Raw genomic sequence first — 51439 nt, 5'->3', positions numbered from 1 at the left:
TGCGCGAGCAGCAACTCGTTCTTCTCGGCTTCGGTCAGCACATGAAGCGGCGGTGGTGAAATCCGTAGGGTGAATCAGCCAATCGACCTCCGCGCAACACTTTTTTGCCAACCCCGTGAGCAATTACCAAGAACCTTCGCGGTTCGCGAAATCACGCTTCGCGAATGACTTCTGGCGAACCGGCGGGCTTTGAATTAGTCCATCCGGACAGTCCGGCGCAAAAAAACCGGATAATGCTTTCAGAGAGGTGCCAGTTGACCGTCCGACCGCTCCCGCTTGAAGGCTTGACGGTTGTCGCGATCGAGCAGGCGGTCGCCGCGCCCTATTGCACTGCTCGCCTAGCCGATGCCGGCGCCAGAGTGATCAAGATCGAACGACCCTCGGGCGATTTCGCCCGCGGCTATGATGATGTCGCGCTCGGGCAAAGCAGCTATTTCGTCTGGTTGAACCGCGGAAAAGAATCGGTCGTGCTCGATCTGTCCGACGAGGCGGCGGTTTCGAGGTTGCGCGATCTCATAGCCGAGGCCGACATCGTCGTCCAGAATCTCCGGCCGGGCGCGATCGAGCGGCTTGGTCTTGATCCAGGCGAGTTGTGCGAGCGCGATCCGGCGCTGATCGTCTGTTCGATCACCGGCTACGGTCGCAGCGGCCCATTGGCACAGCGCAAGGCGTTCGATCTGCTCGTGCAGGCCGAATCGGGTCTCTGTTCGGTGACCGGCGGTCCGGAATCGCCCGGCAGGGTGGGAATTTCCGTGGTCGATATCGCAACTGGAGCAGCGGCGCACGCGGCGATCCTGGAAGCCCTGCTCGTGCGGAGCCGGACGAACGCCGGCGCCCTGATCGAGATTTCGATGTTCGACGTCATCGCGGAATGGCTGACTGTGCCTCTGCTCCAGACAGAAGCGGGACGAGCCCCGGGCCGCATCGGCCTGATGCATCCATCGATTGCCCCCTACGGGCTCTTCGTGACCTCCGACGTAATACCGCTGCTCCTGTCGGTGCAGCATGACCGCGACTGGGCGAAGCTGTGCGAGCATCTGCTGGGTGACAAAAGCCTGGCCGCGGATCCGCGGTTCGCGACCAATGTGGAGCGGGTCAGGAACAGGGAACTGACCGATGCGATGGTCGCCTCCGCCATTGCGTCGCGCTCGTTCGCGGACGTCAGCGCAAGACTCACGGCTGCCGAAACCGCATTCGCCTGCGCAAACGACATCAATGCGCTCTCGAACCATCCGCACCTGCGCCGGATTGCCGTCGAGACTCCGGCTGGAACCATCAGGCTTCCCGCTCCGCCCGCGCAGGTCCGCGGAGAGATGCGGCGGTTGGGTTCGGTACCGGCAATCGGCGGGAACGGCAGCTGCACGGCGCATCCGCATCATTCATGGAGGACAGTCTCGGGCTATGAGCGGGAAATATAAAGTGTCGTTCGCCCTCGCATGCGCTTCGCACACGCCGGTGATGTTCGACGGGGAACTGGCCAGTGCGGAAACATGCGCATCGGCGCGAAGCTCTTTCGAGCGGATGGCCAGGTTCGTTTCTGAGTTCGAACCCGATCTGATTATCGAGTTCGGTCCCGATCACTTCAACGGCTTCAGCTACTCGCTCATGCCCAGCTTCTGCCTCGGCGCCGCCGCGCGTTCAGCAGGGGACTGGAATTTGCCGCGCATCAACATGCCGGTGCCCGAGCAGACGGCGCTTGATTTGCTCGATCACGTCAGGCGCGACGATTTCGACATCGCGCTGAGCTACTCGATGGTCCTGGATCACGGCTTCGTCCAGATGTGGGACTGCATGTTCGGCGAGATCGACCGGTATCCCGTCGTGCCGATCTTCATCAATTGCGCGGCGCCGCCCCTGCCAAGCTACCGCCGGGTACGGATGCTCGGGAAGGCGGTTGGCGAATTTGCCAGGAAGCTCGACAAGCGCGTGCTTTTCGCGGCGTCCGGGGGCCTTTCGCACGACCCGCCGATCGGCGACATCCGCACCGCGAAGGGCGGCGCGCGACAACGCATGCTGGGATTGGTCACGGAAACCGCCGAAGACCAGGCCGTTCGCGAGGCCAGGGTCAGGGAATTCGGGCGCGAGGTCCACGAGGGTCGCGGGCGGATCATGCCCCTCAATCCCGATTGGGATGCGATGATCCTCGACATGCTCGCACAGGGCCGCTGGGATTTCTTCGATTGCCTCGATCCGGTTGCGGTAAGCGCCAAGTCCGGATCTGCGGCCAACGAAATCCTGTGCTGGATCGCGGCCGCCGCAGCGATGAATGCCTGTTCGCCCTATCGCGTCGTGCAGCAGGATTATGCGCCCGCTCCGGGCTGGATCGCCGGGGTCGGCCATCTCGCGGCTATCGAGGCGGGATGAAGGGACGCGGTCCTGAAAATTAGGTGGGCTGTTCAAAATTAGGTGGGCTGTTCAATAGCCGCTTAACAACAGGGGGGAGAAAAGAGATGCAAGGCATCAATTCGGGCATCAAGGTGATGCTGGCCATCGCGATCGGATCGAGTTGGGCAGCCATCGCCCAGGCGCAGGCCGTCCAACCGGGCGCCGATGTCGAAGAATCCAAGAGAGTTCCAGACGGAGACATCGTGGTCACCGCGCGCAAACGCGAGGAGAACCTGCGCGAAGTGCCGGTCTCGATTTCGGCGTTGAGCGGCGATGTGATCGCCGAAAAGCAGATCGTCAACCAGGCCGAGTTGTCATTTCGTGTCCCCAACTACCAGCAAACGAATGGCGTCAATGTCGCTTCGTTCATGCGCGGCATCGGCTCTGGATCGAATCCGTCGTTCGAGCAGGCCGTCGGCACGTTCGTCGACGGGATCTACGCGGGTCGTGGCGCGCAACAGACCTACCCCTATTTCGATCTTGAGCGGGCCGAGGTGCTGCGAGGTCCGCAGGTCACCCTTTATGGCAACAGCGCGATCGCCGGCGCTGTCAACGCTATATCCAAGAAACCCGGCGACACGCTATCGGCCGATCTCAAAGCCAGCTACGAGTTCAACTTCCGCCAGATCAGGCTGGATGGCGGGGTAACCGTCCCGGTTTCCGACGATTTCTCGATCCGCGTGGCCGGCTTTTTCGACAAGCTGGACAAGGGTTGGCTGCGCACGTTTCGACCCACGCAGTTCCCGGGCTGGACGCGCCTCGATCCCCAGTGGGAGAACTGGGGCGGTCGTATTTCGAGCCGCTACCAGATCGCTCCGGACCTTAAACTGGAACTCAAGTATGAAATCTTTCGCATAGCGCAGGACGGAAACACGCTTCAGCCGGTTTCCAACGCTGGCACGCCTACGGTCACCGAGTTCAAGTTCGACCGCCAGCGCTCGTTCGGCAATGGTCCGCCCCAGCCCAATTATGCCTACGATCCAATGCGGATGAAAAGCCAGACCGTGCAGGGGACGATTTCGCTGGATACCGATCTTGGCACCCTTTCCGCTACAAGCGCGTATGTCTGGTATAAGTGGTTCCTGAATACCGAAGCGGATATGTCGCCGGTACCGCTCTTCAATTTCGCCCATCATGAAGATTTCAACATGTTCAGCCAAGAGCTTCGGCTGACGTCGGATAGAGTTGGTAAGTTCGATTACATTGCCGGTCTTTTCTTCCAAAAAGAAGACCTGTTTCTGCAAGGTGAGTTCGAAGGCAACTTCGCCGCGATCGGATCTCCTGTGCCGGCATTCGCTCGCATCATCCGGCTTAACCAGAAGACCGAGTCATCAGCGGCGTTCTTCGATGGAAACCTCAAGCTGACTGACCGGCTCACGCTGAACCTCGGCGCCCGGTACCTGTACACCAAGAAGACCGCGTCGCAGTATTCGCGCGCGCACGACATCGTCGGCAACGCGCCGCGCCCGGACCTCGAAGTGCCGCTGGCGGCGTTGGGCAACCGTTCGTACTTCAACCTGTTCTATGGCCAGCCGCACGAATTCAAGGGGCTGTCGCTTTCGGAAAACCACTTCATGCCGCTGGCCGGTTTGAAGTATCAGTTCACGGACGACCACATGTTTTACGCCAAGGTCGTCAAGGGCGCGAAGGCGGGCGGTTTCGACTGGGCAGTCAACCACCTCAACCGCGACACCGTCGATTTCAAGCCCGAGAAGGCGACTTCCTACGAGGCGGGCGTCAAGGGCACGTTCCGCGACATCGGGTTGAGCTACGGCCTCACCGCCTACCGCATGGAGGTGAAGGATCTTCAGGTGAGTGCATTCGACGGCGCGCTGGGGTATATCGTCGGAAACGCGGCCGAAGCTCGGTCGGAAGGGCTCGAAGCCGATTTCAACTGGAATGTCGTCGAGGGTCTGCGCCTCAACGGAACACTCGGCTACACCGATTCGAAATACGTCCGGTTCCCAGGCGCCGCGTGCTCTGTCGAACTGCGGCTTTCGACACCCGCTGGAACCGTGTGCCGCCGTGACCTTTCGGGTGGACGGTTGCCATTCACTTCAAAGTTGTCCTGGTCGCTGGGTGGACAATACACCGCTGACGTGTCCGATTTCGAGATCAGGATGAATGTCGATTACAGCCACCGCGGTCGCACGAATATAGCGGCCATCACCGATCCGGGTCAGTGGGAGCGTGCGGTGGGTTTGCTCGACGCCCGCATAACGCTCAGTCCGGCCATCGGCGGATGGCGGGTCGCGCTGATCGGGAAGAACCTTACTAACGAGCTTTACAGCACCTACGGCACCGAGGCGCCCTCGAACCCGCTGGTCCGGCTGCGCAACACCGAGCGCCCGCGCCAGGTTGCACTGGAACTGGGCTGGAATTTCTGACCCTCCGCTTGGCGGGTCCATGGAGAATTGGGAAATGTCAGTCAGGTTTGAGGACAGCGCGGCGGTAGATTCACTTCTCGTCGATTCGAGTCTCTATGCTTCGCATGACCGGTACCACGATCTGTTTCGGTACCTGCGTGAACGCGAACCCGTCCGGATGACTCGGCCGGACGGGTTCGTCCCGTTCTGGACAGTGTCCAGATATGCCGACATCTGCGAGGTACAGCGGCAGCCGGCACTGTTCATCAACGAGCCGCGCAATACCCTGTTGCCGATCGCGGTCGAGGAGCGCCTCGAATGTGAGTTGGGCAGTAAGCTCATCATGAACACGATGCTCTCGATGGATGGAGCGGAGCATCAGTCGATGCGCCGGCTCGGCGCCCAGTATTTCACGCCCGGCGGCGTGGCGAAGCTGAAGGACGGGTTTCGACGGGCCGCAAACCATTACGTTGACCGGATGGCGGACCAGGGGTCATCCTGCGACTTCGTGCAGACCGTCTCAGCCTGGTATCCGCTGCGCGTCATACTCCAGGTTTTCGGACTGGATGAATCTACGGATCACGAATTGCATCTGCGGACCAGGGAGTTCATCAACTCCCAGAATCCCGCTCTAAGCGCCGAGGGCAAGCAGGGCGAGAAGATGCTGAAGTCGTGGAACGAGTTCTGCGACTATTTCCGGCCTCTGGTGGCAGACCGGCGGGCCAATCCGCAGAACGATCTTGCCTCGGTCATCGCAAACGCCACGTTTGATGGAGATCCGATCACCGACCGGCGCCTGTTTTCGTATTATATCCTGATCGTCGTCGCCGGACACGACACGACCAGTACGTCGCTGGGCGGAGGAATGCTGCAACTGCTGCGCGACCGGACGCAATTCGATCGGCTGAAGGCGGATCCCGCGCTCATTCCCACGGCAGTAGACGAGATGATTCGCTGGATGGCGCCGGTCAAGCATTTCCTGCGCACCGCGACACAGGACTACGAACTGCGCGGAATGCGGATTTCGGCCGGCGAGACGCTCCTGATGGCGCTGCCTTCCGGCTGTTATGACGAAGAGGTATTCGATCGCCCCTTCGTCTTTGATGTGGCGCGCAAACCCAACAAGCATATCGCGTTCGGGTTTGGCGCTCACGTCTGCCTTGGGCAATATCTGGCCCGGCTTGAGCTGGCGACTTTCCTCGAGGTCTTCCTGGAACGGATCGAGGACATGGACTTGTGTGGCACGCCGGAAGAATCGTCGACGCTGTTCCTCGGCAATGTCGATTATCTCCCCGTCAGCTACAAGTTCAAGGATAGGTGAAATGGCCGGAATGCGCATTTATAGGGAGGATACCCGTTGAAGATCTCCGCTGCGGTCCTTCGCGCCGCCGAGGCATCCTATGCGATCGAGGAACTCGATCTGCCCGATCCATCCCCCGATCAATTGCTGGTCCGCATCCGGGCGGCGGGATTCTGCCATACAGATGTGGTGCCAAGACGAACCCCGTCTCCGCCCGGAATGTTTCCCATCATTACCGGCCACGAAGGAGCTGGTGTCGTTGAGAAAGTCGGCGCAAACGTGGCGGGTATCGCGCCGGGTGACCATGTGCTGCTGTCCTATGATTCGTGCGGCGCCTGCGCGCAATGCCGCGCTGACCGGCCTTATTTCTGCGACAGTTTCGCGTCGCTCAACATCCATGGGTCGGCGCAGCAGGATTCTCCCGCGATCGACGGCGTAGGCGGACAGGTGCGCACGCGCTGGTTCGGCCAATCGTCGTTCGCGAACTACGCGCTAGCGACGGCGCGCAACGCGACCGTGGTCGATCGGGACCTTCCGCTGGACGTCCTGTGCCCTCTGGGTTGCGGCATCCAGACGGGCGCGGGAACCATCGAGAACGTGTTCGGTCTGCAAGCAGGGCAATCGCTTGTCGTGTTCGGCGCGGGTGGGGTGGGCATGGCCGCGATCATGATGGCGCGAGCGCTCGGAGCCAGCGTGATCGTCGCGGTTGACCTGGTCGAGACAAGGCTCGCAATCGCGCGCGATTGCGGCGCCAGCCATGCAGTCTTAGCAGGTCATGACAACCTTGCTGCGGTGCTGCGCGAAGCCGCGCCAGGCGGCGCGGATTTCAGCTTCGACACGACGGGCCGGAACGATGTCCTGTGCCAGGCGATCGAGGCGATCCGGCAGGGCGGAATTTGCGCGCAGGTAGGCGGGGTTGGCGATCTGGCCATCCCGTCCGCGAGCCTCAACGGCCGCACATTAACGCGGGTGATCGAGGGGAATGCCGTTCCCCAGCGTTTTCTGCTGAGACTGATCGAACTCTGGCGCAGGGGCGACCTACCGCTCGAACGCATCGTCCAGACATTTGACCTGGAGCAGATCAACGCCGCCGAGCGCGCTTCGTGCGATGGCTCGGTCATCAAGCCGGTCATCGTCCCGGGGGCGGGTAGGCACTCCCAAGCTTCGGGCGTGGGAGCTTTTCGAGGGATGGCGAAGGCGGAAGGCAAGATGGGTTTCAGGCTGCTGATTGATGGGAAACTGGAGGGAGGCGCCGGCACCCTCGACGTGGTCAATCCGGCGACGGGGGGACTCGCCGGTCGCGCCCCTCGCGCGAACCGGGCGCAACTGGACGCTGCGGTAACCGCAGCGGCGGCAGCCTTTCCCGAGTGGGCCGGGCGAAGCTGGGAAGATCGCGGCAAAGTTCTTAAGGTCATCGCGCGGGTCATCAGGGAAAACGCCGAGGAACTCGCCGCACTGATTACGTGTGAGCAAGGCAAACCCTTGTCGGAGGCGAGGCGTGAAGTGGCCGGTGCGTCCGCAACGCTGCTGGCCGTGTCGCAGATGCAGCTTGAGCCCAGGATCATCGAGGAATCTGCGGAGCGCAAGGTCTACGAAAGATTCGTTCCGCTGGGCGTTGTGGCGGCGATCGGACCGTGGAATTTTCCGCTGCTGCTGCTGGTTGCGAAGATCGCGCCCGCCTTGCTGACCGGAAACACCGTGATCGTCAAGCCCGCGCCTACGACGCCTCTAGCGGTTGTTCGCCTCGGCGAACTAGTCAAGGACGTTGTGCCAGCCGGGGTCATCAACATCATCGTCGATGACAATGATCTGGGAGACGTCCTGAGCGGTCATTCCGGCGTCGCCAAGGTTTCGTTCACGGGGTCGACTGTCACCGGCAGGAAGGTGATGGCCAGCGCCGCCAATACGCTCAAGCGTCTGACCCTCGAGCTTGGCGGCAACGATCCCGCCATCGTTTTGGACGATGCCGATCCAAAGGCCATCGGCCGCCGGTTGTTCGAGCAGGCGATGACCAATTCGGGGCAGGTCTGTGTTGCGATCAAACGGCTGTATGTGCCCAGGTCGCTTTGCGACGAGATCTGCGACGAGCTAGTCGCGCACGCCGAAGCGGCCATCGTCGGCGACGGCATGGATCCGGATTGTCAATACGGCCCCGTCCAAAACCGCCGACAATTCGATCGGATCAAGGAATTGATCGGCGATGCCATCCGCGATGGGGAACTGATTGCAGGCGGCATGCCGGACAGCGATCGCGCGGGATATTTCATTGCCCCGACAATCGTTCGTGGTTTGCCCGACGATGCCCGTCTCGTCCGCGAGGAACAGTTCGGTCCGGTCCTGCCGGTGCTGGTCTACGACGATCTCGACGACGCGATCACCAGGGCGAATACCAGTGAGTTCGGTCTCGGCGCCTCGGTATGGAGCGGCGATGCAGCGAGGGGCGAGGCCATTGCCGCGCGCCTTCAGGCCGGCACCGTATGGGTGAACACTCACGGCGAGCTTTCCCCGGCCATTCCGTTCCGCGGTAGCAAACTGTCCGGCGTGGGCACGGATTTCGGTGACGATGGCCTTGAGGGCTATTGCCAGCCGATCGTGGTCAATATTCGGATTTAAACGCAGTTGATCGGACGTCCTCGCAATTGAAGCGAAGCGTCCCTGATTTGGTCAATTAATAACGGTGGCAGCCAGTGCAGTTAAGTCGTTTTGAAGTGGACAGTCATGGCGATATTCGTGACGCCGTTCGTCGGCTCTGTGCGAATTTTGATAGCAACTACTGGCGCAAGCTCGATGAAACCCGCAGTTATCCGAAGGATTTCGTCGATGCCCTGACGCAAGCCGGATTTCTGTCGGTACTCGTTCCGGAAGCCTATGGCGGGTCGGGCCTTGGCCTTTCCGCTGCGGCGGCGATCCTGGAAACTATTCAGTCGGAGGGTTGCAACGGTGCCGCCTGCCATGCGCAGATGTATATCATGGGGACGATCCTGCGACACGGATCGGCGGAGCAGAAGCAGCAATTCCTGCCGCAGATCGCGTCGGGTGAACTGCGCCTCCAGGCCTTCGGCGTGACCGAGCCGGACAGCGGATCTGACACGACGTCGATCAAGACGACAGCGCGGCGCGAGGGTGACGAATTCGTCATCAACGGGCAGAAGATCTGGACGAGTCGGGCCGAACACTCCGACCTCATGTTGTTGCTGGCTCGGACCGCTCCCAAAGAATCAGCGGCACGACGGACCGAGGGATTGTCGACCCTGATCGTCGACATGCGGGCGGCGCAGGAGCGGGGGGAACTCACCATCCGCCCGATCCGCACGATGATGAACCATTCGACGACCGAAGTTTTCTTCGAAAACATGAGGATCCCGGCCGCGAACCTTGTCGGCGAGGAAGGGAAGGGCTTTCGCTACATCCTTTCGGGCATGAACGCCGAGCGGATCCTCATTGCGGCGGAATGCATTGGGGATGCGAAGTGGTTTCTGCGCAAGTCCGCGGCCTATGCCGGCGAGCGCGTCGTATTCGGACGGGCGATCGGCGCAAATCAGGGGGTGGCGTTCCCGATTGCCCGGGCATTTGCTAACATGCGGGCAGCCGAACTGATGGTCCATGAGGCCTTCGTCTGTTATGACAAGGGCGAATCTCCCGCCGCGGAAGCCAACATGGCAAAGATGCTCGCGGCGGAGGCGTCATGGGAGGCGGGCAATGTCTGCCTTCAGACGCACGGCGGCTTCGGCTTCGCGGAAGAAGTCGGCATCGAACGCAAATTGCGTGAAACCCGACTGTACCAGGTGGCTCCGGTCTCGACCAACCTGATACTAGCCTATCTGTCCGAACATGTCCTCGGCATGCCCCGGACCTATTAGCTGAGCGCAAGCTCGGAAATTCGCGCGTCGGACGTTTGACGCGGCTATCCGGCCCGAGCGCCATGCCCGTCCGCCTGCCTTGCCAATGAACACCGACCGAGCATATCGTATGACGCCGCGGCTGAATGGATGGAGAAACCCGAATGCCGAACGGACTGAGCGACATCGACGAGACATGGACCGGAGGCGCGGCGCTGCCCGACTGGTTTGAAAGGGCTTTGTCGGTTCCGCGGCACGAAGGCTTCGTCGATGTCAATGGCGTCCCGGTTCATTACTTTCGTTGGGGTAAGCGCGGCAAGCGACCGGTCCTGATGACCCACGGGTTTCTGGCGCATGCGCGTTGTCTGGCGTTCATCGCCCCCCTGTTTGCGGCGGATTACGACATTGTCGCCTACGATCTTTCGGGAATGGGTGACAGCGGGTCGCGTAATTATGCGGATGACGAGGGAAGGGCTGGGGAGATGATTGCTGTGGCCCAAGGCCTCGACATGTTCTCGACAAATGAAAGGCCGATCATAGTCGCGCACAGTTTCGGCGCCCGGGTCGGGGTCAACGCGGTCACGTTGGCGCCGGACCTGTTCGGAGGCCTGATCGCATGCGATATGATGTTGCTTCGGCCAGATGCCCAGATGGCGCTATGGGAGCGGGGACACGGCCCGCCGGGATCGGGAGATGCCAGCAAGCCTGTCAGTCGATACCCGGATTTTGCGACTGCGCGGAGACGATATGTGACGTCACCGCGTCAGGACGCCAGGGAAAGTTTCCTGATGGACTACATGGCCTTTCATTCCTTACGCAAGATCGGCGATGAATGGACGTGGAAGTATTCGCCGTCCGTCTTCGCGAGTTTGAACTCGAGAGATTCGTGGCTGGCCATCGCCGAGCGCTTCATTGATGCGAGATGTCGAAAGGCCATAATCTACGGGCGGGAAAGTCCCCTATTCACGGCCGATTCGCGTGATTATGTGCGAGAACAAGGGGGCGAGGACATCGCCATCGTGGAAATACCGGATGCACGCCATCACCTGATGCTTGATCAACCCATAGCATTTGCGGCGGCCATAGCAGCAATTCTGGCGGTTTGGACTGGTTCGTCCGTGTCCGGAAACTGAATGTACGTCCTTCTGACCGGACTGTCCGTGATCGAGGCGTCGTCGTTCGTCGCCTCGCCCTCGGCCGGGCTCTATTGCGGGCAGATGGGGGCGGAGGTGATCCGCGTCGACCAGATCGGCGGCGGTCCGGACTATCGCCGCTGGCCGGTGACGGCGGGCAACGATTCGCTGTACTGGGAGAACCTCAACCGGGCGAAGACCCCTTAGTCCATTTTTGGCTCTGCCTTTGCGCCACTTCAGGACGTTGCATCCACTCACGCGCGAAGAATTGAGAGGGTCGTTCTATCGTCCTGAGTTCGTGCTTCACAGAAGCTGATTGCGCGCCTGTGCATGAAGACGAGGGTCGGTCTGTTCCTGAGCGGTCGATCGCGATCATCTATTTCCTTTCCTCAGTCGTGGGACGGTAGTCAGGTAGTTTGGGAGATCCCACGCCTTCCCGGTCAATCTTCTTGGCCGCATCGCCCACGCGTCGAACTGGTTCGCGAACGGCGCGGGCGGTTTCGGCGATTTGTTGCGCATCCCCTTCCAATTGCCTGATCCGGGGCCGTGCGTGCGAAATGGATAGGCCCAGAGACCGGGCTTTGCCTTCGGCATCATGCAAGGGCCGGCCGAGGCTGTCGTGAAGACCGCCCCGCGATGCCTCGAGCCTCAGGCGAAGCCTCTCCGCGTCGTCTCCCGCCCGAGCCATTACATTCCCTAGAGAATGGATCCTGTCTTCCTGCAGGGCCTCCCCCGCGATTTGACTGACATCGCTTTTCCAGTTCCGCGAGCGCAGCGCGAGTTGGCCAAGACGTTCCTCGATGGATCGCTGACCGGCAGGGTCCAGCTTCTTTGAGATGCTATCGGCACCTGACGATATCTTGGCGATCATCTCGCCTGGATTGAGGTCGCCGCTGAGGAGGCCGCCGGTCTTCACTGGTACAAGCGGGAATGGCTGTCCCGCTTGAACTGTAAGTGCTGGTTCACGCTTGTTGCTTCCCGCCAGGCTTATCTCTGCCGATCCATCGAAGAATGATTTATCGACCGACGCTGTCACGCCGCGATGGAGTAAGATGTCCTTGGTAAGGACGAACCGGACCACGACCGTATCCGGATTTGAAGGTTGGAGCCGGACCTGGGTTACTTTCCCAACGGGAACACCAAGAAGGTTGACGCCCGATCCGATTTGAACGCCGTCGACCGATTGTTTAAACTGCACCTCATACGTGGCCCCGTCAGCCTCACGTGACTGGATGAGCCACAGGGTGAACCCAATGACGGCGGTTATGAGCAGGCCGACAACAAGGCTCACCTTCAACCAGTTCGAACGCGTTTCCATGTGACCTAGAAATCCTGGAGCCGGTAGCGCGACAAATGAGCTTTTAATTTTCGCGAGATTTGGAACGTGATCACCGCCGCTTCACTCGTTCGCCAATTGCCAGGGCAATGGAAAGCACCGCCAGCAGCCCGGCGATGATCGGTTCCGAGGCGAAAAGGATTGCAGCACATATTCCCAATGCTGCGGGGTAGAGCTGGGGAGTGGCTCTGCTGTTGCGCTCATCGCCGCGCAATCGTTCAAGATCCCTGGGTGCGATACTGACGGTGATCGATCCGGTACGCGCAACTCTCTCGATCTGTCCCACCAGGCTCGGCGTTGACAAGGCGGCTCTTCCAAGCGCTGCAAACAGCTTGCCCGCTTCGCCACGCAATCGCGCCGGACTCGTTCGCTCGCGCATCAGTTCCTTTGCCAACGGAGCCAGTTCTCGAGTGATGTCGAATGTCGGATCGATGCGCCGGACAAATCCCTCTGCCGTGAGCAGCGTCCGGAGCACCAGTGCCAGATCGGGCGGGAGCGCGAGATGAAAGTCGCGCAGTATCGCAAAGACGATTTGGAAAATGTCGGTAAGGTCAATTTGCTCGAGCAGGACATTGCTGAAACGGATGATCAGTTCGGCCAGGGCCTCTTCCAGCCTGACACGGTCAACATCAGGGTCGCCCGCCCAAAGCAGCAGAATATCGACGACCCCGCCTGTGTCCTCCGCCGCGATCGCCAGGCCAAGCCGTACCAATTCCTCCCGGCGTCGCGGCAGAAGCGTCCCCACCGCTCCGAAGTCGATAAGCCCCAGCGTTCCGTCCTCCAGGAAAAAGACGTTGCCTGGGTGGGGATCGGCGTGGAAATGACCATTGATGACGATCATGTGGAGGATCGCCTGCGCATAGGTGCTGGCGAGGCTAGTGAGATCAAGGTCGCTTTGCCGTGCCGCCTCCAGATTGCTTGCCGGAACGCCTCGAAACCGCTCCTGTATGTTGACACGCCTGCCGGACAACTCCCAGTCAAAGCGAGCCGTTCGCACGCCGAAAGCTTTGAGATACTCTCCGATCGTATCGCTGGCGCGAGCTTCCGCGCCAAGGTCCATTTCCCGATCGATACTTTCAGCGAAGTGGCGCAGCAGTTCGTCCGGCTTTAGTCGCGCGATCTCGGGGATGCGGCGCTCTGCGATCCGGGCGACGCGGCGCAGCAGCCGAAGGTCGGCGTCGACAATCCGCTCGATCCCGGGACGACGGACCTTGACGATAACGTCCCGGCCGTCGAGCAGCGTTGCTGCATGGACCTGAGCGATCGAGCCGGCCGCAATCGCTTCGTCTTCAAAGGAGGCGAAATAGCTTTCCACAGTTCCGCCGATCGCCTCTTCGATAAGTGGTCGCACGGTGGCGAACGGCAGCGGCGGAACCCGGTCCTGAAGTTTCGAAAGCGCATCGATCAAATCGGGCTCCAGCAGATCACTTCGCATTGCAAGAATCTGCCCGAACTTGACCGCTGCAGGACCGATATCTTGCAGCAGCGCAACGACTGCTTCTGGTCGAGCGCTATCAAATGGTTCCTCACCACCCAGTCTGAGACCTAGCCGGGAGGCCATTCCCTTGAGCCCGTGTCGCCCGAACAGAAGCAGGATTTGTGCGAACCGCTCCCGCTCCTTCAATGCGACCGCTTCAGGCCCGTCCATCAAATGAGGATCAGCCATCATTATGTGCCTTGAGCGTGGGGACGCGACCTTGGCGGAAGCCAGCTTGCGTTTCGAGTTGATCCACGACCTTGTCGAGGTGAAGGATCGCCCTATCCAATGCTTCCAGTTCTTCCGCGGTCAAGCTGCCGAAGGTCTTCGCCACAATGCCATCGTAGAGTGGCAGGGCCTGCTCCAGCATCGCCCTGCCTGCGTCCGTGATTTCCACGAGCTTTACACGACGGTCCTCTTCAACGGGCGAGCGCGTGACCAGATCATTCTGCTCCAACCAGTCAATCGCCTGGGTTACCGTGCGCGGGGCCTGATCGAAGAAGCTTGCAATATCGGTTGAGCGGCTGGGTTGCTCGGCGAGATATACCAGCAGCTTAAGACGGGCCATCGATGCACCTTGGGACGCAAGGTGCGTGTCGATCAGCCGCCGCATTCTGTACCAGGTCCAGCCAAAGGCCGTCGCGAGTGCGCGCAAATGAACTTCCTGAGGTTCCATATGTTATGTCCTTGCTCAATCTTCGATGGCATGGCAAGGGGAGAGGATAAAGTTATGACTGCGACGAAGCTGACCCCACTTGCACCTCTTGGCCCATGGCGTGCCATTGCTCGATCATCATCGTGAGACCCCAATGCTTGACCATGCCAAGGTTCAAGATATGCGCTGCGTGGCGTTGATGCCAGCAGCAGCCGAAATCGTCCGCTGCTCAATTCCCATGCTGCTAGTGCGATGATCGCGGCAGATTGGCATATTGACGAGGGTGGCGGCCCGACTCTGCATGTGAGAGGTGACTGGACTTCGCTTGCTTTGGGCGATGCGGAAGGGCGCCTGGGTGCCCAGGCGGCCAGGAGTCTAGTCGTGCAGCGTCTCGATCTTTCTGCTCTGGGGCGGATCGACACTGCCGGTGCCCTCCTGCTTTTGCGGTCCATGGCTCCAGACGCCGATATAGACTTTGGCGAAAGAGAGGATTTGCAAAGGCTGATAGACCTTGTTCGACCTGCCCTTGAACAAGATACGGCCGGTAAGGCTGGCGTCACTGGTGTTCTGGGATTTTTCGAGCGCTTCGGCCGTCAGGTAATCGGGATCGCCGATGACGCCTACCAGATGCTGGTGTTCACTGGGCAGCTTATTGTGGCGCTCGGCCGTACCCTTGGCGATCCTCGCCGACTGCGCATGACGCCGCTCGTCGCGTTCATGCAGGACGCGGGCATTAATGGGCTTCCGATAGTTTTTATCATGACCTTCTTCATCGGCGCGGTCATTGCGCTCGTTGGCACCAACCTTTTGACAACGCTTGGCGTTGAGGTGTTCACGATCCAGTTGGTGGGCGTGGCCATCCTGCGCGAGTTCGGCGTGGTGATCACTGCCATCCTTCTGTCTGGACGTTCCGCATCTTCCTTTGCCGCTCAGATCGGTTCGATGCGGATGAACCAGGAAACCGATGCGATGCAGGTTATGGGCGTGGACCGTTTCGATGCGCTGGTAATCCCGCGCATCTTAGCCGCGCTTCTCATGATGCCTCTTATGACCTTCTGCGCGGATATCGGCGGTCTTGCTGGCGGACTCTTGGTCAGTTGGGTGACGATTGATATCAGCCCGGTCTTCTTCATCCAGCGTACGCTTGAAACGGTGGACATTAAGCATTTCTGGATAGGCATGTGCAAAGCGCCGTTTCTGGCTCTGATCATCGCTGCTGCGGGCTGTCGGCATGGCCTTATGGTCGGCGGCGACGTCCAAAGCCTTGGTCAAAATGTGACGTCCGCGGTCGTCCAGTCAATCTTCATGGTCATTATGTTCGATGCGATTTTCGCGGTTATCTTCATGGCGCTCGATCTGTGAGGGCGCTTGTGGAAACCGATGCCGAAGACGTGCCCATTCGCGTCAAAGGCCTGCGCACGGCTTTTGGCGACAAGGTCATCCATGAGGATCTCGGCCTTGAGGTCAAGCGCGGTGAGATATTGGGTGTGGTTGGCGGATCGGGTTCCGGTAAGTCGGTGCTGCTCAACACCATCCTGGGCCTCAAGCAGCCTGATGGCGGATCCGTCGAGATATTCGGGCAGGACATCCGCGATCCGCAAGCGCACAGTGAAGTCGAGCGTCGGATTGGGGTGATGTTCCAGCAAGGCGCATTATTCTCCTTTCTCACCGTACAAGAAAATGTCGAGGCGCCACTTCTGGAACATACGAAACTTACACGTGAGTATGTGCACGATCTTGCAAGGCTGAAGATCAAGCTTGCTGGTTTGCCGGAAGATGCAGGCTGCTTGAAGCCTGCCGAGCTATCTGGCGGAATGCGCAAGCGCGCGGGGGTAGCCCGCGCAATCGCGCTGGATCCTGGGGCTGAGACTCATTCAAAGCCAGAAGGCGATGGCTGTGGCGAGCGCAACGCCTGACAGAAAGTTGGCAGCGAGCTTGTCATAGCGGGTGGCAACGCGGCGGAAGTCCTTCAGGCGGCAGAAGGCGTTCTCGATCAGGTGGCGACCCCGGTATCGCTCCTGATCGTAGCGGATGGGGGTTCTCGTGACGGCGGTGCAAAAAGTGCCGCTAAGCAAGTCATTGAAACATAGCCATAAAAGCCGCAAGAAAATTATAACTCATTGATATTGTTGTGCAGCGAGGTTTCTCGACCTTCAGCCGGCGGTGTGTAGGCTCTTTCCTGGGAGGGCCGAGTCGTGGATGCGCCGTTTCGACAATATCTTGGCTGGGAACGGTTTCCGGAGAATTTAACCGAACCCGAAGTCGCTCATTTCTTTTCGCTTTCCGAGGATGATCGGCGAGCCGTCCACCGCCGCCGGCGACCGTTAAACCGGTTGGGCGTGGCGCTGCAGGTTGGTTTTCTGCGGCTCACGGGAGCGCCACTCAATTCTGTGGAGATGATTCCGTCGCAAGTGCTGGCTCATCTCGGCGCCGAGCTTGGGATTGCACCGCCCCGGCTTACCTCAATCCGTGCGCTTTACCGCCGCCACCGCACGCTGTTCGAGCACCAGGACGCGGCAAAACAGGCGCTGGGTTTGCGCGACCTCACCGAGCACGGGGAACGCGCGTTGAATGGCTTTCTGCGGCGCGAGGCCAGCGACAAATTCCTCGTGGACGAGTTGGAACAAGCCGCGCGCGCATGGCTCCGTGATCACCACTATGTCCAGTTGCCAACGCGACGGCTGAGGAGTTCTGCATCAGGCGCCCGGCGCCATCACGATGGCGGCCTGTTGGCCGGCGCGGTAGCCGCAGTGGGGATGGAACAGACAAAGGCCTGGCCGCTTGAGCTGTCGGAGACAATGCCAAACGGCAAGACGCGGTTGGAATGGCTTCGAGACAGTCCCGCGTCCCGTAAAACCAAAGGCCTCGCTAACCATATCGCGAAGATCGATTTTCTGAAGAAACTTGGGGCCGATAGGCTCCAACTTGGCTTGGCGGCCGGAATGCTGAAGGCCCAGGCAAGATCAATGCTCTACCGCAAGCCTGCGACGCTCAAGCGGATGCGCGGTGAGCGCAAGACCATTGAAATAGCCTGCTTTCTGCGCTTGCAACTGCTGCGTCTCACGGATGACGGTCTTGGGATGATCGACTACCGGATCGCCGATCTCTGGCGTCAGGCCCGAACCCGCGCCGAGGCGGCGGTCGAGGACGAGCTGCGCCGACATCAAGCGTTGGTCTTGCAATTGGCAAGCCTTGTCGATGACGAGAACACCTCCGCTTCCGTCGTGCGCGACCAGATGCGCATCATGTTGGCACCGTTCCTGCCGGCCGGCGCGCACGGTCCATCCACGAAGGTTGGCCGGGTCCGGCGGGAACTGGCGACGGCAGGCAGAGGTGCGAGTGAGTTGCTGGGCGCGGCGGCGTCGATCAGCCTGGATCTACCGTCGACGCACCCGCTTGCGCAGGCACTGGCGACACTGGACCGGGTGGCGGCTTCGGAAATGGGGCGATTGCCGGAAGGCACCGCCAATCCATTCGGCCGGACGTGGGCGCTCCTCATCGATCAACCGGACCGCGAGGCCGCCTTTGGCAGCTATAGGGCGGCGGCGCTCATGCTGCTCAAACGCTCTCTCCGCAATGGGCAGGCTAGCGTCGACCACAGCCTGGAACACCGTGCCCCTGAGGACCGCCTGATCCCAAAGGCGCAATGGCAAAAGGAACGAGCACGGTTCGTGCGAAACCTCGCGGTGTCAGCCAAGCCGGAAGCGACCATCCGCTGGATCAAGGATGAACTCACGACGGCCCTGAAAGCCATCGATGCGGCGGTATCGAGGGGCGATATCCGGATTGAAAACGACCGATTGGTCGTTCCAAAACTCAAGGCGGCTCCCGAAGACGAAAGGCTCAAGGGCATTCGCCGCGAACTGTTCGCCGGCGTCGGAAAGATCCAGTTACCGGACTTGCTGATCGCCATCGATGCCACCACGCACTTTTCCTGGGCCCTGTTGGGCAGGTCGCCCCGAAGCGAGCATGAGCTCATAACCCTCTACGCGGCCCTGATCGCCTTGGGTTCCGATCTGACTGCCGCCGACATGGCGCGCATGACCCTCAATATTGAAGCCGACGCAGTCGGCGAGATGATGCGCCGCATCGAGGCAAATGGTCGATTGCCGGCGGCCAACCGCTTGGTGCTTGATCATTTCAGGACGCTTCCAGTCACAAGGCTGTGGGGAGGCGGAATTCAGGCATCGGCCGACATGATGAGCCTTGATGCAACCCGCCGTCTCTGGACAGCCCGCCATGATCCGCGGCGGCGCACTCCGGCAGTCGGAACCTACACCCATGTGCTCGACCAGTGGGTGATCCTGCATGACCAGGCCGTCGTTCTGAACCGACGGCAAGCCGGGGCCGCTATCGAAGGGGCTCTTCGCCACGAAGCCGTCGATCTCCACCGTGTCGCGGTGGATACGCATGGCCACACACATTTCGGCATGGCGCTGGCCAATCTGGTGGGATTTGATCTCGCCCCGAGGCTTGCCGGGATGAATAAACGCAAGCTCTATCTCCCACGTGGCCTCGATGTACCTGCCAGCTTGCGGCCAATTGTGAGCGAGACCGTCTCAACCGGCGCCATCACCCGGGGATGGGATCCGCTCCTGCGGATTGCGGCATCGACCAAGAGTGGCTGGTGTTCGGCGACCTACGTTCTGGACCGCTTTGGCAGCGCCGCGCGGGGCGATGAGGCGTTTCAGGCAGGGGATGCCTTCGGCAGGCTGTTACTGACCCGCTTCCTGGGCGCTTATCTCGGCGATCCGGCGTTCCGTGCGATGAACGACGCTTTGCTCAGCCAAGGCGAGTCGGTCCACACCCTGCAGCGCGCGATCTATTCCGGGCCGATCGGCGCACGGCATGGCCGCACGCCCGAGCAAATGGCCGCGATATCATCAGGCCTGACACTGCTTACCAACGTTATCATGACGTGGAACGCGACCCGGATCGGTGAGGTTCGAGCGCGAATGCCGGACACCTTCCCGGATCATCACATCATGCACATCGCCCCCAATGCGCACGAGCATATCAACACCAAAGGCGTCATCACCATTGACGTTTCACCACACCGGGATCGGCTCCTGGGCGAGAAACCGCCAGTGGCCGCGATCAGGAGCGTAATATGAAAAACCTCCGTAGTGTGGAATATCAACCACTTACGGGGACGAAGTCGGAGTTATATGAACAAAGTCAATGGGTTGCTTAGCGGCACTTTTTGCACTGCCGTCACGAGGACCCCCGGAAGGGCAGGGAAGCACGGCCTTCCCCAGTCCACGCAACGCGTGCGCAATCACCGCCTGGTAGCAGGTACGCTGTTCCGGCGGGTGCAGGTGCGGCAGCTCAAGGCGGCCCGGCGGTGCCGGGGATACCCGTCACCGAGTTTTAGAAGTGGTCGGTCAAACCGATGGCCGACACGGGCAAGAATCCCTTCTGAGCGAGGGCCCTCAATCAGCCGTTCGCCTTCGCCGGCGTCCCGCGGTGAACTGAGAGTGTCCCCGCCTGGAGATCCGCCTCCGGAGCTGGCCTGGTCTGCGGGTTCTTGGCCATGATGCTCCGAAAGCTTTGAGAAGTGAGAGGTGAAGAGGTGGCGGCGAATTCAGCGCTTGGCACTGGTCAAGCCGGTAGAGGTCTGAACTCTATCCCGCCATCGACGTCGATTTCCAGCACATGATTGACGATGACATCCTGAGGATCACCCAGCGTTGCGAGATGCGCGATCGCAGCTTCGAGCAGTTCGATCGAACGGTCGCGCGCAACACTGGGAAGGGTAATGAGACCAGGATGGATCTCCTCGGTTGCCACCAGCTTCTTGAAATCGATGCCGTTCGCAGTGACGATCACCCTGTCTTCAGCCAGGCAGCGTGCAAGAACCTGTGGGTCTGTCTCGCCACAACGGCCGTAATCACGCGGATGGATCGCCTCATGTTTCCCGCTCTCATTAAGGTGTCTTGCAACTTTGGGAGATACGCATTCATCGATGAAGAACTTCAAACAGCGACCTTCCCTTTTCGCGCAGCCGGCCGCCCTGCCCGACGGTGGCTGGAGGCATAAAGCAAGGCGGTCTCAAGCTCTTCGGGCTTGAGATCAGGATAGTCGTCGAGAATATCCTCAACGCTATCACCACCGTTCACGCGCCCTTCGAGCGCATAAACAGAAAGCCGCGAACCCCGGATGACGGGGGTGCCGCCCAGGATATCGGGATTTTCCTCGATGACACGCTCGCGCGTTTCAGCATAGCTGGCGGCCTTTGTGACAAGGTCCTCCGCAACAAGGGACGAAAGGTCGAGGGTTAGCGCGGGCGCGATCGTAATCGAACCATCGATCATTTTTGCAGCGGACCTTTTTCCAAGTTCGTGCAGGATTGTGCGCTTGGCGTTCAGTGGAAGCGAAATGCCAAGTTTTTTGATGATCACGCTATATGGGACAGCGTGAAGAGGCAGCCGTAGACTGGTGCGGCCTCGAGCCGCGCGCTTCACCCGCGCGGAAAGAACGCGTTCCTCGATCGCTTTGTCGACGGTGCGCTTTGGAACGCCAGCTAATAGGGCGACCTCGGCGGTTGTGAAAGTAGCGTCCATAATATCTCCCTAGAAAGGGGAATATATTATGAAAGCGATCGCGTTTCAACCGCGAACTAACGTGCTCAGTCGCGCAAGGCTCCCAGAATTTTGGATAATTGCCGCCTCCGCCACACCCACCGGCGCTGAATGTTGAACCGCAGTCGGAATGCCAGCGATGAAGTGCGCCAAACGCCTCGAACAGCAGGGCCGTGACCGTGCGAAGGTCCTGTCGCACTGGCCTGGGTAGCTGGTCGATGCCAGTGCCGGGCATCATGACCGACCCTCCTTTTGCCCGCGACGCCAGCCAGGCGGGCGGGGATGCCCGGTCACCTCATGGACCCGGTCGAGCAGGGCGCGTAGCAGCGGGCGGACCTGCTCGACGGTGAAGCCGCCATCATCAGGTTCGGGCTCTCCAAACAGGCGGGGCTGGTTCCACTTCCAATAGGGGTCGAGAACCACCGCCAGCCGGGCCATGTCGGGACAGTCATGACCCAGGCCCGTGGCATTGGCGTAGGTCAGCGATTTAGCGACATGCAGGCGGATATGGCGAGCGCACCATGGGTCGGGAAAGCCCACGTCCAGCAAATGGGAGGAAAGCCCCAACTGGACGGCGATGCCGGCGCGATAGAGAAATTGGGGCCAGTCCTGATCCAGCCTCGGGTGCCGGTCTGGAAGGAAGGACTCGGCCCGGTGATAGCGCACGCGGCTCAGTTTTCGTCCCGCCCGGCTTCGCAGCGGCGAGGTGGGTTCATCGTCATAATGCTGATGGAGTGCCGCCAATGCCTCGTCCCAGGGCGAAGCGATGGCGGTGGAAACGACAATCGGCGTGGCGGTCAGCGCGCGCAATAATGCGCGGCGCGATGTGACAGGCGTGGTCTTACCCATATGCACCTCCGGTCCGCATCCATGCGGTTCAAGCGGAAGTGTTGGGGCGGATGCGGCACGGTCCCGAACTCCCGCGCGCTGAGCGCGGGAGCCCCGGGGCTGGTAACATGATCCGAAGACATGCGCCGCAGTTTTTGGCCCGAGGGTTTTGGCCCAAGGGCTTGGACATATACGACGGCACCCCGAAAACGATAAGTTCTCGGGCTATTTTTTTCGGATCGGGATTACCAGTCCCGGCGTCGCCTTTTGCGCAGCACCTTCCCACGTTAGCAGAAAGTATGAGCAACGCCAACATGCTGGAGAATAAGCCGAATTCGCGGGATTGGGCGCGCGCCGCTGTACGAAAAAAAGCCGGAGCACCGGCTCCAGCTCATTTCAAAATACAGTTACGGTGGTCCTACGGTGCACTTGACCGGTCTGGCGCCGCGCGACCTTGGGAGCGCGGCGCCCGCGCCGGAATCAACGGCGCGGCGATGCGCGTAAGCGCATCGCGCCCGGAAGCAGGGAAGGGGGACGACTTGCGTCGCCCCCCAAACATTCAGGCGAGTTCGTCGGCATCCTCATCGATGTCCATGTCGTCCATGGCCTCAGCCTCATGGCTTTCAGGCTTTTCGGGCTGGTCGAAAGCGCCGATCCGCATCGGCTCAGGGAGCCACTTGGCTGGCAGACGTCCCGACACATTGACGGCAAGGTCGGCCTTCTTCTTGATGGTCGCGATATTGTCGGCGCTGGCATCGCCCACTTCCTGCCGCAACAGGCTGACCAGTGAGGCCCGCTTCATCCGGTCGAACAGGGCAATGGGTGCCGACCAACGCTCCGCAATATCGACCGCGCTGGCCTTGGCGATCTGCTCGAACTCGTGGTGACGCGACGACAGCATGCCACCGGCAAAGACGGTGCCGTCCACCATCATCGCGACCAAGCCACCCAACAGGCTCATCTTGTCCTCGGTGGCCATCAGCCGGATCGCGTCGAACCGTCCCTCGGTCGGCAGGGAGGCAAAGCGGGTTGCCATCATTTCCTCGACCGGCTGGACGTCGCTCGCCGCCATCATCTCGTCGGGTACGTCGGTTTTGACCCTGTCCGCCTTCAATTCAAGGGCCAGATGATAATCATAGGCGCCATGGAGAAGCTGACCGGCCAGCGAGTCCAGCAGAATATCGAGCGCGAGTGCGGGGTTGGCCGCCACCGTCTCCTGCACGATCTGGGTCTTGATCCGCGTAAGGTCAGCAAACAGGCTATTGGGATAAAGCGGGGCAGGGCCACCCGCGACGCCCATCGCCTTGACCTTCTTTTCGGCCTTGGCCCGATAGATGCGCTGGCCCAGCGTCCCATCCCGCGAAATCCACAGCGCGATGCCGCCGACCGCTTTCTGCTCGCCATTGTAGGAGCGCAATGCTGCGGTAATGGCGTCCCGCTCGTCGATCAGCGGCGTGATCCGCTCACTGTCCTCGCCCTCTTCTTCCGCGATGGCCTCGATCTGCGTGTCCAGTTCGGCCATGCGTTCGGCTTCAAGGTCGCTGGGTTCCCGTTCGACGGGATAGAGATAGCCCTTGTTGTAGAGATCATAGGGCTGGTCGAAGGTGGCGGTCACTTCAAACCAGCCGCTTGCCTGATATTCTTCGGCCAGTGCGTCCAGCTTGGCTTGCGCCAAACCTTCGATCAGTTCGGGCTGGTCGGCATAGCCGCCGTCGCCTTGCGCAAAGAGGTCAGGCGTGATCATACCGCCCTGTTCCACATAGGCCTCTCGACCCACAAAGAGGAATGGCCCGCTCTGGGTGGTGAGCTTTTCCTCGGTGAGCATCGCCCTGATCCGGTGCGCCTGCCCATGCGAGGCCTTGAACACCCGTAGCTGTTCGGCATGGTCGTCCGACAGGGTGAGTGCTTTCGCCGCGTCGAGGGTTAGCTGATCTTTGGCGAGAATGTCGATCAGCTTGGGATTGAGCGCGGAAAGACGTAGCATGCGCGAGACGTAGCTTTCGGCATAGCCGAAACGCCCCGCAATGTCCGACGCCGACATGCCGATATCCCGCATCGCAGCAAATGCCCGAATCGAGTCGGCAGGATGGGGGTCCTCACGGCCCGCATTTTCAGCATAGGAAAGCTCGATGGCTTCTTCCTTGGTCCGTAATTCGACGGGGAAGGTATCGCTGTTGCTGATCTTCTTGCGCTTCGCCAAGATTTTAAGTGCGCGATAGCGACGCCCGCCCGCGAACACCATGAACAAATCTTCTTCCTCATAAGCAATGAGGTTCTGCAACAGACCGTGGGCGGCGATATCGTCGGCCATGGCATCTATAGCCGATGGCTTCACGCGGCGGGTGTTGAGCGGGGAGAGGCGAAGCTGCGACAACTTGGGGGTGATGATAGCCATGAAGACTACTCCTGAAATCTTGAAATTGGATGGGGGAGGGGAGGGTCAGTCCTCCAAGGCAGACAGGTCATCGAACTCGGCCGATGCGCGCTGCGCCGCGTCTCCGGCGAAGGTGGCGCCGGTAAGCGGGTAGAAGAAAACCCGGTCGCCTTTCTTGTAGGGGGTGCCGCTGGTGCAGACCCCGTCAACCTTGGCGCGTTTCCAGTAGGGATCGCCCTGATATCGTCTGGAAGGCATTGTTCTCACTCCTTTCTCTGGCTGAAAGCCGCTTGCTCTGCGGCATGCGGCTCTGCTGCTCCGGCGAGGAGCGGGATGGGGAGGGAGGGCAAAAATCGACCGCTGGCGCGGGCGAGCCGCCTAGCCTGGTCGCCGCCCACAGGGCGGCGGGCTCCGGGGTTGGCGGATTACACGGGCGGTCGATTTTTGTTCGGGAACGAAAGGGCAGCAGCCCTTCGTGTTCCCCGTCTGTATGGCCTTCGAAGGCGAAGGCCAGCAGGACAGCAGGCCATGCCGCGCAACCGCGCGTCAGTCCGTTGGTGAATGATGGATGGGATGCAGCTTCTGGCGGCTCAGCGCATCAGGGGAAGTGGCTGCCGCATCAATGGCCGATCATGCCGGAGCGCGGTATCGCTCCCAAAGTTCGCCCATCGCGTCGTTATATCCCCAGGCGTCGGCATAGACGGTGGATTGCTGGGCCAGATAGGCCATGATCGTCAGCATATCCTCCGCGATGATCGCATCGACATTGCAAAGGTGCAGGATGGGGAAATGGCCGCAGTCCAGGCCATCCCACCAGGCCAGCAAAAAGTCAGCGATCTTCGATGATGCGCCGGTTTCTGCCGGGCGGGTCGGGGGCAACGCGATCTCGAGCAAGCGCCCGATCGCAGCGCCGACATCGTCAAAGCTCACGGCTCGGATGACGGGCCGGCGTTGAGGTGAATCTGTCATCTGCGCCCATTCTGCCAAGCGTGCCGCGTCTCGTGCACCACTGACCTGCCATAGTCGGTGGCTCTTTTCAAAGGGGTGTCGAAGCCGCGCCGCCCGCCTGCGGGGGGCGCGGCGATTTTTCGGGTTCCAGCGAGATTGGTCCCCGCAGTCTATACGCAATGTATAGCGCTGTGTGCCGCGCTGTGTGCCGCGAGCAACATTTGCCCGATTGGCGACAAGGCTGGGCCGTGACAGCGGCGCTTCCCAGTCGCTGGATCGGGGGTTCCATCACGGGAGGGTGCGAACATCGCCCCTGATGATCTGGAAGCCAGCGTTTGCCAGTTCGTCGCACAGGGCTCTCTCGCGCGCGGCTTGCTCGCCGGTCGTCGCGATATAGGCGCATCGCCCGTCGTGAAATGCAAAGCCCGCTCGTTTCACGCACGCGCGGAATCGCGCGCGGATACGGTCGCTCCAATCGATCGTGTCGGAGGAAGTGCGGAAGGCGGTCACGGCGTGGACCGGCCCATAATTCTCGTCGCGCCAATCAAGGCCGATGATGGGGGACTTCTGGGTCATGATGGCAATCCTGCTGCCAGAGGGGAGGGCGACCCGAGGGCCGCCCGGGATGCTCAAGCGGCCTGTTGGCCTGTTGCGGTTTCGGCGGCCGCGAGAATGAAATCGCTGGCGGCCTGTGCTGCGGTAGCGGCCTGAAAAATCGCGCGTTTGTCTCCGCGAAGGACCGAAATCCAGCTCGCAAGGTAGGCGGCATGGTCCTCCCGCTCGGTGGGTTCCATGCCCAGCGCTGCACAAACGAAGGCTGCCGAAATCTCGGCTACGGCCTCTTCTTTCGCTCGCATCGCGATGCTGGTCCCATATTTTTGCAGGGTTTCCCGGTTCAATCGGCCGATACTGCCAACCGCATGGGCACATTCATGCGCCAGCGTGGCATAATAGGCGTTGCCGCTGGTGAAACTTTCGAACCGGGGCATGGTGATCGTGTCCGTGGCCGGGCTGTAGAAGGCGCCGCCGTCCTTTTCCACGATCTTGACGCCAAGCGCGGAAAAAACGGAATCGAGGCGTGGATCGCGATGATCGCGGTTCTGAATAACGGGGGCAGGGGTCGGAAAAAGATCTTCGGGCAGACCTTCAATTTGCTCACGATTGAACACTGTAAATCGCTTCAGGAAGGAAATGCGCCGTTCCTTGTCCTCCTCGTTCGCCTGACCATCCTCGCCCTTGCGGGCGACCGATCCGGCATAGACAATACGGGTACCGCGCTCGCCCTTCTTGGGGTCACTACACGAAAGTGAGTTTTACGTACGCTAGGGGAGAACCTCTCGTGAACACGGGCGAGTGCTGTCATGCGGCCAGGAGCGATGACGGTGCGCGCAGCGGGCGGAGTTGGCCGGGATCTGGGCGGCTTTCGACATTCCAGCGATAGTCGCCGGTGAGCGAGATATGCTCCCATCCCAGTGGGGCGATATGGCGAGCAATGTCTTCCGGGATCGCCAGCGCCCCGACTGCCTGTTCGAGATAGCGGGTGTTCCACAGGATGATGGCGGCCACAAGGAGATTGAGGCCGGAGGCGCGATAGGTCTGGTTCTCGAACCGCCGGTCGCGCAGCTCGCCAAGCTGGTTGAAGAAGAGCGCACGGGCGAGCGCGTTGCGCGCCTCGCCCTTGTTAAGGCCAGCTTGGGTGCGCCGGCGTAGGTCGAGATCGCGCAGCCAGTCGAGCATGAAGATCGAACGCTCGATCCGCCCGACCTCGCGCAAGGCCAGCGCCAGTCCGTTCTGGCGTGGGTAAGCGGACAATCTGCGCAGCATTGCCGATGCGGTGGCTGTGCCGCTGCGGATCGAGGTAGTGAGACGCAGCAGTTCGTCCCAATGGGCGGCGACATGCCCGATGGCGACCGGATCGCCAGTCATGCCGGTCAGCAGCGGCCCCGCTTCCTGGCCCGGCAGCAGATGCAGGCGCCGGTCCTTAAGGTCGCGTAGGCGCGGCGCGAAGCGGTAGCCGAAGAAAGGCATCAGGCCGAACACATGATCGGATGCGCCGCCGGTATCGGTGTAGTGCTCTTCGATCGACAGGCCGGTGGCATGGTATAGCAGCCCGTCGAGGACATAGGGGGCCTCGCCGGCGGTCGCCGCGATCACGCGGCTCGCGAACGGATCATATTGATCCGAGATGTGGGTGTAGAAGCTGACGCCAGGTTCGTTGCCGTTGCGCGCGTTGATGTCGCCGATCGCGGTGCCGCGGCCGCCCGCATGGAAGAGCTGACCGTCGCTCGAAGAGGTGGTGCCGTCGCCCCACAGCGCGGACAGCGGCACGGTGCGGTGGACGTCGATCAACCGCCCCAGCGCCTCACCATAGGCGGCTTCGCTGATATACCAGTCGTGGAGATGGGCGAGCTGACGCAAGGTTGCGCCCTGACAGGTCTCGGCCATGCGCGTCAGGCCGAGATTGATGCCGTCGGCCAGGATCACGGTCAGGAGCGCGTTGCGGTCATCCGCCACGCGACCGGAGCGGCGATGGGTGAAGCATTCGGAAAAGCCGGTCCAGCTATCGACCTCCAAAAGAAGATCGGTGATCTTCACGCGTGGCAGCCGATCATAGGCGATGCGGCGCATATCTTCTGCGCCAGGCGGCGTGATTGCCTTGAGCGGCGATATGACCAAGCCGTTGCCGTCAAGGCGCACCTGGGGCAGCTCTCCCTGCCGGGCGAGGATCGTCACCCGCTCGATCACGGTGTCTAGGCTGGCGCGGCGTTCGGCGATGAAGCTTTCGAAATCGGTGTCGATCGCCAGCGGCAGCGGTCCCCGTGCGCGCATCGCGTCGAAGGTGGCAGATGGCAGAAGATAGCTGTCGAAGGAGCGATACTGGCGGCTTTCCGCCACCCATATGTCGCCGGCGCGCAGCCGGTCGCGCAGTTGGGTGAGTACGCAAAGTTCATAGGCGGCGCGAACGACCACGCCATTGCGCAGCACGAACGGCCGCCATGACGGCGGCACGAACCGGAGCGGCGGTTTGTCGGGCAGGCGGCGGCGTCCGGTGCGATAGATGTCAGCCACGAGGCGGACCGCATCGAGCAGCCCCTGCACCGCGCCCGCTCCGCGAAACTCGAAGGCGTTGAGGAACGGCCCGATCACGGAGCGCAGTGAGCGCTGCCGCTCGATCAGTTCGGCCGTGCGGTCGATCGTTTCCGGCGCGATCAGCAGCTCGGCGTCCGCGACCGCCGGTCCCAGTCTCTCACAGTCGATCGAACCGATGGCGGCAAGAGAATCCACGCCCTGCGCTCGTGCGTCTAGCAAGGCCCGGCACGAGCCGCTGAGCAGGCGAAGCTGCGCCTGCAATGACCGGATCGTGCCGATCGCCTTATCCTTGGTCCGGTTCTCGGCCCGACGCATCATGCTCCCCAGGAGCTTGTCCATCATCGTCAGCACAGAATCGGTCAGGCTTTCCTCGAGCCGGATGCCGGCAGCAGCAAGGATCGCATGCCGACGCTGGTCGGGCAATTCCGCCAGATGCTGCGGCGTGATGCGTGCCGCCTCGTCGGCGATCCGGTCGAACGCCGTCTGCGGGATCGTCGCGGCGCGCGATGCAGTCAGGCCCAGCGCGCGAACGTGGTCAAGCCGGTCGATCAGTCGCAGGACATTGCGCGGTGCTGGGGACAGCGGCGGGTTGCGCAGCCATGAGAGCCAGGTCGCGCTTTTGTCGTCGCGCCGCGACAGGAGGGCGTCGAGCCGTGCGCGTTCGGGTTCGCCGAAACCCCCGGCGAGCACGTCATGGACCAGTTCCCCGGCCTGCTGCCGCGCCCGTCGTACGATCGCCTCGATCACCGTAACAGGCGGCAGCAGCAATCGCCGACGTCGCATCTCGTCGATGACTATGCTGGCAAGCCGCGAGGGCTGGATGACGGTCTGCGCGATCGGCATGGCGAAAGCGACCAACGCGTGGAAATCCGCGCGACCGAAAACGAGATGACCGAAGCGCCGCGACAGGTCGGCAAGGTGCGTTCGCCGCGTCTCGTCGCGCCGGGCATAATCGCGCCATGACGCGGGCGACACATCCAACTGACGGGCCACGAACGCGAGGATCGGCATGGACGGCGCTTCGCCGGCTTCCAGCACGCGCCCCGGCCAGCGCAGATACAGCATCAGCATCGCATAGCCGAGGCGGGTGGCGTCGCCGCGACGGGATGCGATCAGTTCAAGGTCGTCCCGGGTCAAGGTGAAGTGGCGGGCGATTTCGCGTTCATCGAGCGAGGGATCATAATGGTCCGCAAGCATCTCACGGGTCAGCAGGTGTCTTCTGGCCAAGCTCGAACCCCTCCATGTCGCTGTCCGTCAGACGTCCGTTGGACGGCCACCGGGAATGTGTCCGTCAACTCTGGACCTTCGATGGCGATTCGGACAAGATCGCATGATGATGGGAAAACGGACACGATGGGGCGGCCCGTGGCGCTGATCGGCTATGCGCGGGTCTCCACCCCCGACCAGAAGCTCTCGCTCCAGCATGACGCTCTGCAGCGAGCAGGATGCGATCGTGTTTTCGATGATCAGGCGTCGGGAGCCAGGGCTGACAGGCCGGGCCTTGCCGAAGCACTGGCCTATTTGCGCGCCGGCGACACGCTGGTGGTGTGGAAGCTCGATCGCCTCGGTCGCTCGATGAGCCACCTCATCGAGAAGGTTGGTGAACTGGCGGCGCGAGGCATCGGGTTCCGCTCGCTAACCGAGAATATCGATACCACCACACCGGGAGGGATGCTGGTGTTCAACATCTTCGGATCCCTCGCGCAGTTTGAGCGCGATCTGATCCGCGAGCGCACCCAGGCGGGCCTGCGCGCCGCGCGCGAGCGCGGCAGCAAGGGCGGGCGCCGCCCCGTCGTCACCCCCGACAAGTTGCGCAAGGCGCGGGCGCACATCGCAGCGGGCCTCACTGTGCGCGAGGCTGCCGCTCGCCTGAAAATCGGGAAGACCGCCCTTTATAAAGCGTTGGAAGGCGCAACAGCATAATAACTATGGCTCCAAATGTCGATCCGATCCGTCACCATGTTATACATTCCCGCGTAGACGCACGCATTCGGGTTATCATCGGCATCTACATAACCTGTTTTGGGATTGGCTTTTTCAATCATGCGCGAGACTTTGCAGCATACGGATGGAGGCCCTATGATTGGGGGCCGTTCCTACTCGAGCTATTCTGGACCTCACTGATATTCTTAGACGCGCTTGCTATTATGCTACTTCTTTCGCGTTTCAGGCGGGCGGGATTGGTTCTGGCCGCGTCAATTATGATCGGTGATGTCGCTGCAAACACCTACGCTCTGATAGCCTTGAGCATTCCGGCATTTGGTTTTTCGGTTCCGCTTCAGGCAACGTTCCTGGGCTTTGTCCTTGGCTCGCTACCGTTCGTTTGGCCCGTAAAACCTGTTGGGTTCGGTGAGCGGTAGCCCCTGCGGCAGCCTTAGCCCAAGTCGTACTGCATTCGTTCGTCTCTCGCGTACGTAAAATTCACTTTCGTGCAGTCACCCCATGTTGTGGACAGTCCTGCTCATTCTGCTCGTTCTTTGGGTGCTCGGCGCTTTCGTGGTTCCCGTGGGTGGTGCCCTCATTCATTTGCTGCTTGTTCTGGCGGTGATTGTCGTCATTTATCAGCTGGTCACGGGGCGCCGGGTTTAGCGAAGAGGTTCCGGCCACATTCTCGAGCACAGGCCATCGCTGACGGGCTTTGGGACCGCAATGCCGGTCCGCTTTCCGGCAAAGGCTGGGACGTAGCCGACTGTCAGCTTTGGAGAAGGCCCTCGGCTATAGCTGTCGTTAGCTACCAGCGATCTCCGTTCGCATAAGCCGAAGATATCAACCTGCACAATACTCAGAAACTCGTTCAGGATTATAAATTCGCCAATAGTGTTCAACAATTTCTTTTGGTTAAAGCAGTCCCGGTATTGCCGCATGTTCACCAGACCTCAATCCGATCGAGGTGGCTTTCGCCAAACTCAGGGTTCATCTGCGATGCATCGGTGCGCGAACCATTAACCAACTCTGGCGTGCCCTCAGTCATATCTGAAACCTTACTCGCCAGGCGAATGCTGGAACTTCATATAATACCGCAGGATATGCGTCATATGAAGGGCTCCACGGTCTAGTGATGCGATCACGAATGTGATGGGTCGTCTTGGCGCCGAGGCGGCTCTGGTATAGGAATTACACTCAGTGTAGAGAGTGCGGCATGGTGTATCCGTGAGAAAGTTTTATGGAGAGAATAGCGGGTCTGGAACGACGCATGGCCCAAACCATGCAACAGATTATCATTGCCGCCGCCACCTTATTCGTGAAGGATGGCTATGACGCGACGTCGATGGATGCGATCGCGCTCGCGGCAGGCATTTCCAGGAAAACGCTTTTCAACTATGTTGATTCCAAGCCTGCGCTGATCACGATGGTGATACGGCATCATTTGAGTGAGCCTGTCACAACGCCCCTAAAGGAAAATGCGGAACTCAGCACGGGTGAAATCGAGGATTTTTTCCCGCGGTTTGACCGGACGCTTAAGGCCATGGCCGAGTGTCGTGTGTTAATGCGCTTGGGGGTCGAGTACGCGAACCTGTTCTCCTCTGATGACAATGATCCGGTGATCGATCTCGAACCAAATCGGACGGCCCGGATAGCCCGCACGAAGTTGTTGCAGAGCATCGGAAAGATTCGAGCGGATATACCAGCCGAAGACATAGTGCGACATTTCGAAATATTACGCAATGCAGTCTTCAGGCGCTGGTTGAAATCCAACAATTCCAGCATTGAATGGCTTGAGCGAGAAATCGATCAGATCAAAGCCATCATTACTAATGGTATAAAGGCGATCTAACCGGCCGCCAAGTCTTCAATATAACAGAGGGAAGGAGAAAGGCCGTGAAGCGCCTTGTGTCGTCTGCAGTCTTTTTGATGTGTACATCCGCAATTTCGGCGTCAGCTTGGGCGCAGGTTGCGCCTAAACTTGGTGTGGCTGCGTCAGACAATTCGGACATTGTCGTGACAGCGCGTCGGCGCGAGGAGGCGTTGCAGGATGTGCCCCTTTCGGTGTCTGCACTCTCCGGCGCGCAACTCGAGAGATCGGGAGTAACGGATGCGCAAAGCCTGCAGTATCGTACGCCATCGCTGACAATCACCAGCTCGCAGAGCCAACGCAATACTGTCGCCTTTTCGCTGCGCGGCCAGCGTACCCAGGAAACGCAGCTGTTCACCGATCCGCCGGTCGGAACCTACTTCGCTGAAGTCGTTCAGCCGCGTCCCTACGGGTTTGGCAAATCGTTCTACGATCTCCAATCCGTCCAGGTATTGAAGGGGGTTCAGGGCACGCTGTTCGGTCGCAACATGACCGGCGGCGCGGTGTTGGTCGAGCCCCAGCATCCCAAGTTGGGTGAATTCACGGGCGAGGTCCGGGGCCAATATGGCAATTACGACATGCATGATCTCTACGGTGTGATTAACATTCCGCTGGGTGAAAGCGTCGCTCTGCGTTTTGCCGGCAAGACGCATGAGCGGGACGGCTGGGCGCATGAAGTTACAACGGGTCGCCGGTACGATAACCAGAATTTCGACAGTTTTCGTATTTCGGCCCTGATCGAGCCGTTCGCTGGGTTCGAATCCCTTACAATTTTCGATTGGTACAAGTCGCAGGAGGCTGGCACGGCCGCCTTCCTGACCTCAATTTCCCAGCCATCAGCGATCACCAACTACGAGAATTTGCGTAGGGCCGGCAGGATCGATGCCAACATTCCCGCGCAGTTCGCCGAGGCGCAGCGGCTGTTCCGCACGCGCAGGTTTTCGTTCGACATCGGCGCGGGTGACGGCGGCAATCTGGATGCATTCGGCGCGCCGTATGAAAGGATGAAAAACTGGGGCGTCACGAACAAGGCGACCTGGAATGTGAGTGACGATATCACGCTGAAGAATATCTTCGGATACAGGAAGCAGCGTCGCGACATGGTGCAGGACTATGACGGCATCCCCGCATTCATGCTCACGCCGTATCAATATGCGCGGTCGCGGAATATCAGCGAGGAGTTCCAGGTCCAGGGCAAGGCATTCGATAACAAACTCGACTATATCATCGGCGCCTATTATTTCGAGGAGAAGGGTACCGATGGTTCCATCGGCGTTACCCTTCCGGAACTCGGTATAGCGGGAGCAGGGCTCAATCCGCGCACGACGCCGGCGATCCTGTTTGGAAACTATACGCCCGGCACGGGCTATTCCCGCACTGCAGCCGGCTTTGTGACGGGGACGTTCCACATGACGGACCAACTTTCCCTGTCGGGAGGGTTGCGCTACAACTACGACAAACGCAAGATCACGGTTTCACCCGCGCAGCGAAACTTCCCCAACGCAGATGGTACGACCGGGCGCTGCTCATTCGACATCGATGCCATCACCGCCGGCGTGCAGACGGTTCCGCTATCCGATTGTTCCTTCACCAACAGCAAGAGCTTCAAGGAATGGACCTATGACGCAACGGTTCAATATGAACCCAGCGCCAGGGTGACCGCCTATGCGTCCTACCGCCACGGTTTCCGCGCGGGCGGCTTTTCGACCCGCGCTACCAGCTATGTCGCTCTACAGCCCTTCGCGCCGGAATTTGTCGATGAATATGAAATCGGCCTGAAGACGAACACGTCGCTGGGCGCCGGCCGCCTGACGACCAGCACGGCACTGTTTCGGCAGGACGCATCCGACGTTCAGAAGCAGCGGTCGACCTTCGTGAATAGCAACGTCTTCACCGTTGTCGACAATACCGCAAAGCAGCGCAATAGCGGTGGCGAGTTTGAGGCGACGTTGAGCACCGACGGTTTCTCGCTGACGGGCTTCTACTCCTATACCAAGGTCAAGATATTGGAGGGCCGCGCCACATCCGCCAGCGGACCCGAATTCGACCAGCGCGGCGTGCCCAAACATCAGGCGGGGGCGACAGCGACCATTTCGCCCCCGATCAATCCGGAAACGGGCAAATTGAACCTGATCTTGAACTATACCTGGCGGAGCCGTGTGTATCTCGACGACTTTGAGATACAGGGTCTGGAGCCAGCCTATTCCCTCGTGAATCTGCGGGCCGAATTGAACGATGTCGGCGGTTCAAGTGCGTCGGTGGCTGCCTTCGTCAACAATGCGACCAATGAGACCTACCGGATCGGCGTTCTCGGCCTGCTCGCCGAAGGGCTCGGCATCCAGAGCAGCGTCTATGGCGAGCCGCGGACCTACGGTGTGGAAATCGGCTACCGATTCTAGGACGGAAGCGCCGGGCAGTCTGCGCCGGCCTCATGGAAGTATGGCGTGCATGTCCGGTGGGGTTCCCTCCCCATCGGCCGGTTGCGGAAAAGGACGCATATGATCAAGCATAGTTTGTTGCTCGCAGCTGCCAGCGGATTGGCCTTGACGGCTGCGGTTTCTCATGCGCAGGCCTCCTCGCCGCCGGCGGCAGGTGAATGGCCTGCCCTGGTGAAGCCAGCGCCGGATGCGCCCAGCATCCTCCTCATCATGACAGACGATGTCGGCTTCGGCGCATCCAGCACCTTTGGCGGGCCAGTTTCCACGCCGACCTTTGATGCGTTGGCGATGGAGGGGCTACGCTATACGCAGATGACGACCACCGGCATCTGCTCGCCGACCCGCGCCGCGCTTTTGACCGGGCGCAACCATAATGCCGTCAATGTCGGCAATGTCACCGATGCGGCGTCGGGTTTCGAAGGCTTTACGAGCGACATTCCCAAGTCCGCGGCGACGGGCGCGCGGTTGTTGCGGGACGCGGGCTATGCGACGGCCATGTTCGGCAAAGGTCATATCACGCCAAGTTGGGAAACCGGCCCGACCGGACCGTTCGACCGCTGGCCCACGGGTCTCGGATTTGGGCATTTCTACGGATTTCTGGGCGGCGATACCAACCAATGGGCGCCTGCTCTCTACAGCGACAACAGTCCTGTGGAAGCACCGACGGACCAGCCAGGCTATATTCTGGACCGCGACCTTGCCGATAAGGCGATCGCCTGGATCAATCGGGCTGACGGCGCCAACAACGGCAAGCCGCAGTTCATCTATTATGCGCCCGGCACCGCCCATGCCCCGCACCATGCCCCTCCTGAATGGATCGCCAAGTTCCGCGGACGGTTCGACCGAGGATGGGATGCGATCCGGAAAGAGACGCTGGCAAAGCAGAAAGCGCTGGGTATTGTCCCGTCCTCAACCAAGCTTGCCGCCAGACCGGACGCGATACCGGCTTGGTCGAGCCTGACCGATCAGCAGAAGCGCGTCTATGCGCACGAGATGGAGGTTTATGCTGCGGCGCTCGCCTATGCTGACGATCAGATCGGCCGCGTCATCGAGGCGATGCGCAGGCAGGCCAACGGCAATCTGATCGTCGTCTATGTGCAGGGCGACAATGGCGGAAGCGCGGAGGCCGGGATCGACGGCACAGCCAATGAACATGCGCTGTTCCACGGACTGAACGACAGTCTGGACCAGATCGACGCGCGCCGGTCGGAACTTGGCGGTCCGACGACGATGAATCATTATTCCTCAGGCTGGGCGTTCGCAATGAGCACGCCCTTTCCCTGGTTCAAGCAACTGTCGTCGCATTTCGGCGCGACCCGCAACGGGGTGGTGATCAGCTGGCCGGATCACATCCGCGACCGGGGTGGCGTGCGTCCGCAATTCCATCACATCATTGACATCATGCCGACCTTGTTGGACGTCGCACATGTCAGCCTGCCTGCGCAGGTGGGCGGCGTTCCCCAGCAGCCGCTGGACGGGGTCAGCATGCGCTACAGCTTTGATAACAAGTCCGCGCCGTCCCGGCGAAATACGCAATATTACAGCATCTGGGACAATATGGGTATCTATCATGACGGCTGGTTTGCCGCTTCGATGCCGGAGATCATGCCCTGGACCTTCGGCAGGGACGCTGCAAAGCCCGCCCATATCGATGGGCGTCAATGGCAGCTCTACAACCTTGGTAAGGATTTCAGCGAGTCGACCGACGTCGCCGCGCGCTATCCACAAAAGCTGGCAGAGATGAAGGCGCTGTTCGAAGCGGAAGCCGGCCGTTATAAGGCACTGCCGGTGCATCGCTACGAGGGAATGGCGGGGCGGCCGAACTATATTGCCGGACAGACCCATTTCGTCTTCAACGGCCCAGCCGACCGCATCCCCGAGGATGTCGCACCGCCGCTCGCCACGCGCAGCTTCGCCCTGTCGGCCGACGTGCGTCTGGCGCAGGGACAAGGCAATGGAACGCTGCTTGCTCTGGGCGGGCGGTTCGGCGGTCTGAGCTGGTACCTCAAGCAGGGGCGGCCGACCTTTCGCTACAATATGATGGGCGGCGCGCAGACCACGGTGTCGGCGGACACCGCTCTGCAACCCGGCGACCATCGGCTCGGCGTCCAATTGACGCGGCGCCCCGCGGCCGAGCAGGCAGGCGCGACCCTCACTCTGCTGGTGGATGGCAAGCCCGCAGCGCACGGCGAGATTCCGGCCACCGTCAATCTGCGCTTCACGCTGGACGAAAGCTTCGACGTCGGCAGCGACCGGGGCACGCCCGTCGCGCCGGACGATTATGCCGCGCCCAATCTGTTCGACGGCGCACTGCGGCAGCTCAGCATCGACGTGAAATGATCGAGCCGACAGCGGGTTGATCGCTGAGCAGATTTTCAGATGGAATTAGAAGAGGCCGATGACGATGACAGGCAAAGCAGGCAAAAAGCGGGCGGTTCCTCAACTTGGGCGGCTGCTTACCAGTGGCGCACCCCTCCTTCTGGTCATGAAGGCCTCCTGCCTGACAGCCCAACCCGTCGCGTCGCCTGTTCCTATTCAGCCGGTCCATGCACCGGATTTCAAGGGCAAGATTTCAATCTACGCCAAGGATAGCGTGGCCGATTGGCCGGTGCCGACCAAGGCGCCGGCGAACGCCCCTAATGTCGTCATTTGGGTGCTGGACGATGTCGGCTTTGGTCAGATCGGCGCATTGGGCGGACTGGCGAATACGCCGAACATTGACAGGGTGGCTGGGCGCGGACTGATCTACAACAATTTTCACGCGACTTCGCTCTGTTCGCCGACACGCGCCGCCCTGCTGACAGGACGCAACCATCATGCCGTCCATATAGGATCGCATGCGGCGGCGCCTGCCGGTTTCCCCGGTTATGACGACATCATTCCCAAGAGCGCCGCCACCACCGCGAAGGTTCTGAGCGGCCAGGGCTATAGCACCATGGCGATCGGCAAATGGGACCACACGCCGGCGCAGTTCACCAGTACCGCTGGGCCTTTCGACCTCTGGCCGCTCGGACAGGGCTTTGATCATTTTTACGGTTTCATGGGCGCCGACAGCGACCATTTCGAACCCAATCTGTGGCAGGATAACAGCCTCATCCCCACGCGGCCTCACGCCAAGGACTATTATCTGACGACCGATCTGGCGGACCAGGCGATCAACTTCATCACCGGCACCAAATCCTCGGCGCCCGACAAGCCTTTCTATCTCTACTGGGCCACGGGAGCGGTGCACGGACCGCACCAGTCGACCACCTCATGGCGGGAGATGTATAAAGGCAAGTTCGATATGGGCTGGGATGTCGCCCGAGAACAGATATTCGCACGGCAGAAACGGCTCGGGGTCGTCCCGCGCGACGCCAGGCTGCCTCCGCGTAGTTACAAAATCCCCGCTTGGTCCAGCCTGAGCGCGGATCAGAAGAAGATGTACGCGCGCCAGATGGAGGCGTTCGCCGCGCAATTGTCGCAGGCGGATCATGAATTCGGCCGTATGCTCGATGCGCTCGAACGCACCGGACAGCTCGACAATACGCTGATCTTCATCGTCTCCGACAATGGCGCCAGCGCAGAGGGTGGGTTGGAAGGCCTTTATCGGGAGATGCGCTTCGCCAACGGACAGCCCACGACCCTGGTGGACAATCTCGAATATTATGACCGATGGGGTGGCCCTGCCACGACGCCGCATTATCACGCCGGCTGGGCCATGGCGGGCAATACGCCGTTCCGCTATTTCAAGCAGTCCTCACATGAAGGCGGCGCCCGCGTGCCCATGATCCTGTCCTGGCCCAAAGCCATCAAGGGGCGTGGGGTCCGATCCCAATATGGCCATGTCGTCGATATCTCGCCGACCATTTTTGAGGCGGCAGGGATCACACCGCCGGTGCAGGTCGATGGCGTTAGCCAGCAGAAAATCGACGGCGTGGCGTTGAATTACAGCTTCGTCGATCCAAAGGCGCCGGAACGACACAAAATCCAATATTATGAGTTGTGGGGCAATCGCGGCATCTATGCCCATGGCTGGAAGGCCGTGGTCGAACATCGTGCCACGCCTTGGGATTTCCAGCATAACACGCCTTTCAAGGACGACGTCTGGCATCTGTATGGCCCCAACGACTTCACGGAGGTCAAGGATGTTGCGGCGACAAACCCGGCCAAGCTGGAGGAACTAAAGGCGCTCTGGCACCGCGAGGCGCTGGCCAACAACGTCTATCCTCTGGATGATAACCCGAGTCGGGGCCGGCTCAACAACGAGCGCCTGTGGAAAGGGACCACTAACTTTACTTACTATGGGCCCGGCGCGCATGGCATGTCCGACCAAGCCTTCGCGCCGTTGAAGGGCAATAGTCATAGGATCGACGCCGTAGTTGACATGAAGCAAGGAGGCCAGGGTGTGATAATGGCAGTCGGCGGATCCGAAGCGGGCTTTAGTCTGTATCTGAAGAATGGAAAGCTGAACTACGATGTGAACGGTCTGTCGGCGGACATTTATCACATTGAATCGCCGCAGGTGGTTTCGCCCGGCAAATCCACGCTGTCCGTCGAGTTTCGCAGCACTGACCGCGGCTCCGGTACCGCGCATCTCTATATTAATAACCACGAAGTCGCATCAGGAAACATTCCCGTAACGGCGATTTCCGCCTATTCCGCGGGCGCCGAGACGGCAGATGTGGGGCGCGACAACGGGAGTCCAGTGAGTAATCGCTATGCCGCCCCCTATGAGTTAAACAATGCTACAATTGAACGCGTTGACATTCGATTGATAGACAACTGACAAGGCGGAAAAACGGTGGGCACTTAATTTCTGGCTCGTCTTATAATATTGCTCTGAGGCGCGAGAGAAAATTGGTGTAACCCTTCACAAGGCTGAGCTGGGTCGCACCACGCAGCGAAAGCCAACATGGCAGGTCGACGTGTCGATCGGCTGCGCATAACGGGCCGCCGGGCGATAGCGCTGGCAGTAATTTTCCGCACACAGATGCGATCCACCTTTCAGCACCTTGCGGCCGATCGCGATATCTGGTGTGCACGGGTCGTAGCTCTCCTGCTCTTTCCCGCCGCGCGGGTTGCGGGGGATGCAGCAGTCACTAGCGCTCGCCCCCTTTTTCGCTGCATCCGCATACCAATCCTGCGTCCATTCCCACACATTGCCGATCATGTCGGACAGGCCATAGCCATTGACCGGATAGGCGCCGACCGGCGAAGTGCGCTCCCACCCATCGGCCAGCGTGTTTTCGACCGGGAAGGCACCCTGCCAGTAATTGGCGAGCATCGCGCCGCCGGGTGCCAGTTCGCTACCCCAGGCATAGGCCGCCCCGTCGACGCCGCCCCGCGCGGCATATTCCCATTCCGCTTCGGTCGGCAGCGCCTTGCCCAACCAGTCAGCATAGGCGAGGGCATCGGCATAGGCAATGTGGATGACTGGATGATCCTCCAGCCCGTCAAGGCTGCTGCCCGGGCCCAGCGGGTGACGCCAGTCCGCACCAAAACAGAAGGACCACCAATAGCGGTAATCGCGCATGTCCGGCACATGACTGGGTCGACTGAACAGAAGTGATCCCGCCTTCGCCATCTCCGGGGGCATGCCGGGATAGTCGTTCGGGTCAGGCGCGATCTCCGCCAGCGTGCGATGGCCGGTGGCCGCCACAAAGGCTGCGAACTGCCTGTTGGTGACGGGAGTGGCGTCGATCAGGAAATCGTCGACCCGCACCTGTCGCACCGGGGCTTCCTCAGGGTAGAAGCCCTCCTCCCCCATTGAGAAGCGACCGCCGGGAATGGCGATCATGCCTGCCGGTTGCATGTCTCCATCAATCAGGAGATATGAATCGCCCAAAGCCTGTACCTTCATTCATTTCATTAATCTGATGTGCTTCCCAAACTCCCTTCACTCGCAAGTGGAGTCTGGGATATTAATGGTGCCCATCTTCGCGATGTTGGTCAAGCCGCCTTGTCGTATCGCCGTGCCTTAGGCGGCAATCATTTCCGTGACGCGATCCGTGTGAAAGGCGGCATTTCCCGGATCGTTGCCACCGGCATGTGGGGCCGCGACGAACAGGAATCCTGCGCAAGCTCCATGAATGGAGCGGTGTGTTTGGGGTGGCCGTGATCCAGGAAGCGTGGATAGGCGGCGTCAGCACGCGCCGCGTCGACGAACTGGCCCAGGTCATGGGCATGACCGGCATGTCCAAGTCGCCGGTTTCCAAGCTGCGCAAGACATCGACGAGCGCGTGAACGCCGGCCTGAAGGGGCCGAGCGTCGTGCTTGGAAGCGGCCATTCACATATGGCCACGGAGCTGACCGGGAGGGCCGGGCCGTCCGCTTTAGGTTGGGCAAATCGCGGTCGCGGTCAGCTGCGCAAGAACGGCACGCTTGGAATGCCAGCCGTAAGGTTGGCGCGAAACGTGCGTTTAAGCCTCGACAGGTTTGCGCAGTTCGCTTCTATCTCGATCGGACCAGACGCATACGCGATCGAGCGTTGTTCGATCTTGCAATCGACAGCACGCTGCGGGCTGTTATCTGGTCTGCAACCGAGCCATTCGCACCCCTGCGATGGTCGTGCAGCAGAAGATCGGCCGACCCGTCCAATTCAAGTTGATGGATGACGCCCACGCTAGCCTGTTAGCATGGCTGGAGCGACGAGGAGGTGCAATCGAAGACTATGTTTTCCCAAGCCGGGGGCGTCACATAAAACGGGCACAGATATACGCTAAGCCTTTTGGGGCACGGTAGCGCCGATCTTTTGGCGCAGCGGCCGTAGCGTGCCGGTCGTTAAGTCATGATCCGTCCAAAGGTAATCGCCGGTCAGATTGATGTGTTGCCAGCCCAGCGGTGACAGATGTTGGAGAAATTCGGCCGGGATCTGCGAACGACAAAGCCGGGGCCAGATCGGCCTCAAGCAGTTGCACCATATCGACATGCGCGCACAGCTTACGCCCGAGTTCGGTTGGGAGGCACGGTTGCCCCCGCACAATTACGATGCTGCCGAGCCGCTCTTCCAGAGCGCGAATTCGTTGGGAAACAGCTGAAGGTGTAACGCCCAGTCGTTCAGCCGCGCGTTCGAAGCTCCCTTCCCGGACAACGCTGGCGACGGCGGCGAGAGCAGGATAGTCGAGCATGATTTAGAGATACTTCATCGGATGTAGAAGAACAAGTTTCCCTGCATCGATGATGGAAGGCATAAGCTGGTCCATGACCAACGTTTTGCCCACTTTCATTACCGGCTTTGCAATGTCGGCCGCATTGATCATGGCGATCGGTGCCCAGAACCTTTTCGTCCTGCGGCAGGGACTGAAGCGTGAGCACGTTGGGCCGATTGTGCTGTTCTGCGGCTGCGCCGATGCGATCCTCATCGCCGCCGGTGTCGGAGGTGTGGGGGCGCTTCTCGGCGCGATGCCCCAGTTGACATTGGTCCTCACACTTGGCGGCGCCGCGTTCCTTGCGTGGTACGGTCTCAAGGCATTCCAGCGAATGATGACGCCTGAAGCTATGGCGGTCTCGGCACAAGGAAAGTTCAGCTTGGGCAGCGCACTGGGGGCAACAGCCGCGTTCACGTTCCTCAATCCGCACGTCTATCTTGATACTGTGCTGCTGATGGGGGCAGCGGGATCTGCTCATGCACCCACCTTGCGTCCTGTCTTCGTCGCCGGTGCTGCAACGGCAAGCCTCACCTGGTTTGCAGCGCTTGGATACGGAGCACGCATCCTGATCCCACTTTTCGCCCGTCCCGTGGCCTGGAAGGTCCTCGATGCCATCGTGGGCGTCGTCATGTTGACCCTGGCTGCATCGTTGATTGGAAGGATTGTCTTATGACCCACCTGACCAAGAACCGCGCCATACTAGGGCCTTTGCCGCGTGCGCATTCAGGCATCACTACGGCCGACAACCTCACGCCGTGGCCCGTAGTATCGGTCTGGCAATGGCTGCTCGCAATATCAGAGGTTGCGGTGAAGCACGGTTACGCGTCTCCGTGGGAGGAGGCAGATCGGTGCTTGGTGATGGATGCAACGGGAAAACGATAGGCAATGGCTTGGATCATACTTGGGATCGCAGTGATCACCGAGATCGCATGGGCGCTCAGCATGAAATGGGCGACAACGCAGGGAAGTTGGACGTCGGCGTCAGTCCCCATCATCCTGAACTTCGTCAACATGGGCCTGCTGGCTTTCGCCATGCGGACACTTCCGGCAGGCACGGCCTATGCGGTATGGACTGGCCTCGGCGCGGCAGGCGTCGCTGTCATGGGCGTGATCCTGTTCGGAGAGCGATTAAATCCGGTGCAGATAGGCTTCATTTCTCTCGTCATAGTCGGCGTCGTCGGCACCAAGTTCTTTGCGACCGCGTGATATGTGGAATGACCTGTTCCTTGTGTATGGAGCCTATGCCCTTACCGCAGGAAGCCCTGGTTCCAGCACCATGGGCATCATGGGGATCGCGATGCAGCAGGGACGTAAGCCTGCAGCGGCGATGGCCGCCGGGGTTGTGACAATGTCGTTTTTGTGGGGCCTGATCGCCGTCACTGGTCTTGCAGCTCTAGTCGTTCGCTACGCGCAGGCACTCGCGATCCTCAAGCTAGCTGCTGGCCTTTACCTGCTGTGGCTTGCGTTCAAATCCGCCCGTTCAGCCATGCAAAAGGATGAGGTGTCGTTGGCAGGCTCCGCTCCAGAGGCAAATCTGGGTGCCATGTACCGGCGCGGCGTGCTCATGCATGTTGGAAATCCGAAGGCAATCCTCTCGTGGGTCGCCTTGATGTCTCTGGGCGTTGGAGCACATGCTTCTACAGAACGCCTAGCCTTGGCCTTTGGCGGCTGCGTGGTCCTCGGAGTAACGATCTTCTTTGGCTATGCCGTGCTGTTTTCGACGATACCGATGATAAGAGGCTATGCCAGAGCGCTACGCTGGATAGATGGGACGCTCAGTATTGTTTTCGCTGGCGCCGGTGCGCGCCTCGTCTTCGGCCGGTAATACATTGGGTTATCAGATATGACAGTTTTCAAGGGCCTCTCCGCATTCCCGCCCACTCCCGCAGATGAAAGTGGCATTGTCGATACGGATGCACTGGGCGTTCTTGTCGATCGCCTCGCTAATGCAGGCGTCGATTCAGTGAGTGTTCTGGGTAGCACGGGGGCCTACGCCTATCTTGACCGGGATCAGCGCAATCGTGCCGTCGCAGCCGCAGTGGAAGCAGCAGCTGGCCGTGTGCCAGTGGTGGTGGGTATCGGCGCGTTGCGAACAAGCTGGTCCTGCGAACTTGCCGTTGCCGCTCAGAGCGCAGGGGCCAGCGGGCTTCTGCTCGCGCCGATGTCCTACACGCAGCTGTCTGCCAGAGAAGTCGGGCATCATTTCAAGGCGGTGGCGGCTTCGACCGGTTTGCCGCTATGCATCTACAACAACCCGGGCACGACGAATTTCGTGTTCTCGCATGACCTGATCGTCGAACTTGCTAACGTTCCGGGCATCGCTGCGGTGAAAATGCCGCCGCTCGATGGCCAAGACTATACGGCCGAAATCGAGGAGCTTCGCGCCCGCGTGCCGGAGGATTTCAAAATTGGTTATAGCGGTGACTGGTGTGCGGCACCGGCGTTCCTCGCGTGCGCCGATGCCTGGCACAGCGTCGTTGCCGGCGTGCTGCCGGAGCCAGCAATTTGCCTCACGCAGGCTGCGCTTGCCGGCGATGCTGAGGAAACTGCGCGGCTGCAGGCGCTTTGCGCACCCATGTGGGCGCTCTTTGAAAAGTACGGCAGCCTGCGCACTATCTATGGGATCGCAGAAATCCTCGGGCTGACTGTCGGGACCGCCCCGCTGCCAGTGCAAGGCTACGTTGGCCTGGATCAGTTGGATAAGCTACCGGCTGCGATCGACAGCATGGTCTCGGCTGCCAAGTGAGATTCCGGCATTACAACGTCCATGGGATGATGGTCACCTCTTAGCTGAAACCGTTCATCGGCAATGCGCCCCATTCAAGCCATTCCCGAAGGGACTGCGGATGTCCAAAACCTGCCCGGTTGGATTTGATGCCTGGACGCGCGCGATGCACGCATTGTGCCGGACAGCAGGGACTGCTCCCGATGACTGGCACAGTATTACTCAGAAAGAATGCCGCATGCAAAAGGCGACGCTTCGTCCGCGCAGAGGTGACTGGTCCTTCACGAAGGACGTGTGCGCAAAGGCCAGTTCATTGAGCAGATTGGTGCCGCGAACATAGAATTCAACGGACTTGTAATCCGCAGTGTACGAAAAACAGGTGTTTTCCGACGCCCTCAGGCCTTAGCGTATATCTGTGCCCGTTTTATGTGACGCCCCCATATTGAAGAGGCGATCGATCCCGAGGCGCGGCTGCTGCAGATCCTGCGTAGCAAGGGTGATCAGGACGGGGAGGGGGCCACCGCCTACCTCAGCCCGCGCACCGTTCGGGCGATCGCGGCCTGGACCGAGGCGGCCGAGATAGTGGCCGGGCCGCTGTTCCGGCGGGTACAGGTGCGGCGTTACAAGGCGCGCGCCGCCGTGCGCGGTCGGCCGATCGACAGCATCTCGGGCCGAGAGACCTGGGATTTGCGCAAGACGCTCTCCAAGCCCGCAGTGAGGGCGCGGGTCGAATATGACGTCGGCAACGTCGCGCTGCACCCGGGGTCGATCGGGACGATCTTTCGGTCGATGATCCAGCGGGCGTTCGATCGCGGAGCACTCCCTGATCTCACGGCCGAGGATCTGGCGCGGCTGCTGGAGGGAATCAGCGCCCATTCGACGCGGATCGGGCTTAATCAGGATCTGTTCGCCAGCGGCGAGGATCTTGCCGGCATCATGGACGCGTTACTATGGAAGTCGCCCCGTATGCCGCTCGCCTACAATCGCAACCTCGCGGCGGAGCAGGGAGCGGCAGGGCGCCTCATGGCGAAGATCGAGTAGAGGCCGTGCTCATCGACTATGACTCCCCTGTCTCCTGGCCGCTCGAGGTCACAACCTTTCTCGAGGCAAATCGCGCTGTCTTGGACGATCGGCTCACCGATCCCTCCGTCGTCGAGGCGGCAATACCAATCGCCGATTTCACGGATAATCTGGGATTAGAAATCCATGTCGCGGCCCAGCACTGTGCGTGGCGCGCCAAGCGGCCCTATGTTGGTGTGGCGCATGACCGCTCAAGCCTTTGGCCGCCTCGAGCGTTCGGAGAATCGTAAGCTTCAACGATGCGGACGTCGCCGATCTCACCGGATACCAGGACTATTGCGACCCGCTAACACTTGGCTGAGCTGAGCCGTCAGGATTCAATTCTTCCTGATATATTCGTCAGTGACACTTTACCAGTCTGGACTGGTAAAGTGTCACTGACGAAAAATGTGAGAGCGCGAATCGAGAGGGATTCACATTGTCGCCCGCGCTGCTAGATTCGCTCTATGTTCCACCAGCCAGATCTTTTCGATGCTATCGAGCCATCGCACAGCGAGCATGGCCAAGACTCACTCGACCTGCCGGCCGTTATCGAGCGGATTGCAGGGATATCTCCGCGTCCGCGATACACCTTCATGGTGCTCAACCTTATCGCACAAGCGGCTGGAAGTAATAGCGGCAGCGCGGGGCCATATGTAACCAATGGAGGTCAGCGTACGTTGCTGCGCGACTGGTTGTGTGACTCGCTGGTTCCGATGGCGCAGAGAGACCCGCGCCGGCGCGCAATCGTTGCAGAAGTGCGGTCTTCGTTGGCATCACGCAACATGCTCCCTGCTGATCCAACTGAGGCCGATCGGATCGTCGAACGTGAAGTGAGAACGCGCGTTCGCCGTTCAGGACGAACCAATGTCAGTCGCGCGGTCTCGGATCTCGTCCGGGCAGGCCTCCTTCGGCGCCATTATCAGGGCTACCGGGTTGATCACCACAATCGCGGCGCTCAACGCGAGGCAGTATACACCATTACTGAGGCAGCGGCGCTGGCGCTGCGTGCAATTTGAAAGCGACCGTATGTCGATCGGAAGATTGCGGGAAATTGTTCAAATAGCTGTCCCCCGCCTGTTTGCTCAGATCCACGGAGGGCGCATCGCATGTGAAAGCGAAGCCACGCTGCAGCTCCACTTGGGCAGGATCATCGCGACCGTAGCGGACTTGGCGATCGTCGCCCCGCGAGAGACGTTTGCGATTGAGCTCGAAAAACCCCTGACGGGCGGCCGGACTAAACGCGGACGAATGGACATCTGGTTCAAGCTCACGTCCGACACTGACGTGGAGTGGCGGTGCGCGATAGAGCTAAAATTTTTCAAGCGGGCTAACCAGCGCGAGCCGAACAACCGATACGACGTATTCAAGGATATCGCTCGCCTCGAACAATGCTCGGACACCGGCGACCGGAAAATCCGGACGACCTGGGGGGACGGTGCAGGCCGCCATTACGGGAATGCTGCCCGGGCCGTTTGGCTATGCGGAGCGGTGGGACGATAAAAACGACACCTATCTGGGTCTGGCGATCGAGCGCGCCGCCAACGCCGCCGTTGTGATCGATAGCGATAGTGTCATCATCAAGCCTGACGTGGCCGAAGCGCATCGTCCGGGGCCGGTGCAGCCTGGCCCGCCCCCCGTTGCAGGTGCTCCCGGCAGTCCAGAAGGTGTGCCACCGGCCGCTGGTCCTGCGGATGGAACGCCGGATACCCCGGCACCGGAGCATAAGCCGACCCGGTTTTTCGGGACCGTCATGATATCGGCGTAAGCGCCGACGGAAGGCGGCCTTGTCGGTGGTGCCGGAATAGGAAAGCTCGCGACCTTTAAGGAGGCGTGAGCATGGACATCGAGCAGTCAAACGATCCTCGTATGAGCGGTCGCGGTGATGGCGGAGTGCTTGTACGGGTGGAGCGGCGTCGGAACTGGAGCGACGAGGAGAAGCTGGCGATCCTGAAGGAGACGACGGTGCCGGGGGCGATCGTCTCGGCCGTGGCTCGGCGGCACAGCGTTGGAACAGGTCAGCTTTATACCTGGCGCAAGCAACTGCTCCGCGGAGCGATGGCAGGCTTCGTGCCTGTCGAACTGGCATCGTCGTCGCCGTCGGCCAAAGCTCGAGAAGCTGGGCGGATCGAGGTTCGAGGGCGGTGCGGCCTGACGGTGTTGGTTGATGGCGAGGTTGATCGGGCGGCCCTGAAACAGGTGCTCGATATCCTGCGGGAGCTGGATCATTGAGCCTGACTTTCCCGCCTTCGACGAAAATCTATCTGTCGTTGGCGCCGTGCGACATGCGCAAGGGGTTTGACGGGCTGTCGGCGCAAGTGCGCAATATTCTCCAGCTCGATCCATTCTCGGGGGCGGTCTTCCTGTTCCGCGGCAAGCGGGGCGACAGGTTGAAGGCCCTGGTCTGGGACGGCTCAGGGCTATGCATGTATGCAAAGCGTCTCGAGCGTGGAAAGTTCGTGTGGCCCCGTGTTCATGAGGGCGCGCTTCGCCTGTCGGCGGCCCAGCTTGCTATGCTCATCGAAGGGCTGAACTGGAAGCAGGCGATAATCCATGATGAGGTGGTCACGCCGAGGCTCGCATAGCCAAAAAGATCAGGAAAACCGCCATTTTCTGTAGGTTTTACCGTGGGCTTCGGCTATTATCGGCGGCATGCGGTTCGCCCTTGATCGCCTTCCCACAGATCCAGTCCTCCTGCAGAAAATGCTGCTGGAGATGGCCGATGCCATGGAACAGGAACGGGCCGAACGGAGGGCCGCGGAAGCCACGGTCAAAGCCCAGACCTTGCGGATCGAAAAGCTCGAGCATCGTGTCGCGCGGCTGCTGCGCGTCCAGTTCGGCCGCAGCTCCGAGAAAATGGATATCGCTCAGCTGCGGTTGATGTTCGAGGAGGTCGAGGCACCGGAACCCGCCAACGATGAGGTGCCGGCGCCGCCGGTAGCAAAATCGGCCCGCAAACCTGGCAGCCGCGTTCCGCTTCCGGCGCACTTCCCGCGTCAGACCGTCGATCATCAGCCCAGCCCATGCAGTGGCGGTTGTAACGGACCGTCAGTCCAGATCGACGAGGCCGTCACTGAGGTCCTCGATTATGTCCCGGCGCGCTTCCGCGTCATCCGCCATGTCCGGCCCAGGCTGGTGTGCCGGTCCTGCGAGCAGATCCGCCAGGCGCCCGCTGTCGATCTGCCGCTGCCCAAGGTGATGGCGAGCAGCGCCTTGCTGGCCAATCTCGTCGTCAGCCGCTTTGTCGATCATCAGCCATGGCATCGGCAGTCGGTGATCTTCCGCCGGGTGGGGCTGCACATCGATCGGGATGTGATGAGCCGCTGGGCCCGGAAACTGGCATGGCTGCTGGCGCCACTGGGAGAGCGGCTGTTCGCCTATATCCGGGAAGCCGCCAAGATCCATGGTGACGACACGCCGGTCACGCTGCTGGGCAATGGCGATGGCAGCCGGACCGGGCACTTCTGGGTATATCTGCGTGATGACCGATCCAGCGGCGACATGAGCCCGCCCGCCGTGGCCTTCCGCTTCAGCGCTGATCGTGGTGGAGCGCATCCGGCGGAACATCTGGCCGATTATCAGGGCTATCTACAGGCAGACGGCTTTGCCGGATACAATGCGCTTTACCGTGACCCCAAAACCAAGGCGCCCAGGGACATCGTCGAAGTGGGATGTTGGAGTCACAGTCGCAGGAAATTTACCGACATACTGGAGAAGAGCCCGTCACCGATCGCGGCGGAGGCGGTCGTGCGGATCGCCGAACTCTTCGCCATCGAGCGCGATATCAAGGGTGCGCCACCCGATGAGCGGAGACGCATCCGCCAGATCAAGGCGGTGCCGAAGCTGGAGGCTTTGCGCGTCTGGCTCGAAACACAGAACCGTGGCCTGTCTTCCGACAGCAATCTGGCGCGTGCGTGTCGCTATCCGCTCAACCGCTGGCACGCCATGATCCGCTACTGCGACGACGGTCGGCTCGAGATCAGCAACAATCTGGTGGAAAACGCCCTGCGCGGTGTCGCGCTCGGGCGTCGGAACTGGATGTTCGTCGGCTCCATGAAGGGTGGAGAGGCCGCGGCGCTCTTCTACTCCCTGGCCGGCACATGCCGGCTCAACGGCGTCGAGCCTGAGGCGTGGTTTACGGACGTCATCGAGCGCATCGGCAACCACCCGATCAATCGGATCGATGACTTCCTGCCATGGAAATGGCAGGCATCAAAGCTGACCAACGATCTGGAGAAGGCTGCGTGAACAACGGCACTGTGGTGCGGATGAAGATTACGCTGGACGATGTCACACCGGCCGTCAGCCGAACGCTGGAGGTGCCGCTCAATATCCGGCTCGACCGTCTGCACACCGTCATCCAGACCGCCTTCTCGTGGACGGACTCTCACCTGTGGGAAATGAGCTTCGGGCAGACCGGCTTCGGCATCCCCGATCCTGAATATGGCTTCGACGGGCCACTCGACGCCCGTAAGGCCACTCTCGCCCAGGTCCTGGCGGATACGAGGCGCAAGACCTTCCGATATCTCTACGACTTTGGCGATGCCTGGGACCACAGCGTCAAGATCGAGCGCGTCAGCCCGGCCAGCCCGCACCTGACATATCCGCTCATCCTCGATGCAGTAGGCATGCGCCCGCCAGAGGACTGTGGCGGGCCATGGGGTTATGCCGAAAAGCTCGAAGCGCTCGCCGACCCCCAGCATGAATATCATGAAGAGGCGCTCGAGACCCTCGGCGACGACCATGATCCCAATGCCCAGCCCGATATCCCCCTGATCGAGGCAAGGCTGGAAGCGCTCGCGAAAAAATGGGCGCCGCGGACACGCCGAAAAGCCTGACAGGCCGCGTCAACGCCACCTTCCGTCGGCGCTTACATATCGGCCGATCGGCCAGCACGAGAAATTCACCAGATCGTTGAGGCGATCGTGGAGCAACTCACGACGATCCCGGGTAGCGAAGTGACGCTCAAGTTAGAGATCGACGCCGAAGTGCCGTCGGGACTCGATCGAGCAAAGGTCCGAACTCTGATCGAGAACGCAAACACGTTGGGGTTCATCGAGAAGGATGTCCGGTAGCGGTCGATTGGCATCTCTCGGAATCCTCATTGTCGCGTTCGCCTTGGCTGCGTCGTCGAGATCGGCAATCACCGTACACGACTCATCGGGAATGGAGCGGAATGAGTAGCCGTATGGGAGCGGCGTCGCTCCATGCGGAGGCGGCTTTGGGTTGATCGTTGATAATCCATTGCCTGAGGCTGTCGAAGCCGAGCCGGAACCATGATTTTTGGCGTCGCCCATGGGTTTTGCGCGGGATGGCTTTCATGCCCATGACGCGGGTGGCGCATCGATATGCCCAGATTATAGCGAGGGTGACGACGACGAGCAGACAGTCGAGCTTGCGTGGGTTTTTGATGCGGGTGTCTTCCAGGTTGAGACCGCGGGTTTTGGCGTCACCGAAGAGGCATTCGATGCCCCAGCGCCTGCGGTAGAGATTGAGAGCCTGCCTTGCCTCCGGCTGGTTGGTCGCGACGATCAAAACCTGCTTGTCGGCCAAGCGTTTTGCGGCGATCCGCAGTGGCTGGCTGGTGGCGCCTGTCGTTCCATTGAGCCGCCCTTCCCATATTGCCGTTCCGCCCACCCGCTTTCGCCGCAAGAGCGTGCGGAACGACCATGTTGTGCCGTTAGCCAGGTTGAGGGTCATGTCTTCCTTCAGGCGGATCGCAAAGGGAATATTGTTTTCATTGAGGAAATCCATCCACTGTGCGCCGATGAACTCGCGGTCGGCGAGCAGCAGTTCGATTGAAGCAGCGGGAAACAGGGCCAGATAGCGCTGCATCAAGGCAATGCGCTGATCGGTGCCGATTCCGATGAAGCCGCCCCTCGTTTCCGAGATGATTGCGCCCCTTTGTTCCGAGATGATGTCGCCCCCGGAGACAGGGCCGTGCTGGCTACGTCTGTTGTTGTTTCGTTCGCGGCGGTCGTC

41 protein-coding genes and 6 pseudogenes are annotated in these 51439 nt (G+C 60.6%); 31 read left to right on the top strand and 16 right to left on the bottom strand.

Annotation, left to right across the window (positions count from 1 at the left end):
- Positions 1–254 precede the first annotated feature (254 nt).
- The 8 genes and pseudogenes from HHL26_RS22325 to HHL26_RS22285 form a co-directional block, all read left to right on the top strand.
- On the top strand, positions 255–1418 hold the full coding sequence (locus HHL26_RS22325) for a CaiB/BaiF CoA-transferase family protein (protein WP_206377584.1): 1164 nt from the start codon (positions 255–257) through the stop codon (positions 1416–1418).
- Between the two features lies 1 nt (position 1419).
- The gene (locus HHL26_RS22320; RefSeq protein ID WP_169576751.1) at positions 1420–2364 is read left to right on the top strand and encodes a 3-carboxyethylcatechol 2,3-dioxygenase; all 945 of its coding nucleotides are present in this window, start codon (positions 1420–1422) and stop codon (positions 2362–2364) included.
- Positions 2365–2450: 86 nt separating this feature from the next.
- Positions 2451–4772 (top strand): TonB-dependent receptor, encoded by a 2322-nt coding sequence (locus HHL26_RS22315; RefSeq protein ID WP_169576750.1) that lies wholly within the window; start codon positions 2451–2453, stop codon positions 4770–4772.
- A 19-nt stretch (positions 4773–4791) separates the two neighbouring features.
- A complete protein-coding gene (locus HHL26_RS22310) occupies positions 4792–6072 on the top strand; it encodes a cytochrome P450 (RefSeq protein ID WP_169576749.1) in 1281 nt (426 codons plus the stop codon).
- Positions 6073–6108: 36 nt separating this feature from the next.
- Positions 6109–8664 (top strand): aldehyde dehydrogenase family protein, encoded by a 2556-nt coding sequence (locus HHL26_RS24645; RefSeq protein WP_206377583.1) that lies wholly within the window; start codon positions 6109–6111, stop codon positions 8662–8664.
- A gap of 74 nt (positions 8665–8738) precedes the next feature.
- Positions 8739–9911, top strand: coding sequence for an acyl-CoA dehydrogenase family protein (locus HHL26_RS22295; protein WP_346765623.1), 1173 nt, complete (start codon positions 8739–8741; stop codon positions 9909–9911).
- 143 nt (positions 9912–10054) lie between these two features.
- Positions 10055–11023: an alpha/beta hydrolase gene (locus HHL26_RS22290; protein ID WP_240962556.1), complete on the top strand. Its 969-nt coding sequence runs from the start codon at positions 10055–10057 to the stop codon at positions 11021–11023.
- Positions 11024–11221, top strand: a pseudogene (locus HHL26_RS22285) (CoA transferase); the annotation flags it as partial.
- Positions 11222–11399: 178 nt separating this feature from the next.
- Here the strand turns inward: HHL26_RS22285 and HHL26_RS22280 are convergent.
- From HHL26_RS22280 to HHL26_RS22270, 3 genes are all read right to left on the bottom strand, one after another.
- The gene (locus tag HHL26_RS22280) at positions 11400–12341 is read right to left on the bottom strand and encodes an MlaD family protein (protein ID WP_169576747.1); all 942 of its coding nucleotides are present in this window, start codon (positions 12339–12341) and stop codon (positions 11400–11402) included.
- A gap of 70 nt (positions 12342–12411) precedes the next feature.
- Positions 12412–14028, bottom strand: coding sequence for an AarF/UbiB family protein (locus tag HHL26_RS22275; RefSeq protein ID WP_240962555.1), 1617 nt, complete (start codon positions 14026–14028; stop codon positions 12412–12414).
- The gene (locus HHL26_RS22270; protein ID WP_086486019.1) at positions 14018–14512 is read right to left on the bottom strand and encodes a MarR family transcriptional regulator; all 495 of its coding nucleotides are present in this window, start codon (positions 14510–14512) and stop codon (positions 14018–14020) included. The genes HHL26_RS22275 and HHL26_RS22270 overlap by 11 nt, the downstream gene beginning before the upstream one ends.
- Positions 14513–14872: 360 nt before the next feature.
- Here HHL26_RS22270 and HHL26_RS22265 point away from each other — a divergent pair, with 360 nt between their 5' ends.
- Positions 14873–15853, top strand: a complete 981-nt coding sequence (locus HHL26_RS22265) for an ABC transporter permease (protein WP_346765622.1) — start codon at positions 14873–14875, stop codon at positions 15851–15853.
- An 8-nt stretch (positions 15854–15861) separates the two neighbouring features.
- Complete coding sequence (locus HHL26_RS22260; protein ID WP_346765621.1) at positions 15862–16407, top strand: ATP-binding cassette domain-containing protein; 546 nt, start codon at positions 15862–15864, stop codon at positions 16405–16407.
- On the opposite strand, the pseudogene HHL26_RS22255 reads toward HHL26_RS22260, so the two are convergent.
- A pseudogene (locus HHL26_RS22255) lies at positions 16366–16515 on the bottom strand (transposase); the annotation flags it as partial. The gene HHL26_RS22260 and the pseudogene HHL26_RS22255 overlap by 42 nt on opposite strands.
- Before the next feature lie 171 nt (positions 16516–16686).
- Between HHL26_RS22255 and HHL26_RS22250 the strand changes: the two are divergent.
- Positions 16687–19605 (top strand): Tn3 family transposase, encoded by a 2919-nt coding sequence (locus tag HHL26_RS22250; protein WP_169576746.1) that lies wholly within the window; start codon positions 16687–16689, stop codon positions 19603–19605.
- A gap of 487 nt (positions 19606–20092) precedes the next feature.
- Here HHL26_RS22250 and HHL26_RS22245 read toward each other — a convergent pair whose 3' ends face one another.
- From HHL26_RS22245 to HHL26_RS22205, 9 genes are all read right to left on the bottom strand, one after another.
- Complete coding sequence (locus tag HHL26_RS22245) at positions 20093–20470, bottom strand: DUF5615 family PIN-like protein (protein ID WP_169576745.1); 378 nt, start codon at positions 20468–20470, stop codon at positions 20093–20095.
- Positions 20467–21054, bottom strand: a complete 588-nt coding sequence (locus HHL26_RS22240) for a DUF433 domain-containing protein (protein ID WP_169576744.1) — start codon at positions 21052–21054, stop codon at positions 20467–20469. The genes HHL26_RS22245 and HHL26_RS22240 overlap by 4 nt, the downstream gene beginning before the upstream one ends.
- Positions 21055–21306: 252 nt before the next feature.
- Positions 21307–21921, bottom strand: a complete 615-nt coding sequence (locus tag HHL26_RS22235) for a hypothetical protein (protein WP_169576743.1) — start codon at positions 21919–21921, stop codon at positions 21307–21309.
- Between the two features lie 538 nt (positions 21922–22459).
- Complete coding sequence (locus HHL26_RS22230) at positions 22460–24295, bottom strand: ParB/RepB/Spo0J family partition protein (RefSeq protein ID WP_169576742.1); 1836 nt, start codon at positions 24293–24295, stop codon at positions 22460–22462.
- A gap of 45 nt (positions 24296–24340) precedes the next feature.
- A complete protein-coding gene (locus HHL26_RS22225) occupies positions 24341–24532 on the bottom strand; it encodes a hypothetical protein (RefSeq protein ID WP_066564473.1) in 192 nt (63 codons plus the stop codon).
- Between the two features lie 372 nt (positions 24533–24904).
- On the bottom strand, positions 24905–25243 hold the full coding sequence (locus HHL26_RS22220) for a hypothetical protein (protein WP_169576741.1): 339 nt from the start codon (positions 25241–25243) through the stop codon (positions 24905–24907).
- Between the two features lie 267 nt (positions 25244–25510).
- The gene (locus HHL26_RS22215; RefSeq protein ID WP_169576740.1) at positions 25511–25798 is read right to left on the bottom strand and encodes a hypothetical protein; all 288 of its coding nucleotides are present in this window, start codon (positions 25796–25798) and stop codon (positions 25511–25513) included.
- Positions 25799–25851: 53 nt separating this feature from the next.
- Entirely contained in the window at positions 25852–26487 is a 636-nt protein-coding gene (locus HHL26_RS22210) for a zincin-like metallopeptidase domain-containing protein (protein ID WP_169576756.1), read from the bottom strand.
- Positions 26488–26581: 94 nt separating this feature from the next.
- A complete protein-coding gene (locus tag HHL26_RS22205) occupies positions 26582–29539 on the bottom strand; it encodes a Tn3 family transposase (RefSeq protein ID WP_169576739.1) in 2958 nt (985 codons plus the stop codon).
- Positions 29540–29677: 138 nt separating this feature from the next.
- Here HHL26_RS22205 and HHL26_RS22200 point away from each other — a divergent pair, with 138 nt between their 5' ends.
- The 6 genes from HHL26_RS22200 (at position 29678) to HHL26_RS22175 (ending at position 39311) form a co-directional block, all read left to right on the top strand.
- The gene (locus tag HHL26_RS22200) at positions 29678–30235 is read left to right on the top strand and encodes a recombinase family protein (RefSeq protein WP_169576738.1); all 558 of its coding nucleotides are present in this window, start codon (positions 29678–29680) and stop codon (positions 30233–30235) included.
- 519 nt (positions 30236–30754) lie between these two features.
- On the top strand, positions 30755–30901 hold the full coding sequence (locus HHL26_RS22195; protein WP_157801354.1) for a lmo0937 family membrane protein: 147 nt from the start codon (positions 30755–30757) through the stop codon (positions 30899–30901).
- A gap of 604 nt (positions 30902–31505) precedes the next feature.
- A complete protein-coding gene (locus HHL26_RS22190; protein ID WP_169576737.1) occupies positions 31506–32087 on the top strand; it encodes a TetR/AcrR family transcriptional regulator in 582 nt (193 codons plus the stop codon).
- Between the two features lie 164 nt (positions 32088–32251).
- A complete protein-coding gene (locus HHL26_RS22185) occupies positions 32252–34504 on the top strand; it encodes a TonB-dependent receptor (protein ID WP_346765620.1) in 2253 nt (750 codons plus the stop codon).
- A gap of 99 nt (positions 34505–34603) precedes the next feature.
- Entirely contained in the window at positions 34604–36883 is a 2280-nt protein-coding gene (locus HHL26_RS22180) for a sulfatase-like hydrolase/transferase (RefSeq protein ID WP_169576735.1), read from the top strand.
- A gap of 58 nt (positions 36884–36941) precedes the next feature.
- Positions 36942–39311 carry an arylsulfatase gene (locus tag HHL26_RS22175; RefSeq protein ID WP_346765619.1) on the top strand — a complete coding sequence of 790 codons (2370 nt, stop codon included), beginning with the start codon at positions 36942–36944 and terminating at the stop codon, positions 39309–39311.
- Between the two features lie 84 nt (positions 39312–39395).
- Here HHL26_RS22175 and HHL26_RS22170 read toward each other — a convergent pair whose 3' ends face one another.
- Entirely contained in the window at positions 39396–40322 is a 927-nt protein-coding gene (locus tag HHL26_RS22170; protein ID WP_169576755.1) for a formylglycine-generating enzyme family protein, read from the bottom strand.
- Between the two features lie 311 nt (positions 40323–40633).
- Here HHL26_RS22170 and HHL26_RS22165 point away from each other — a divergent pair.
- Positions 40634–40782, top strand: a pseudogene (locus HHL26_RS22165) (transposase); the annotation flags it as partial.
- 80 nt (positions 40783–40862) lie between these two features.
- Positions 40863–41212 (top strand): annotated as a pseudogene (locus tag HHL26_RS24380) (integrase); the annotation flags it as partial.
- A gap of 98 nt (positions 41213–41310) precedes the next feature.
- On the opposite strand, the gene HHL26_RS24555 reads toward HHL26_RS24380, so the two are convergent.
- Positions 41311–41652, bottom strand: a complete 342-nt coding sequence (locus tag HHL26_RS24555; protein ID WP_277349439.1) for a LysR family transcriptional regulator — start codon at positions 41650–41652, stop codon at positions 41311–41313.
- 73 nt (positions 41653–41725) lie between these two features.
- On the opposite strand from HHL26_RS24555, the gene HHL26_RS22150 reads away from it, so the two are divergent.
- The 12 genes and pseudogenes from HHL26_RS22150 to HHL26_RS24640 form a co-directional block, all read left to right on the top strand.
- Positions 41726–42346 (top strand): LysE family transporter, encoded by a 621-nt coding sequence (locus tag HHL26_RS22150; RefSeq protein ID WP_169576732.1) that lies wholly within the window; start codon positions 41726–41728, stop codon positions 42344–42346.
- Between the two features lie 212 nt (positions 42347–42558).
- Positions 42559–42879: a multidrug efflux SMR transporter gene (locus HHL26_RS22145; RefSeq protein ID WP_169576731.1), complete on the top strand. Its 321-nt coding sequence runs from the start codon at positions 42559–42561 to the stop codon at positions 42877–42879.
- 1 nt (position 42880) lies between these two features.
- The gene (locus HHL26_RS22140) at positions 42881–43498 is read left to right on the top strand and encodes a LysE family translocator (protein WP_169576730.1); all 618 of its coding nucleotides are present in this window, start codon (positions 42881–42883) and stop codon (positions 43496–43498) included.
- An 18-nt stretch (positions 43499–43516) separates the two neighbouring features.
- A complete protein-coding gene (locus tag HHL26_RS22135) occupies positions 43517–44419 on the top strand; it encodes a dihydrodipicolinate synthase family protein (RefSeq protein ID WP_169576729.1) in 903 nt (300 codons plus the stop codon).
- A 417-nt stretch (positions 44420–44836) separates the two neighbouring features.
- Positions 44837–45439, top strand: a pseudogene (locus HHL26_RS22130) (integrase); the annotation flags it as partial.
- 485 nt (positions 45440–45924) lie between these two features.
- The gene (locus HHL26_RS22125) at positions 45925–46476 is read left to right on the top strand and encodes a hypothetical protein (RefSeq protein WP_082749231.1); all 552 of its coding nucleotides are present in this window, start codon (positions 45925–45927) and stop codon (positions 46474–46476) included.
- A gap of 419 nt (positions 46477–46895) precedes the next feature.
- Positions 46896–47225, top strand: coding sequence for a hypothetical protein (locus tag HHL26_RS22120; RefSeq protein WP_240962551.1), 330 nt, complete (start codon positions 46896–46898; stop codon positions 47223–47225).
- A 71-nt stretch (positions 47226–47296) separates the two neighbouring features.
- Positions 47297–47689 (top strand): transposase, encoded by a 393-nt coding sequence (locus HHL26_RS22115; RefSeq protein ID WP_169576728.1) that lies wholly within the window; start codon positions 47297–47299, stop codon positions 47687–47689.
- On the top strand, positions 47686–48042 hold the full coding sequence (gene tnpB / locus HHL26_RS22110; RefSeq protein WP_346765618.1) for an IS66 family insertion sequence element accessory protein TnpB: 357 nt from the start codon (positions 47686–47688) through the stop codon (positions 48040–48042). Before HHL26_RS22115 ends, tnpB begins: the two co-directional genes overlap by 4 nt.
- Before the next feature lie 130 nt (positions 48043–48172).
- A complete protein-coding gene (locus tag HHL26_RS22105; protein ID WP_169576727.1) occupies positions 48173–49705 on the top strand; it encodes an IS66 family transposase in 1533 nt (510 codons plus the stop codon).
- Positions 49702–50295: a plasmid pRiA4b ORF-3 family protein gene (locus HHL26_RS22100; protein ID WP_346765617.1), complete on the top strand. Its 594-nt coding sequence runs from the start codon at positions 49702–49704 to the stop codon at positions 50293–50295. The genes HHL26_RS22105 and HHL26_RS22100 overlap by 4 nt, the downstream gene beginning before the upstream one ends.
- Before the next feature lie 36 nt (positions 50296–50331).
- Positions 50332–50532, top strand: a pseudogene (locus HHL26_RS24640) (hypothetical protein); the annotation flags it as partial.
- 82 nt (positions 50533–50614) lie between these two features.
- Here HHL26_RS24640 and HHL26_RS22090 read toward each other — a convergent pair.
- On the bottom strand, positions 50615–51439 hold an 825-nt coding region (locus tag HHL26_RS22090; RefSeq protein WP_169576726.1), incomplete at its 5' end, for a transposase.

It is taken from the genome of Sphingobium sp. TB-6 (assembly GCF_012927365.1).
Taxonomy (GTDB): domain Bacteria; phylum Pseudomonadota; class Alphaproteobacteria; order Sphingomonadales; family Sphingomonadaceae; genus Sphingobium.
This window is presented reverse-complemented; position numbering and strand designations above follow the sequence as displayed.

Coding starts and splice junctions, on each gene's coding strand:
- HHL26_RS22215 (WP_169576740.1), bottom strand. CDS start 25,798: ATGACCCAGAAGTCCCCCATCATCGGCCTTGATTGGCGCGACGAGAAT.
- HHL26_RS22190 (WP_169576737.1), top strand. CDS start 31,506: ATGGCCCAAACCATGCAACAGATTATCATTGCCGCCGCCACCTTATTC.
- HHL26_RS22175 (WP_346765619.1), top strand. CDS start 36,942: ATGACGATGACAGGCAAAGCAGGCAAAAAGCGGGCGGTTCCTCAACTT.
- HHL26_RS22140 (WP_169576730.1), top strand. CDS start 42,881: ATGTGGAATGACCTGTTCCTTGTGTATGGAGCCTATGCCCTTACCGCA.
- HHL26_RS22145 (WP_169576731.1), top strand. CDS start 42,559: ATGGCTTGGATCATACTTGGGATCGCAGTGATCACCGAGATCGCATGG.
- HHL26_RS22235 (WP_169576743.1), bottom strand. CDS start 21,921: ATGGGTAAGACCACGCCTGTCACATCGCGCCGCGCATTATTGCGCGCG.
- HHL26_RS22275 (WP_240962555.1), bottom strand. CDS start 14,028: ATGATGGCTGATCCTCATTTGATGGACGGGCCTGAAGCGGTCGCATTG.
- HHL26_RS22225 (WP_066564473.1), bottom strand. CDS start 24,532: ATGCCTTCCAGACGATATCAGGGCGATCCCTACTGGAAACGCGCCAAG.
- HHL26_RS22270 (WP_086486019.1), bottom strand. CDS start 14,512: ATGGAACCTCAGGAAGTTCATTTGCGCGCACTCGCGACGGCCTTTGGC.
- HHL26_RS22195 (WP_157801354.1), top strand. CDS start 30,755: ATGTTGTGGACAGTCCTGCTCATTCTGCTCGTTCTTTGGGTGCTCGGC.
- HHL26_RS22150 (WP_169576732.1), top strand. CDS start 41,726: ATGACCAACGTTTTGCCCACTTTCATTACCGGCTTTGCAATGTCGGCC.
- HHL26_RS22290 (WP_240962556.1), top strand. CDS start 10,055: ATGCCGAACGGACTGAGCGACATCGACGAGACATGGACCGGAGGCGCG.
- HHL26_RS22115 (WP_169576728.1), top strand. CDS start 47,297: ATGGACATCGAGCAGTCAAACGATCCTCGTATGAGCGGTCGCGGTGAT.
- HHL26_RS24555 (WP_277349439.1), bottom strand. CDS start 41,652: ATGCTCGACTATCCTGCTCTCGCCGCCGTCGCCAGCGTTGTCCGGGAA.
- HHL26_RS22310 (WP_169576749.1), top strand. CDS start 4,792: ATGGAGAATTGGGAAATGTCAGTCAGGTTTGAGGACAGCGCGGCGGTA.
- HHL26_RS22280 (WP_169576747.1), bottom strand. CDS start 12,341: ATGGAAACGCGTTCGAACTGGTTGAAGGTGAGCCTTGTTGTCGGCCTG.
- HHL26_RS22180 (WP_169576735.1), top strand. CDS start 34,604: ATGATCAAGCATAGTTTGTTGCTCGCAGCTGCCAGCGGATTGGCCTTG.
- HHL26_RS22230 (WP_169576742.1), bottom strand. CDS start 24,295: ATGGCTATCATCACCCCCAAGTTGTCGCAGCTTCGCCTCTCCCCGCTC.
- HHL26_RS22170 (WP_169576755.1), bottom strand. CDS start 40,322: ATGATCGCCATTCCCGGCGGTCGCTTCTCAATGGGGGAGGAGGGCTTC.
- HHL26_RS22105 (WP_169576727.1), top strand. CDS start 48,173: ATGGCCGATGCCATGGAACAGGAACGGGCCGAACGGAGGGCCGCGGAA.
- HHL26_RS22125 (WP_082749231.1), top strand. CDS start 45,925: ATGTTCCACCAGCCAGATCTTTTCGATGCTATCGAGCCATCGCACAGC.
- HHL26_RS22315 (WP_169576750.1), top strand. CDS start 2,451: ATGCAAGGCATCAATTCGGGCATCAAGGTGATGCTGGCCATCGCGATC.
- HHL26_RS22135 (WP_169576729.1), top strand. CDS start 43,517: ATGACAGTTTTCAAGGGCCTCTCCGCATTCCCGCCCACTCCCGCAGAT.
- HHL26_RS22240 (WP_169576744.1), bottom strand. CDS start 21,054: ATGGACGCTACTTTCACAACCGCCGAGGTCGCCCTATTAGCTGGCGTT.
- HHL26_RS22220 (WP_169576741.1), bottom strand. CDS start 25,243: ATGACAGATTCACCTCAACGCCGGCCCGTCATCCGAGCCGTGAGCTTT.